General features: G+C 63.6%; 44 protein-coding genes and 3 pseudogenes (2 of these 47 running past the window's edge). 26 read left to right on the forward strand and 21 right to left on the reverse strand.

Annotated elements, in window-relative coordinates; genetic code table 11:
* Positions 1 to 24, forward strand: the 3' portion of a protein-coding gene (locus tag FCU66_RS23360) for a DUF4336 domain-containing protein (RefSeq protein ID WP_136618000.1). It extends 681 nt beyond the left edge of the window; the window shows 24 of its 705 coding nt (coding positions 682–705); the start codon falls outside the window, past its left edge; its stop codon occupies positions 22 to 24.
* Here FCU66_RS23360 and FCU66_RS23365 read toward each other — a convergent pair.
* On the reverse strand, positions 1 to 952 hold the 5' portion of the coding sequence (locus FCU66_RS23365) for a LysR family transcriptional regulator (protein WP_136617999.1). The gene continues 35 nt to the left of window position 1, outside the view; 952 of the gene's 987 nt are visible here — the first part of the coding sequence; the start codon lies at positions 950 to 952; the stop codon falls past the left edge of the window. The two genes, FCU66_RS23360 and FCU66_RS23365, sit on opposite strands and share 59 nt — an antisense overlap.
* A 101-nt stretch (positions 953 to 1053) precedes the next feature.
* On the opposite strand from FCU66_RS23365, the gene FCU66_RS23370 reads away from it, so the two are divergent.
* A complete protein-coding gene (locus FCU66_RS23370) occupies positions 1054 to 1845 on the forward strand; it encodes an alpha/beta fold hydrolase (RefSeq protein WP_136617998.1) in 792 nt (263 codons plus the stop codon).
* A 54-nt stretch (positions 1846 to 1899) separates the two neighbouring features.
* Here FCU66_RS23370 and FCU66_RS23375 read toward each other — a convergent pair whose 3' ends face one another.
* Positions 1900 to 2874, reverse strand: coding sequence for a hypothetical protein (locus FCU66_RS23375; protein ID WP_136617997.1), 975 nt, complete (start codon positions 2872 to 2874; stop codon positions 1900 to 1902).
* A gap of 394 nt (positions 2875 to 3268) precedes the next feature.
* Between FCU66_RS23375 and FCU66_RS23380 the strand changes: the two genes are divergently transcribed.
* Positions 3269 to 3982 (forward strand): DNA helicase, encoded by a 714-nt coding sequence (locus tag FCU66_RS23380; RefSeq protein ID WP_136617996.1) that lies wholly within the window; start codon positions 3269 to 3271, stop codon positions 3980 to 3982.
* A gap of 21 nt (positions 3983 to 4003) precedes the next feature.
* On the opposite strand, the gene FCU66_RS23385 is transcribed toward FCU66_RS23380, so the two are convergent.
* A complete protein-coding gene (locus tag FCU66_RS23385) occupies positions 4004 to 4957 on the reverse strand; it encodes a hydrogen peroxide-inducible genes activator (protein WP_136617995.1) in 954 nt (317 codons plus the stop codon).
* 312 nt (positions 4958 to 5269) lie between these two features.
* On the opposite strand from FCU66_RS23385, the gene katG reads away from it, so the two are divergent.
* A complete protein-coding gene (gene katG, locus FCU66_RS23390; RefSeq protein WP_136617994.1) occupies positions 5270 to 7465 on the forward strand; it encodes a catalase/peroxidase HPI in 2196 nt (731 codons plus the stop codon).
* Between the two features lie 146 nt (positions 7466 to 7611).
* Positions 7612 to 8169, forward strand: a complete 558-nt coding sequence (locus FCU66_RS23395; protein WP_136617993.1) for a GNAT family N-acetyltransferase — start codon at positions 7612 to 7614, stop codon at positions 8167 to 8169.
* A gap of 322 nt (positions 8170 to 8491) precedes the next feature.
* Here FCU66_RS23395 and FCU66_RS23400 read toward each other — a convergent pair whose 3' ends face one another.
* Positions 8492 to 8908: a MerR family transcriptional regulator gene (locus FCU66_RS23400; protein WP_136617992.1), complete on the reverse strand. Its 417-nt coding sequence runs from the start codon at positions 8906 to 8908 to the stop codon at positions 8492 to 8494.
* A gap of 107 nt (positions 8909 to 9015) precedes the next feature.
* Here FCU66_RS23400 and FCU66_RS23405 point away from each other — a divergent pair, with 107 nt between their 5' ends.
* Complete coding sequence (locus tag FCU66_RS23405) at positions 9016 to 11244, forward strand: heavy metal translocating P-type ATPase (RefSeq protein ID WP_136617991.1); 2229 nt, start codon at positions 9016 to 9018, stop codon at positions 11242 to 11244.
* An 18-nt stretch (positions 11245 to 11262) separates the two neighbouring features.
* Here the strand turns inward: FCU66_RS23405 and FCU66_RS23410 are convergent, their stop codons facing one another.
* The 4 genes from FCU66_RS23410 to FCU66_RS23425 form a co-directional block, all read right to left on the reverse strand.
* The gene (locus tag FCU66_RS23410; protein ID WP_136617990.1) at positions 11263 to 12447 is read right to left on the reverse strand and encodes an MFS transporter; all 1185 of its coding nucleotides are present in this window, start codon (positions 12445 to 12447) and stop codon (positions 11263 to 11265) included.
* Between the two features lie 166 nt (positions 12448 to 12613).
* On the reverse strand, positions 12614 to 12823 hold the full coding sequence (locus FCU66_RS23415) for a DUF2061 domain-containing protein (RefSeq protein ID WP_136617989.1): 210 nt from the start codon (positions 12821 to 12823) through the stop codon (positions 12614 to 12616).
* Between the two features lie 106 nt (positions 12824 to 12929).
* Positions 12930 to 14594 (reverse strand): Na/Pi cotransporter family protein, encoded by a 1665-nt coding sequence (locus FCU66_RS23420; RefSeq protein WP_136617988.1) that lies wholly within the window; start codon positions 14592 to 14594, stop codon positions 12930 to 12932.
* Positions 14591 to 14869: a hypothetical protein gene (locus FCU66_RS23425; protein WP_136617987.1), complete on the reverse strand. Its 279-nt coding sequence runs from the start codon at positions 14867 to 14869 to the stop codon at positions 14591 to 14593. The genes FCU66_RS23420 and FCU66_RS23425 overlap by 4 nt, the downstream gene beginning before the upstream one ends.
* A 111-nt stretch (positions 14870 to 14980) precedes the next feature.
* On the opposite strand from FCU66_RS23425, the pseudogene FCU66_RS42655 reads away from it, so the two are divergent.
* The 3 genes and pseudogenes from FCU66_RS42655 to rpoD all read left to right on the forward strand — a co-directional run bounded on the left by FCU66_RS42655 (position 14981) and on the right by rpoD (position 19972).
* Positions 14981 to 15349 (forward strand): annotated as a pseudogene (locus FCU66_RS42655) (RcnB family protein).
* A 140-nt stretch (positions 15350 to 15489) separates the two neighbouring features.
* Entirely contained in the window at positions 15490 to 17436 is a 1947-nt protein-coding gene (dnaG, locus tag FCU66_RS23435) for a DNA primase (RefSeq protein ID WP_136617986.1), read from the forward strand.
* A 514-nt stretch (positions 17437 to 17950) separates the two neighbouring features.
* Positions 17951 to 19972 (forward strand): RNA polymerase sigma factor RpoD, encoded by a 2022-nt coding sequence (gene rpoD / locus FCU66_RS23440; protein WP_136617985.1) that lies wholly within the window; start codon positions 17951 to 17953, stop codon positions 19970 to 19972.
* Positions 19973 to 20043: 71 nt separating this feature from the next.
* On the opposite strand, the gene FCU66_RS23445 is transcribed toward rpoD, so the two are convergent.
* A complete protein-coding gene (locus tag FCU66_RS23445; protein WP_136617984.1) occupies positions 20044 to 21099 on the reverse strand; it encodes a TauD/TfdA family dioxygenase in 1056 nt (351 codons plus the stop codon).
* A gap of 328 nt (positions 21100 to 21427) precedes the next feature.
* On the opposite strand from FCU66_RS23445, the gene FCU66_RS23450 reads away from it, so the two are divergent.
* The 4 genes from FCU66_RS23450 to FCU66_RS23465 all read left to right on the forward strand — a co-directional run bounded on the left by FCU66_RS23450 (position 21428) and on the right by FCU66_RS23465 (position 23557).
* On the forward strand, positions 21428 to 21721 hold the full coding sequence (locus FCU66_RS23450; protein ID WP_128288901.1) for a GYD domain-containing protein: 294 nt from the start codon (positions 21428 to 21430) through the stop codon (positions 21719 to 21721).
* 106 nt (positions 21722 to 21827) lie between these two features.
* Complete coding sequence (locus tag FCU66_RS23455) at positions 21828 to 22097, forward strand: putative hemolysin (protein WP_136617983.1); 270 nt, start codon at positions 21828 to 21830, stop codon at positions 22095 to 22097.
* A 26-nt stretch (positions 22098 to 22123) separates the two neighbouring features.
* A complete protein-coding gene (locus FCU66_RS23460) occupies positions 22124 to 23188 on the forward strand; it encodes a DMT family transporter (protein ID WP_136617982.1) in 1065 nt (354 codons plus the stop codon).
* On the forward strand, positions 23189 to 23557 hold the full coding sequence (locus FCU66_RS23465) for a thiol-disulfide oxidoreductase DCC family protein (protein WP_136617981.1): 369 nt from the start codon (positions 23189 to 23191) through the stop codon (positions 23555 to 23557).
* 67 nt (positions 23558 to 23624) lie between these two features.
* Here FCU66_RS23465 and FCU66_RS23470 read toward each other — a convergent pair whose 3' ends face one another.
* On the reverse strand, positions 23625 to 23882 hold the full coding sequence (locus tag FCU66_RS23470) for a DUF2798 domain-containing protein (RefSeq protein ID WP_136617980.1): 258 nt from the start codon (positions 23880 to 23882) through the stop codon (positions 23625 to 23627).
* Between the two features lie 272 nt (positions 23883 to 24154).
* Between FCU66_RS23470 and FCU66_RS23475 the strand changes: the two genes are divergently transcribed.
* The 5 genes and pseudogenes from FCU66_RS23475 to FCU66_RS42035 form a co-directional block, all read left to right on the forward strand.
* A complete protein-coding gene (locus FCU66_RS23475; protein WP_136617979.1) occupies positions 24155 to 24832 on the forward strand; it encodes a PadR family transcriptional regulator in 678 nt (225 codons plus the stop codon).
* 113 nt (positions 24833 to 24945) lie between these two features.
* Positions 24946 to 25242, forward strand: a complete 297-nt coding sequence (locus tag FCU66_RS23480; RefSeq protein WP_136617978.1) for an HlyU family transcriptional regulator — start codon at positions 24946 to 24948, stop codon at positions 25240 to 25242.
* A gap of 104 nt (positions 25243 to 25346) precedes the next feature.
* On the forward strand, positions 25347 to 25829 hold the full coding sequence (gene greA / locus FCU66_RS23485; RefSeq protein ID WP_136617977.1) for a transcription elongation factor GreA: 483 nt from the start codon (positions 25347 to 25349) through the stop codon (positions 25827 to 25829).
* A 135-nt stretch (positions 25830 to 25964) separates the two neighbouring features.
* Entirely contained in the window at positions 25965 to 26405 is a 441-nt protein-coding gene (locus FCU66_RS23490; protein WP_136617976.1) for a lipid-binding SYLF domain-containing protein, read from the forward strand.
* Positions 26406 to 26513: 108 nt separating this feature from the next.
* A pseudogene (locus tag FCU66_RS42035) lies at positions 26514 to 26687 on the forward strand (HlyU family transcriptional regulator); the annotation flags it as partial.
* A gap of 217 nt (positions 26688 to 26904) precedes the next feature.
* On the opposite strand, the gene FCU66_RS23500 reads toward FCU66_RS42035, so the two are convergent.
* Positions 26905 to 27147, reverse strand: a complete 243-nt coding sequence (locus FCU66_RS23500; RefSeq protein WP_136617974.1) for a YjiS-like domain-containing protein — start codon at positions 27145 to 27147, stop codon at positions 26905 to 26907.
* A 171-nt stretch (positions 27148 to 27318) separates the two neighbouring features.
* Here FCU66_RS23500 and FCU66_RS23505 point away from each other — a divergent pair, with 171 nt between their 5' ends.
* Entirely contained in the window at positions 27319 to 29322 is a 2004-nt protein-coding gene (locus tag FCU66_RS23505; RefSeq protein ID WP_136618023.1) for a BTAD domain-containing putative transcriptional regulator, read from the forward strand.
* Between the two features lie 227 nt (positions 29323 to 29549).
* Here FCU66_RS23505 and FCU66_RS23510 read toward each other — a convergent pair whose 3' ends face one another.
* Together FCU66_RS23510 and FCU66_RS23515 are read right to left on the reverse strand one after the other, a co-directional pair.
* Entirely contained in the window at positions 29550 to 30752 is a 1203-nt protein-coding gene (locus FCU66_RS23510; RefSeq protein ID WP_136617973.1) for an MFS transporter, read from the reverse strand.
* Positions 30753 to 30940: 188 nt separating this feature from the next.
* Positions 30941 to 31399 (reverse strand): Lrp/AsnC family transcriptional regulator, encoded by a 459-nt coding sequence (locus tag FCU66_RS23515; protein WP_013530158.1) that lies wholly within the window; start codon positions 31397 to 31399, stop codon positions 30941 to 30943.
* Positions 31400 to 31571: 172 nt separating this feature from the next.
* Here FCU66_RS23515 and FCU66_RS23520 point away from each other — a divergent pair, with 172 nt between their 5' ends.
* Positions 31572 to 32306 (forward strand): AzlC family ABC transporter permease, encoded by a 735-nt coding sequence (locus FCU66_RS23520; RefSeq protein ID WP_136617972.1) that lies wholly within the window; start codon positions 31572 to 31574, stop codon positions 32304 to 32306.
* Entirely contained in the window at positions 32303 to 32602 is a 300-nt protein-coding gene (locus tag FCU66_RS23525; RefSeq protein WP_136617971.1) for an AzlD family protein, read from the forward strand. Before FCU66_RS23520 ends, FCU66_RS23525 begins: the two co-directional genes overlap by 4 nt.
* Positions 32603 to 32625: 23 nt before the next feature.
* On the opposite strand, the gene FCU66_RS23530 is transcribed toward FCU66_RS23525, so the two are convergent.
* From FCU66_RS23530 to FCU66_RS23540, 3 genes are all read right to left on the reverse strand, one after another.
* The gene (locus FCU66_RS23530; RefSeq protein WP_136617970.1) at positions 32626 to 32919 is read right to left on the reverse strand and encodes a type II toxin-antitoxin system RelE/ParE family toxin; all 294 of its coding nucleotides are present in this window, start codon (positions 32917 to 32919) and stop codon (positions 32626 to 32628) included.
* 2 nt (positions 32920 to 32921) lie between these two features.
* Positions 32922 to 33161: a CopG family ribbon-helix-helix protein gene (locus FCU66_RS23535; protein ID WP_136617969.1), complete on the reverse strand. Its 240-nt coding sequence runs from the start codon at positions 33159 to 33161 to the stop codon at positions 32922 to 32924.
* Between the two features lie 184 nt (positions 33162 to 33345).
* Complete coding sequence (locus FCU66_RS23540; RefSeq protein WP_136617968.1) at positions 33346 to 33981, reverse strand: FMN-dependent NADH-azoreductase; 636 nt, start codon at positions 33979 to 33981, stop codon at positions 33346 to 33348.
* Positions 33982 to 34090: 109 nt separating this feature from the next.
* On the opposite strand from FCU66_RS23540, the gene FCU66_RS23545 reads away from it, so the two are divergent.
* Complete coding sequence (locus tag FCU66_RS23545; protein ID WP_136617967.1) at positions 34091 to 35035, forward strand: LysR family transcriptional regulator; 945 nt, start codon at positions 34091 to 34093, stop codon at positions 35033 to 35035.
* On the opposite strand, the gene FCU66_RS23550 is transcribed toward FCU66_RS23545, so the two are convergent.
* The gene (locus FCU66_RS23550) at positions 34980 to 35606 is read right to left on the reverse strand and encodes a TetR/AcrR family transcriptional regulator (RefSeq protein WP_136617966.1); all 627 of its coding nucleotides are present in this window, start codon (positions 35604 to 35606) and stop codon (positions 34980 to 34982) included. The genes FCU66_RS23545 and FCU66_RS23550 overlap by 56 nt on opposite strands.
* A gap of 66 nt (positions 35607 to 35672) precedes the next feature.
* Between FCU66_RS23550 and FCU66_RS23555 the strand changes: the two genes are divergently transcribed.
* Positions 35673 to 36098 carry a VOC family protein gene (locus FCU66_RS23555; protein ID WP_136617965.1) on the forward strand — a complete coding sequence of 142 codons (426 nt, stop codon included), beginning with the start codon at positions 35673 to 35675 and terminating at the stop codon, positions 36096 to 36098.
* A 10-nt stretch (positions 36099 to 36108) separates the two neighbouring features.
* Here the strand turns inward: FCU66_RS23555 and FCU66_RS23560 are convergent, their stop codons facing one another.
* Positions 36109 to 37074 (reverse strand): S1C family serine protease, encoded by a 966-nt coding sequence (locus FCU66_RS23560; protein WP_136617964.1) that lies wholly within the window; start codon positions 37072 to 37074, stop codon positions 36109 to 36111.
* Positions 37075 to 37242: 168 nt separating this feature from the next.
* On the opposite strand from FCU66_RS23560, the gene FCU66_RS23565 reads away from it, so the two are divergent.
* Both FCU66_RS23565 and FCU66_RS23570 read left to right on the forward strand, forming a co-directional pair.
* Positions 37243 to 38115, forward strand: a complete 873-nt coding sequence (locus tag FCU66_RS23565) for a S1C family serine protease (protein WP_136617963.1) — start codon at positions 37243 to 37245, stop codon at positions 38113 to 38115.
* Between the two features lie 8 nt (positions 38116 to 38123).
* Positions 38124 to 38753 (forward strand): helix-turn-helix transcriptional regulator, encoded by a 630-nt coding sequence (locus FCU66_RS23570; RefSeq protein WP_136617962.1) that lies wholly within the window; start codon positions 38124 to 38126, stop codon positions 38751 to 38753.
* A 247-nt stretch (positions 38754 to 39000) separates the two neighbouring features.
* Here FCU66_RS23570 and FCU66_RS23580 read toward each other — a convergent pair whose 3' ends face one another.
* A complete protein-coding gene (locus FCU66_RS23580; RefSeq protein ID WP_136617961.1) occupies positions 39001 to 39267 on the reverse strand; it encodes a type II toxin-antitoxin system VapB family antitoxin in 267 nt (88 codons plus the stop codon).
* 137 nt (positions 39268 to 39404) lie between these two features.
* On the opposite strand from FCU66_RS23580, the gene FCU66_RS23585 reads away from it, so the two are divergent.
* Positions 39405 to 40271, forward strand: a complete 867-nt coding sequence (locus FCU66_RS23585; RefSeq protein WP_136617960.1) for an SDR family oxidoreductase — start codon at positions 39405 to 39407, stop codon at positions 40269 to 40271.
* A gap of 120 nt (positions 40272 to 40391) precedes the next feature.
* On the opposite strand, the pseudogene FCU66_RS23590 reads toward FCU66_RS23585, so the two are convergent.
* A pseudogene (locus FCU66_RS23590) lies at positions 40392 to 40905 on the reverse strand (TIGR00645 family protein).
* A 320-nt stretch (positions 40906 to 41225) separates the two neighbouring features.
* The coding region (locus FCU66_RS23595) for an OmpA family protein (protein WP_246093995.1) at positions 41226 to 42972 on the reverse strand (1747 nt) is incomplete at its 5' end.

The following is a 42972-nucleotide window of genomic DNA, read 5'->3' on the forward strand; positions in this document are numbered from 1 at the left end:
TTTCGCTGGCTGGTCGGTCAGTGACGTCCTGGGCAGATTTCGGCGGTTCGAGCGCGCGGCGCAATGCCGGCGCCTCCTGCTGGATATGATCCCATAGCCGGTTAGCGACCGGCCCGTGCGGTCGGTCGCGGCGGCGCGCCACCACCAGCTCGTCGGTACGCCCCGGCAGATGACGGCCGGCGATGGATTGCAGGCGTCCGTCGCGCAGCTCTTCCTCGATCAGGAAGCGGGGCATGTGGCCCCAGCCGAGGCCCTGAAGGATGATTTCCTTCTTCATGCCCTGATCGGCCACCATGCACTGAAGCGCACCTTCGATCATGAAGTAATCCTGCCGGGGTGAATGGCGGGCGGTGTCGCGCATGACGCATTGGGTGAGTGCGTGCATCTGATCCAAGGTGATTGGCTGTTTGATACGCTCCGGCAGAAAGCCCGGCGCCACCACGGGAATGAAGGGCACCTTGCACAGGTCGACCCATTCCACCCGCGCATCGCTCTTGTCGATCCAGTGCAGGATCAAATCGGCCTCATCGTCGAAGAGACGCTCCCACGGGCCGCCAACCGCTTCGAAATGCAGATGCAGGCGCGTGCCGGGGCAGTGGGCGAAGAACCGCCCGAGCATCCCCAGCGCCTGCGGGCGCGGGCACAAATCGCCGATCACCACATGGATCTCGCTTTCCTCGCCCATTGCCAACTGGGCGGCATGGACACGCAGGCCCTCCAGTTCGTGCAGCAGCTGACGTGCGCGGCGGTGGAACGACAGCCCTGCCTCGGTCGGGCGAACGCGATAGCCGCTGCGATCCAGGAGGACAAGGTCGAGCTGCCGTTCCAGCTTTGCGACGGCGGCAAACACCGCCGGGTGCGAGCGATAGAGCAATGCCGCCGCAGGCTGAAAGCCGCCGGTGCGAACCACGGCATCGAAGCATTGCAGATCATGCAGGGTGAATTCCGCCATGTCAGCTTTACCTACAGAGATTGTCTTATCTTTGTAATATCAACAAAAAGGCGCCACGGCTACGTTCTGGCTCATTCAACGTTCCAGAAGGAATTTTCATCATGAATGGGCTGAATTTCGTGATCATCGGCGATGGTACCCGCATCGCCTACCGCATCGATGGCGATGCCACAAAGCCGGTGCTGGTGCTGTCGAACTCCATCGCCACCACGCTGCACATGTGGGACAGACAGGTCGACGAATTGTCCAGGCATTTCCGCGTTCTGCGTTACGACTTTCGCGGCCATGGCGGATCGAGCACCCCAGTGGGTGCCTATTCGCTCGACCGGCTCGGCCGCGACGTCATCGAGCTGCTCGATGCACTGGGCATCGGGCGCGTGCACTTCCTCGGCCTGTCACTGGGCGGCTTCGTCGGGCAATGGCTCGGCATCCATGCGCCCGAGCGGATCGACCGGCTGATCCTGAGCAACACCTCGTCCCATCTCTCGCCGGCAAGCTATTTCGACGAGCGGATTGCCGCTGTGCAGCAGGCGCCGGACATGTCGGAAACCGCCGAGGTGTTCCTCGGCAACTGGTTCCCCACGTCTATGGTGGCTGCCAACGCGCCCGTGGTCGAAGACTTTCGCGCCATGCTGCTGACTATCGACCGGCAAGGTCTGGCTGGTTTGTTCGCGGCGGTTCGCGATGCGGACCTCCGCCGCAGCGTAGCGCTGATCTCCCGGCCAACGCTGGTGATCGCCGGCCAGCACGACACGGTGACGGCTGCCAGCCACAGCGAGCTGATCGCGGCGGCGGTGCCCGGTGCGAAGCTGGTTGTGCTGCCCGCGGTTCACTTGTCGAACGTGGAGTACCCGGCCGAGTTCATGCAGGCCGTGCTCGGCTTTCTGCGCTGAACGGGGGCGCGCGCTAGCAGTGAGTGAAGTTCGCAGCCTGTCCGGTTGCGGACTTCAGGATCCCTTGCAGATCGGCAGCGGCTGCGGCGGCGGTGCCGGATGATCCTTTTTGTATTGAGCAATCATCGGCTCGAGGGTTTTCTTCGGCCAGAATTTCGGAGCGCCGATTTCCTTCAGGCAGGATGCGTTCCAGTAGGTCCCGCGCTTGGCGGCCACCGCGGCGATGTCGCGTGATTCCGGATAGATGTAGAGCGTCGTCGGATTGTCCTTCACCATCGAGATGATCTGCCGGGCATCCGTCGGCGACCAGCTGGTGCAGCCATTGCTGCGGCCGCCAGGATAGTCGACCAGCTTGCCGAACGGCACCAGACCGTCATGATCGGCATATGAGCTGTTCGGATTTTTGCGCATGCACTGGGCGCGCAGCACCTGCGCCGCGTGGCCGCCGATCACCCGCTGCCTGGCGTTGGCGGCTTCGCCTTCGCCGTCGAACTGTATGAAGGTGCGCAGGAAAGCCGCATCCTGCTTGGCGCCGGTGCTATAAAAGCCTTTGAACGACGTTTTCGCCTCGCGCGTCATATAGGCCCCGCCGGCCGTGAGTTCCGAATCCATCGCGTTGCCGAAGTTCTTCGAGCACCGCCTGCCATTCGAGAAATCGACAGTGCCTTTCAGGTTGCGGCCGCCGCCATGACCCGACGAGATCGCGCGAAACGACTGGCTGGCTTCGCAGATGACATAATACCGGCGCCCGAGCACGCTATTACCCAGATCGCCTGGGCGTGTCGCATCCATGGCGAAGTAGCAGGGGTTCCTGACCGCGCCCTGCGCCACCTTTTTCAGGTAAAGCGCGCGCGCCCGCTCCAGCACCACTTGTGAGATCTGACCGTCGCTGTCGCCGACATGGGCCTGCAGCCAGGCTGGAACGCCTGATGGTGCGGCAGAGGATCGAGCCGACACCGTCAAGGCAATGACGGCGACGAGGAGGCTGAGGATCGGGACGATGCCCAGAGGGACGAATCTCAACCGCACGGGTTCACTTCTCCTGCCAAAGCCGTTTACTTGCGGTGTTGCCACCGAGAATCAATCATAAAGGGCCTCGCATTATCAGGCGAAACACATCTTGTTTAGCGCCCCCTTTGTTTAGCGCGCCCTCTCGGAAGCCCGCACGACGCGCGCAAACGGCCCCTGTGCCGACGCGGATGTCTCCGCATCTTTGACTGTCCGCGATTTTCGATCCGCACGGATTGAGCTATCATTTGATTCTGGCGCGCCCACGCCACCTCCCTCCGCCGGGGAAGCATTATGCATGCAGGGTCATCCGATCACTGAACCGACTGTTCGAGCACCGCTGCCAAACCGCCGTGCGGTTTGGCAGGGCATAAGGAGGGGTTGCGAAAACTGCTCGCACCAGGAGGTTTTTGCGATGAAGCTGTCCGCGCCCATCCACCATCTCAAGCGTCGAGCCAGGTTGTTGTCTCGCAAGGGCAAGATTGCGCTCCACGAAGCGCTTGATCGTGTTGCAGCCGAGGAAGGTTTCAGCAGCTGGAGCCTGCTTGCAGCCAAAGCAGCCGAGGCGGCGCCTGCCGGCATATTGTTTGCGCAACTGGCGCCCGGCGACCTGGTCCTGGTCGGTGCGCGACCCGGCCACGGCAAGACGCTGATGAGCCTCGAACTCGCAATCGAAGCCATGAAGTCCGGCCATCTCGGCGTGTTCTTCACGCTGGAATATACGCAAAGGGATGTGCTCGACCGGTTTCGCGCCATCGGGGCGGACCCTGCACGGTTCAACGACCACTTCGTATTCGATAATTCCGACGCCATCAGCGCCGACTACATCGTCAGGAGGTTGAGCTCGGCGCCGCGCGGCACGCTGGTGGTGATCGATTATCTGCAACTGCTCGATCAGAAGCGGGAAAACCCGGACCTGATGGCGCAGGTTCGCACGCTGAAGGCCTTTGCGCGCGACAGGGGATTGATCCTTGTCTTCATCTCGCAGATCGATCGGTCATACGATCCGGCGAAGAAGCCGGTTCCCGACATCAGCGATGTCCGGTTGCCGAACCCGCTGGATCTGTCGCTGTTCAACAAGACATGCTTCCTGAACAGGGGCGAAATCCGGTTCCAGGCAGCGAGCTGACGGATCTGTCAAGCAGCCTCTCTATTGGGCAGCAGCCGTCAGGTTCAAAAGGTGCGCAACCGATGTCGGATTGTGTTGCGCACGCAGCGCGTCGGCTGACTGACGAACGACTTCGGAAATCCGCAGCAGCTGTTTGGCGATCGGGCTGGTGTTGCGCCAGACCATGCCGATCGTGCGCGACGGCTGGGGACTTCTGAAGCGCGCGATGGAGACCGGCGCCGAGCGTGTCTCCACCGCCACCGCCATTTCGGGGATCAAGGTGACACCGATGCCGGCGCCGACCATCTGCACCAGGGTCGACAGCGAGCTGCCGTCCAGCAACTCGCGCGGCCGTGCCGAATGCATGCTGCAGAACGACAGCGCCTGGTCGCGAAAGCAATGGCCTTCTTCCAGCAGAAGCAGCCGCATTTCGCGCAGCATTTCGCGATTTGGCACCGGCTTTCCCTCGTCCTCGCCGGGCCGGACCAGCACGAAGTTTTCGGCAAACAGCACGACCTCCGTCAACGATGGTTCGGACACGGGCAGCGCGACGATAGCCGCATCGAGCCGACCGTCCGCCAGTTCCTGGATCAGTTTTTGCGTCAGCGTCTCGCGCACATGGATGTCGAGGCCGTCATGCATGCGCGAGAGGTTGCCGATGATGGTCGGCAAAAGGTAGGGCGCGACCGTCGGGATGACACCGATGCGCAGCCGGCCGACCAGCCTGTCACGCGAAGAGCGGGCGAGATCAGCCAGTTCGTCCACCGAACGCAGGATGTCGCGCACGCGCAGGGCAAACTCCTCGCCGAAATTGGTCAGCCGGACTTGCCGCGGACCTCTTTCGAACAGCTCCGTGCCGAGCGTCTCTTCCAATTCCTTGATCTGCACCGAAATGGCGGGCTGGGAGATCGCACAGGCATTCGCCGCGCGTCCAAAATGATTGTGCCGCGCCAGCGCCTCGAAATAGCGCAACTGCTTCAGGGTCAGGTTTGCCATAACCGCACCTTATCTCTGTGATCAGTAAATCCAACTTAAATTAATCGAGCTGCTTTGCTATAGAGTCTGGTAGGGAGATGAAAGGCAGCCGACGCTACACAGTCCGCATCATCGGTGCGGGCGTGCGTTCGGGGCTGTTTTTGTTTCAACACAATCTTGTCCAGGGCAAGCTCAGGGCAGTAGGACATTTCGCATATTCGGGCTCCTGACCGTCGCGGCGGTCATGGAGCTGACCGTCTCGAAGGGCATTCCAGGCCCTTGTTCACGCAGCCGTTGAGGCAAAGCTCAACACAGCCACGATCGGAGAAAAACATGGACGCCAACACAGACGATAACAGCAAGGGCAAATGCCCGGTCGTGCACACTGCCGTTGGCAGGGTCAACCGCGACTGGTGGCCGAATCAGCTCAATGTCCAGGTTCTCCACCAGCAGTCGCCGCTGTCCGATCCGATGGGCGAGGCGTTCGACTATGCCGAGGAATTCAAAAGCCTCGACCTCGACGCCGTCATCAAGGACCTGCATGCACTGATGACGGATTCGCAGGAGTGGTGGCCGGCCGACTTCGGCCATTACGGGCCGCTGTTCATCCGTATGGCCTGGCACAGCGCCGGCACCTACCGCATCGCCGACGGCCGTGGCGGCGCCGGGGCCGGTCAGCAGCGCTTCGCACCGCTGAACAGCTGGCCGGATAACGTCAACCTCGACAAGGCCCGCCGGCTGTTGTGGCCGATCAAGCAGAAATACGGCCGCAAGATCTCCTGGGCCGATCTTCTGATCCTCACCGGCAATGTCGCGCTGGAATCGATGGGCTTCAAGACCTTCGGTTTCGCCGGTGGCCGCGCCGATGTGTGGGAGCCGGAAGAGGACATCTACTGGGGCCCCGAGGGCAAGTGGCTGGCCGACGAGCGCTACAGCGGTGACCGCGATCTGCAGAACCCGCTTGGCGCCGTGCAGATGGGCCTGATCTACGTCAATCCGGAAGGGCCGAACGGCAAGCCTGATCCGCTGGCCTCGGCGCGCGATATCCGGGACACCTTCGCGCGCATGGCCATGAACGACGAGGAGACCGTCGCGCTCATCGCCGGCGGCCACACCTTCGGCAAGACCCATGGCGCCGGCGATGCGACGCTGGTCGGCGTGGAGCCGGAAGGCGCCGATATCGAGCAGCAGGGCCTCGGCTGGGCGAGCAAGTTCGGCACCGGCAAGGGCGGCGACGCCATCGGCAGCGGCCTGGAGGTGACCTGGACGACGACGCCGACCAAGTGGAGCAACGACTTCTTCGACAATCTGTTCGGCTTCGACTGGGAACTGACCAAGAGCCCGGCCGGCGCACACCAGTGGACGCCGAAGGGGGGCGCGGGTGCGGGCACGGTGCCGGATGCGCACAACGCTGCAAAGCGCCACGCGCCCTCCATGCTGACCAGCGATCTCGCGCTGCGGTTCGATCCCTCCTACGAGACGATCTCGAAGCGCTTCCATGAGAACCCGGATCAGTTCGCCGACGCGTTTGCCCGCGCCTGGTACAAGCTGACCCATCGCGACATGGGCCCGCTCGTGCGCTATCTCGGCCCGTTGGTTCCCAAGGAAGAGCTGCCCTGGCAGGACGTCATTCCGGCTGTCGATCATGTGCTGATCGACGAAGAAGACGCTGCAGCGCTGAAGGCCAGGATCCTGGCGTCCGGCCTGTCGGTGTCGCAGCTGGTCTCGGTGGCATGGGCGTCGGCCTCGACCTTCCGTGGCTCCGACAAGCGCGGCGGCGCCAATGGCGCGCGCATTCGCCTCGCGCCGCAGAAAGACTGGGCCGTCAACCAGCCGGCTGAACTTGCCAAGGTGCTCGAAAAGCTCGAAGCGATCCAGAAGGACTTCAATGCTTCGCAGACCGGCAGCAAGAAAGTCTCGCTTGCCGACCTGATCGTTCTCGGTGGCGGTGCTGCGGTAGAGAAGGCCGCGAAGGCCGCCGGCCACAGCGTGGACGTTCCCTTCTGGCCGGGCCGTATGGACGCTTCGCAGGAGCAGACGGACGTCCACTCCTTCGCACCGCTGGAACCGACGGTTGACGGCTTCCGCAACTATGTCGGCGGCAAGCAGCGGCTGACCGTCGAGGAGGCGCTGGTCGACCGTGCGCAGCTGCTGACGCTGACGGCGCCGGAGATGACGGTTCTCGTCGGCGGCCTGCGCGTTCTCGGCGCCAATGCCGGGCAGTCCAGGCACGGCGTCTTCACCAAGCAGCCGGAAACGCTGAGCAACGACTTCTTCGTCAACCTGCTCGATATGGGCACGGAGTGGAAGGCGGCATCGGACGCCAAGGACGTGTTCGAAGGCCGCGACCGCAAGACCGGCGAAGTCAAGTGGACCGGCACCCGCGCCGACCTCATCTTCGGTTCGCACTCGCAGCTGCGGGCGCTGGCCGAAGTCTATGCAACGGCGGACGCCAAGGCGAAATTCGCCAGGGATTTCGTTGTGGCATGGACCAAGGTGATGAACGCCGACCGTTTCGACATCGCCTGAGCGCCAGTCCTCCCAAGGACCTAAGACCAGGGCCGCGTTTCCAGCGATGGGAACGCGGCCTTGTCGTAAGAGGCCACGCTTTGGTGGATCGTGCCTTCCCAGGCAAGGATGCTATTTTACCGGCGTAGCGTCTCCGCCGGTGCACCATGATCGAAATCGTCAAACCCGCGCTTGAACATCTGCCGTCCTACAAGGCCGCGCTCGAGCGCGGCTGGTCGCCGGACAATGTGCGGCTGCTGGAGGCGACGCGCGAGCAGCTTGCGGCGATCGAAAAGGATCCGGTGGCTTTTCTCGCCGACCTCGATGATCCCCAGGCCAAGGGTGGGCCGATCGCCTTGCCTGACGGGACGAAAGTACCGCGCCTGCCGGGCTTCCGCCGCTGGATCTGGGACGGCGAGGCATCAGGCTCGATCGGCTTTCGCTGGCAGAAGGGCACGGCAGAACTGCCGCCGCATGTGCTCGGCCATATCGGCTATGCGGTCGTGCCGTGGAAGCGGCGACGCGGCTACGCCACCGAAGCGCTGCGGTTGATGCTGGACGAGGCGAGGGCGGTCGGCTTGGCTCACGTAGAGATCACCGCCAAGCCGGGCAATCCGGCGTCGCACAGGGTGATCCTTGCCAATGGCGGCAAGCTCGTCGAGCGTTTCTTCGAGGATGCCGCCTATGGCGGGGTGGAGAGTTTGCGGTTCCGGATCGAGCTGTAGGGTGATAGCGAAAGTTGGCGAACGGTGCATGAGAAGTGACAGGGTGATCTCGTCGGATTGAGTTCACCCGCCCTCATTTCGAACGTTTGCGCCGCCCCTCATCTGCCTGCCGGCATCTTCTCCCCGTAAACGGGGCGAAGGGGCTGGTCGCGACCTCGGCGCCATCTCCGCAACGTTGGCGATTCGCGAAACCATCGACGACAGCGTCCTTCGCCCCGTTTACGGGGAGAAGATGGCGGCAGCCAGATGAGGGGCGGCGCCGACGTCGACATGGGAGCGGTATAAGCAGCTGCCCAACGCGAAAGCTGCCCCTTCGAACCTCTCACCCATGCTCGTCAGCGCACAGCGCGTGGTCCGACAGCGCGCGGATGACGTAGCAGTCGCCGACCGTCTTGCCATTGCAGCAGGTGGCGATGCGTTCGAGTTCGGCCTCCAGCCGCTTCAGCTGGGCAATCTTCTCCCGCACCGAGATCAGCTGTTCCTCGGCAATCCGGTCGGCGTGGCCGCAGGGCTGCTCGGGATGGCCGCTCAATTCGATCAGCGCGCGGATGTCCTCGACGGCGAAACCGAGGTCGCGGGCGTGGCGGATGAAGGCCAGCCGCTCCAGCTCCTGCCTGGAATAGCGGCGCTGGTTGCCTTCCGAGCGCTCGGGCGCCGCGACCAGGCCCATCTGTTCGTAATAGCGGATGGTCGGCACCTTGACCCCGGTGCGGCGGGAGAGTTCACCGATCGAAAACATGAGTTTTGCCTCTTGAAGCTCTAGTGACTAGAGCAATTACAGTGCCTGACATCAGTATTCAAGACCCACGCGGCGACGCCGCGCGGGCAAGACAGACAGGTGATGTGATGACGGCTCCCCTCAGGCAGACACGGTTCAAGATCGGCGGCATGGACTGCGCCTCCTGCGCGGCCAAGATCGATACGGCGGTGCGTCGCCTCGACGGCGTCGTCGACGTCTCGGTTTCGGTGACCGGCGCCAGCATGACGGTCAGCCATGGTGGCGCACTGCCGGAAGGCAAGGTGCTGCAGCAGGTGGCGCGGCTCGGCTACGGCATCGTCAAGGCAGAAGGCAGGACCGATGGGCGCGCTTCAGTGGCCAAGGCGCATGACCATGCTGATCATGACCACGATCACCAAGGTCACGACCATGACGGCGAGCCGGCCGGCAAGCCGGCTGCCGGTTCCACCCATCTCCACAGCGATGCCGAGCCGGGGCAGGCGTGGTGGCGCTCCCGCCGGGCAGCGCTGACATTGGCTTGCGCGGCAGCGCTCGTTGCCGCCTACAGCATCGGCCATCTGTTTCCAGTGGCAGAGCGCTGGGTTTTCCTGGCCGCGCTGCTGGTCGGCCTAGTGCCGATCGCGCGGCGCGCGCTGATGGCGGCATTGGCCGGCACGCCGTTCTCGATCGAGATGCTGATGACCATCGCCGCGATAGGCGCTGTGATGATCGGCGCCACGGAAGAAGCCGCCGCCGTGGTGGTGCTGTTCCTGATCGGCGAACTTCTGGAAGGTGTCGCCGCCGGCCGCGCGCGGGCGAGCATCCAGGGACTTGCCGATCTTGTGCCGAAGACAGCGCTGGTCGAGCGGGCAGGCGGCACATCAGAGGTTCCCGCTGAAGACCTTGCGGTCGGTGACGTGATCGTGGTGCGGCCGGGCGACCGCATTCCGGCCGATGGCGAGATCGTCGAGGGATCTGGTGATATCGACGAGGCGCCGGTGACCGGCGAGAGCACGCCGAAGCGCAAGGGTGTTGCGGACGCCGTCTTCGCCGGCACGATCAGCACCGACGGCGTGCTCAAGGTGCGCGTGACGGCGGCCGCTTCCGACAACACCATCGCCCGCGTCGTGTGGCTGGTGGAGGAGGCGCAGGAGGCCAAGGCCCCGACAGAGCGCTTCATCGATCGCTTCTCACGTACCTACACGCCGGCGGTGCTGGCGGTCGGCGCGCTGGTGGCGTTGCTGCCGCCCGTGCTTACCGGCGGCGACTGGAACGAATGGATCTACAAGGGCCTGGCGATCCTGCTGATCGGCTGCCCTTGCGCGCTGGTCATCTCGACGCCTGCTGCTATCGCCGCTGGCCTTGCGGCCGGCGCGCGGCGTGGTCTGTTGATGAAGGGTGGTGCCGTGCTGGAAGGCTTTCGCCGCATCACGGCGGTGGCCTTCGACAAAACCGGAACGCTGACGGCGGGCAAGCCCGTCGTCACCGACATCGTGGCGTATGGAAGGGATGAACGCACCGTGCTGGCGCTGGCGGCAGCGCTGGAGCAGGGCTCCAGCCATCCGTTGGCCATGGCGATCCTTGACCGGGCCAAGGCCGACAAGGCGCCGGTGCCGCCGGCGCTCTCGGCAAAGGCGATCTCGGGCAAGGGGGTCGAGGGCAGCGTCGGCGGCGTCGCCGTCTTCCTCGGCTCGGGCCCGGCGGCGGGCGAACGTGCCGACATGACCGAAGCGCAGCGCCTTGCCGTCGACAGCCTCAATGGCCAAGGCAAGACCGTCTCGGTGCTGGTGGCCGATGGCGTGGTGGCCGGGCTGATCGCCATGCGCGACGAGCCGCGGCCGGATGCGGCGGCCGGGATCGCGGCGCTCAAGGCCGAGGGCATCCGCGCGGTGATGCTGACCGGCGACAACCGCCGCACGGCGCAAGCCATCGCCGCTTCGCTTGGCATAGAGGCGCGGGCGGAGCTGTTGCCGCAGGACAAGCAGCGCATCGTCGGTGAATTGCAGCGCGAGGGGCTCAAGGTTGCCAAGGTCGGCGACGGCATCAACGATGCGCCGGCGCTGGCCGCCGCCGACATCGGCATCGCCATGGGTGGCGGCACCGATGTGGCGCTGGAAACGGCCGACGCGGCGATCCTGCATGGCCGCGTCATGGACGTCGCGCGCATGGTAAAACTGTCGCGGGCGGTGATGGCCAATATCAGCCAGAACATCAGCGTGGCGCTCGGGTTGAAGGCAGTGTTCCTGGTCACCACCATTTTAGGCATCACCGGCCTGTGGCCGGCGATCCTGGCCGATACCGGCGCCACCGTGCTGGTCACCGCCAACGCCATGCGCCTGTTGCGCTGGCGCGGGTGAGGTCGCTTGGTGTGCGCGCTACTCGGCTGGGGCCGTCAGCGGCGGCGTGGCGTTGCTGCGCCCTTCCCAGACATAGGAGGCGAGCGCCACCGCGACGGCGACCAGCATCGCGATGACGCCGAGCAATGGCAGGCTGCGATAGCCATAGCCGCTGTTCAGCATGGCGGCGCCCAATGACGCGGCAAGCGCGATGCCGACATTGAAGCCGGACGGAATGAGCGATGAAGCGAGGTTCGAGGCGTCGGCCGTCCAGGCCAGGATGCGGGTCTGGATCGGTGTGCCGATGGCGAAGTTGAGACCACCCCAGATGACGATCGCGACAACCATCGGCAGGGGATACGGGCTGACGGCATAGATGACGGCCAGCGTCACCGCCTGCAAGCCCAGCATGGTGATCAATGACGGCATCAGCTTCCAGTCGGAGAGCTTGCCGCCAAGGAAGACTCCGAGCGTCGCGCCGACGCCGTTGAGCAGCAGCACCCACGGCACCAGGTTCTCGTCGAGCCCGGTGACCTCCAGCAGTGTCGGGGTGATGTAGGTGAACAGGCCGAACTGGCCGATCATCAGCATCAGCATCAGGATCAGCGATGTCCAGACCTGCTGGCGGGCCAGCACGCGAACCTCGCGGGCGAAACCGGCGGGCCTGGCCGACGACCCGGTGGTGCGCGGCAAAAGCGCTGCCATGGCAAGCGTTGCCGCCACGCCCAGTGCGCACATCACCCAGAAGGTCGCGCGCCAGCCCCAGATGTTGCCGATCGCGGTGCCGGCGGGCACGCCGATGACGTTGGAGACGGTGAGGCCGGACAGGATGACGGCAACCGCCATGCCGCGCTGGTCCTCGCGCACAAGACCGACGGCGACGACCATGGCGACGCCGAAATAGGCGCCATGCGCGACCGCAACGGCAATGCGCAACAAAAGCATCGAGGTGAAGTCGGGCGCCAGCGCGCAGGCCGCCTGGCCGATGGTGAAGGCGATGGCGAGACCGAGCAGCAAGGTCTTGCGCGATAGCGACTTGGTGGCGAGCGCCAGCAGCGGACCGCCGATGGCAATGCCGCAGGCATAGCCGGAGACGAGATAGCCGGATGTGGGCACTGATACGCCAAGTCCCTCAGCCACCTGCGGCAGCACGCCGGCAATGACGAATTCGGTTGTGCCGAAGGCAAAGGCGGCGATGAACAGGGCGATGAGCGGAAGCGACATGGCGGGAAGCGATCCTGAGCAAAGCGCCTCAAACCACGGATGGGCTTTGCGGGCAATCCAGAAATTGTTGGCGCCGCTTTAGCTTTTCTTCATCGGGTTCTCGATCGTCACCTGCACGCGCGACGGTCGGGTGAGGGCGCGCCGGCTCGGTCTTGCGCCGAGGCCGCTATGCTGCGGTCTTGCGCCCGTAGGGAATCTTGAGCCATGCCCGTTCGTGAAGATAATAGAGCAGCGATTTGGTGACGACCTCGGTCAGGCCGATGGTCGCGGCAAGCTTGATGCTTCCTGTCACGACCAGTGAAATGATGATCGTGTCGATGGTGCCGGTCACGCGCCAGGAGAGCGCCTTGGCGAAACTGCGCGAATGGGTGTCCATCGATTTCCTCCGAAAGGCTGGGCCAATGGACCCTTATCCCGACTGGAGGAAACAGAGCAAAGATATTTTGCCGCCGAAACGAAGACAGTGCTTGACGGTGTCGTGATCAGCTCGCCTTCAACCGCGACCCGGTGAGCAGGCCGCGCTCTTCGAGCACCGGATAGGCCATCGAGGCGAGCAGCGAGTTGATCTGTTTCAGGTCGCGGATGGTGTCGAGATGGATTGAGCTGGTCTCGACGCTCTTGGCGGTGCCGTCGCGCAGGCGCTCGAAATGGCTGGCGCTGGTTTCCTTCTCGCGGTCGCGCAACTGGTCCTTTTCCAGCACCAGCTGGCGGGCGGTTTCGGGGTCGCGCGACACCAGCACGTTGAAGGCGAGCCGCGCATTGGCAAGCACCGAGCTGTGGAAGGCGAACAATTCACTCCAGCCCTCGTCGGTGAATTCCAGTCCGCGCTCGAACTTCTTCTTCACATGCACCAGCATGTTGCGCACGATGATGTCGCCGACCTGCTCGAGCTTGACGCAGGCGCCGATCAGCTCCTGGCAACGCAGCGCCTCGTCCTCGGTCAGCGGGTTCCTGGTAAGCTTGGCCAGATAGAGCTTGATGGCCGCATGCTTGCGGTCGACGCGGTCGTCGAGTGCGGCCAGAGCCTTGATCTTGTCGGCGTCGGCGCTCTCATAGAGCTCGATGATGCGCTTGAGCATGATCTCGACGGTCTCGCAGACCCGCACCACTTCGCGCGTGGCATTGGCCAGCGCCTGGCTAGGCACGTCCAGCGCGCTCTCGTTGAGCGCGGACAACTCGACGACGTCGAGCGAGGCAGCCGGAGTGGGCTTGGTGCCGAGCGCCACGATCTTCTCCGAGGCGCGGTAGACGAAGCCTGCCAGCGGCAGGCCGGCGAGCAGGATCAGCACGTTGAACAGGATGTGGGCGTTGACGATCTGGTCGGCCGCCGTCGAACCGAGAAAGGCAAAGTGCGGCCTGAAGATCATGACCAGGATCAGCATGACCAGCGAGCCAAGCCCGCGCATCAGGAGATTGCCGATCGGCACGACGCGCACTTCGGGGCTCGACGAGCGGGTCAGCATCGGCGCGATGATCGAGGAGCCGAGATTGACGCCGAGAATGAGAACGACGCCGAGTTCCGGCGTGATCAGGCCACGGCCAGCCAGCGTCGCCATCAACAGAACCGCCGCGATGCTCGACTGGAACAGCCAGGTGATCAGCGCCGCCAGCAGATAGGCGGTGATGGAATCGGTCGAGAAGTAGTTGATGATGACCGGCATGAGCTGGCTGTTGCGCAGCGGCTCCGATGCCTGGCCGATCATCTCCAGCGACAGGATCAGAAGGCCGATGCCGACCAGGATGCGGCCGGACTGGCGCCAGTCGCGCCGCTCGGTGGCCATGAACATCACCGTGCCGGTGATCAGGCAGAGCGGCACCAGCAAGGTGAGATCGAAGGTCAGCAGCTTGACCACCAGCGCCGAGCCGATCTCGGCGCCGCGCACGGCAAGCTGGCCCGCGGCACCCGAGACGATGCCGGAGCCGGCGAAGGAGCCGACCAGCAGCGTGACGGCGGTGGAGCTCTGCAGGGCGATGGCGAGGCCGGTGCCGGCCAGCACCGCCATGATCGGATTGCGCATGGTGGCGCGCAGACGATGGCGCAGCACGTCGCCATAGGCGCGCTCGACGCCGGTCTTCACCATGCGGGTGGCAAACAGCATCAGCGCGACGGCGCCGGCCAGATGCAGAAGGACGACGGACCCGCTCATGTCGCCGCCTGCATGCGAACAGGACGCGCGCCCTGTTTGGCGGGGCGAGCGAGATGAGAAGCGGGGTTACGAATCACGATCATGGCGTTGGTCAATACTAGCTCGAATATTTTAGCCGGATAATAAAATTTTGTCGATTTCAAGGGGCCGTTGCCGCGCGACAGGCGGTGTCGGAAAATGGATGGAAGCGCAAATCGCATTGCCGGGCCGCTGCGATGCGGTGGGTCGGCCGGGTTTGCCGCGCACCTGGCTTCTGTCTTTGCGATGATGTTCAACTTTCTCGATTAAACGAAGGAATTCATTACGAAATTGTAATGCAGGTGTTCAGTTTCGGTTCATCGGTGGATGGCTATTTCTCGGGGCATCGACAACCAAGGAGACTTCTCATGAAACGCATTGTCCTTTCCGCCCTCGCTTTCTCGATGCTGGCCGCCACGTCGCTCACCGGCTAGGCCGCACCGCTGAATGCACCGGTCGCTCCGCAGTCGAACACCAGCCAGGTCGACTGGCAGAAGCCCGGCCACCACAGCGATGTGAAGAAGCGCGTCTTCAAGAAGAAGGTCGTCGTGAAGCGCAACAACTGGCGCAATGGCCAGAAATATTCCAGCTGGAAGCGTCACCAGCCGATCCGCGACTATGGCCGCTACGGCCTGCATCGTCCCGGCCGCGGCCAGGAATGGATCCGCGTCGGCAACGACTATGTGCTGGTCGGCATCCTCTCCGGTGTCATCTTCGGCGCGCTTGCCGCGCAGTAACCGACACCTTGACGGACATTGAAAGGGCGGCGGCCGCAGCGGCCGCCTTTCTTTTTGGCCTGTGGAAACCGGGTATGGCCCGCATTAGGGGTCGTCGGACCTCGCAGGCATGATTATATGGTGGGGAAACGAGTTCCCCGATGCGCTTTCCACCCGCCTTCCTCGACGAGATCCGCGACCGCGTGCCGATTTCTTCGGTTGTCGGCCTGCGCGTCGCGTGGGACCGGAAGAAGACCAACGCGCCGCGCGGCGACTATTGGGCCTGCTGCCCGTTCCATGGCGAGAAGAGCCCGTCCTTCCACTGCGAGGACAAGAAGGGCCGCTACCATTGTTTCGGCTGCTCGGTCTCGGGCGATCATTTCAAGTTCCTCACCGAACTCGACGGGATGAGCTTTCCCGAAGCGGTCGAAAAGATCGCCGACATGGCCGGCGTGCCGATGCCGGTTCGCGATGCGCAGGAGGAGCGGCGCGAAAAGGAACGCGCCAGCCTGACCGACGTCATGGAGATGGCGACCAGCTTCTTCCAGGAACGGCTGCAGGGACCGGAAGGCGCCAAAGCCCGCGCCTATCTCAGGGATCGTGGGCTGACGCCGGCGACGCAGCAATCGTTCCGGCTCGGCTTCGCACCCGACAGCCGCAATGCGCTCAAGGAGCATCTCGCCGCCAAGGGCGTCCCGAAAGCCGATATCGAGGCTTGCGGACTGGTGCGCCACGGCGATGACATCCCGGTTTCCTATGACTGGTTCCGCGACCGCATCATGTTCCCGATCCCGGATTCCAGAGGCAAGATCATCGCCTTTGGCGGCCGCGCGCTGCAGCCGGATGCGCTGGCCAAATACATGAACTCGCCCGACACCGAGCTCTTCCACAAGGGCAACGTGCTCTATAATTTCGCCCGCGCCCGCAAGGCACTGGCCAAGGGCGGCACGGTCATCGCCGTCGAAGGCTATATGGACGTCATCGCACTGGCACAGGCGGGCTTCGAGAATGTCGTGGCGCCGCTCGGCACCGCGCTCACCGAGAACCAGCTCGAGCTGTTGTGGCGCATGGCGCCGGAGCCGATGTTGTGCTTCGACGGCGACAAGGCCGGGCTGAAGGCTGCCTGGCGGGCCGCCGACATGGCGCTGCCGTCGGTGCAGGCCGGGCGTTCGGCGCGCTTCGCGCTGCTGCCGGAAGGCAAGGATCCCGACGACCTCGTCAAGGCCGAAGGACCGGATGCGTTCCGGGCGGTGCTTGCCGATGCGCGGCCATTGGTCGACCTGTTGTGGATGCGCGAGACGGCGGGCGGCGTCTTCGACACGCCGGAGCGGCGGGCCGAGCTCGAGAAGACGCTGCGTGAGCTGACCAGCCGCATCCGCGACGAAAGCCTGCGCTACCATTATCAACAGGAGATGCGCGAGCGCGTGTTGAGCTTCTTCGGCTCGCAGCGCAGTGGACGCCAAGGGCGTCAAGATGGCGGCCGGCCAGGCGAGCGCGGCCAGGGCAAGGCGGCCGCACCCGGTGGACAATTCGCCAAGCCTGGCGGCGGCCGCATGGCGATCACCGAAAGCCTCGGCCAATCGGCGCTGGTCAAGCGCGGCGGCGAGGGGATGTCGGTGCGCGAGGCGACGATCATCGTCGCATTGATCAACCATCCGGCACTGATCGACGAGAATTTCGCTCATATCGAGTTTCTCGATCTCGCCAACTCCGATCTGAGGCGGCTGCATGCGGCGATCCTCGACGCGATGGCGCATGACATGGCCAATGATCGTCAGGCCGTTATCGCGACGGTCGAACGCGCCGGCTGCGCCGAGATCTGGGAGCGGGCCGTCGGCCTGATCCGGCGAATGCGGCAATGGCCGGCGCTGGAGACCGCTGCCCTTGAAGATGCCCGCGACGCTTTCAGCCAGGCGCTGCACTTGCAGCGCAGCGCGCGCACCTTACATAAGGAGCTGAAACAGGCGGAAGCGGCGCTCGCCACCGATCCCACAGACGAAAACTACCGGCACCTGATCGAAATTCAGGCGCAATTTCAGGATGTACAGGCGACGGAAGCGCTGATCGAAGGATTCGGCGTGTCCTCGGGCAGGGCTGGGCGAGCTTAGAGCGTGATCCCAAATTCCCAAATGCGGGAAAGATCATGCTTCCACCAAGAGAGAGCCAGGGCTTATTCCAACCCATCCGGGCGGAACGGGCTCAGGCGAGAGAGTGAAAGTGAGAAGCGTTGTTGCGCGTCGAAATGGCGCGTGGCGGGCTAAGTCGGGTAATTGATTCGCTTTTTTCATGCGAATCATGCGAGAGGCGCTTGACCTTCTGGCAGATTGGCGGAATCAGGACGATTCGAAACGTTAACCCGAACCCGCGTCGACGGGAAATAAGCGATGTGAGGGTACTGGTCACTGGACAGGCAGCCTGCCTGCCACAGATATCAGGGTTAATCTGGACTTAATGCATGTCGCCCAAAAGGGGAAACCGATTTTGGGGCAACGACATACACCAAACGACGAGTTGATGCAGTTACTGGCCCGGTGAAGCGCGTTTCATAAGAGCGCATCCGATTTGACTGGTCCGACAGCTTACGCGGCTTCGAAGTTCGGCCGCGAGGAGAAGATAAAGACTATGGCGACAAAGGAAAAGGAAGAGGTCGAAACCGAACGCGAAGGCGCCACCGATGGCCCTCTGCTCGACCTTTCCGATGATGCTGTCAAGAAGATGATCAAGGCCGCCAAGAAGCGCGGCTATGTCACCATGGACGAGCTGAATTCGGTGCTGCCTTCCGAGGAAGTGACCTCCGAGCAGATCGAGGACACGATGGCGATGCTGTCCGACATGGGCATCAACGTGGTCGAGGACGACGAGCAGGGCGAGGAGCCCGAGGCCGCCGACACGGCTGCCGATGCCGAGGAAGACGCCAACGAGCTGGCTGAGCAGACCGGCACCGCGGTCGCCGCCACCACCACCAAGAAAGAACCGACCGATCGCACCGACGATCCGGTGCGCATGTATCTGCGCGAGATGGGCTCGGTTGAGCTTTTGTCGCGCGAGGGCGAAATCGCCATCGCCAAGCGCATCGAGGCCGGCCGCGAGACGATGATCGCCGGCCTGTGCGAAAGCCCGCTGACCTTCCAGGCCATCATCATCTGGCGCGACGAACTCAACGAATCCAAGATCCTGCTGCGCGAGATCATCGATCTCGAAGCCACCTATGCCGGCCCCGAGGCCAAGCAGGCGCCGGTGGTCGAGCGCATCGAGGAAGCCAAGGTCGAGGACAAGCCGCGCCGTTCGCGCGACGAGGAAGAAGACATCACCAATGTCGGCGCCGACACGCGCGGACTGGTCGATGACGATGAGGAAGACGAGGACGAAGCGAGCCTGTCGCTGGCGGCGATGGAAGCGGAACTGCGCCCGCAGGTGATGGAGACGCTCGACGTCATCGCCGACACCTACAAGAAGCTGCGCAAGTTGCAGGACCAGCAGGTCGAGAACCGTCTGGCCGCGGCCGGCACGCTGTCGCCCAGCCAGGATCGCCGGCTGAAGGAGCTGAAGGACCAGCTGATCAAGGCGGTGAAGTCGCTGTCGCTCAACACGGCGCGCATCGAGGCGCTGGTCGAGCAGCTCTACGACATCAACAAGCGCCTGGTGCAGAACGAAGGCAAGCTGCTCAGGCTCGCCGAAAGCTACGGCGTGCGCCGCGAGGAGTTCCTGAAGGAATATCAGGGTTCCGAGCTCGACCCGAACTGGACGCGCTCGATCGGCAATTTGACCTCGCGCGGCTGGAAGGAATTCACCAAGAACGAGAAGGACGCGATCCGCGAACTGCGCGCCGAGATCCAGAACCTCGCCACCGAAACGGCGATCTCGATCCTGGAATTCCGCAAGATCGTCAACCAAGTGCAGAAGGGCGAGCGCGAAGCGGCGATCGCCAAGAAGGAAATGGTCGAGGCCAATCTGCGTCTCGTCATCTCCATCGCCAAGAAATACACCAATCGCGGCCTGCAATTCCTCGACCTGATCCAGGAAGGCAATATCGGCCTGATGAAGGCGGTCGACAAATTCGAATACCGCCGCGGCTACAAGTTCTCGACCTACGCGACGTGGTGGATCCGGCAGGCGATCACGCGTTCGATCGCCGATCAGGCGCGCACCATCCGCATTCCGGTGCACATGATCGAGACGATCAACAAGATCGTGCGCACCTCGCGCCAGATGCTGCACGAGATCGGCCGCGAGCCGACGCCGGAAGAACTGGCCGAAAAGCTCGCTATGCCGCTCGAAAAAGTGCGCAAGGTGCTGAAGATCGCCAAGGAGCCGATCTCGCTCGAAACGCCGGTCGGCGACGAGGAGGATTCGCATCTGGGCGATTTCATCGAGGACAAGATGGCGATCCTGCCGATCGACGCGGCGATCCAGGCCAATCTGCGCGAGACCACCACGCGCGTGCTGGCCTCGCTCACGCCGCGCGAGGAACGCGTTCTGCGCATGCGCTTCGGCATCGGCATGAACACCGACCACACGCTGGAAGAAGTCGGCCAGCAGTTCTCGGTCACCCGCGAACGTATCCGCCAGATCGAAGCCAAGGCGCTGCGCAAGCTCAAGCACCCGAGTCGCTCGCGCAAGCTGCGCAGCTTCCTGGACAGCTGAGTTCGGACGGCAGCATCGCCGGCCAGCTCAATTCATTCGAAGGCCCGGAGCGTCCGCCGTTCCGGGCTTTTTTACAACGGCACGTTCAGCCGTGTCCCCTTGACGATGATGCCGCCCCTGTCGCCGATCTCTATCGAGCCATAGCGCTGCCTGAAGCACGCAGGCAGCGGACGGTCGCCCGAGACCGATAGCCACAGGCGCAGCATATGGCGCCGCCTGTCCGGGTCTGGCCAATCCCGAAAGCCCATGCGGTCGTGCAGCAGCGAATGATTGTAGACAAACTGCATGTCGCCCGGCCGAAGCCGCATCGACAGGTTTAATTTCGGGTCATTGGCAAGGCTGTCGAAGAGATCCAGCGCTTCGACATGGGCGGCGCTGAGCCGCATGGCATCGGGGAAGCGCTGCGCACTGTCGATATACTGGCGCTGATAGATGCCGGTCAGCAATCCCGCATGCCAGTTGAGGACCGGGATTTCGAAATACGGCTCCTCCCCTTCCGGTATCTCGCCGCGCCGGTCGGTGGCGATCGGATCAAACAGCAGGCGGACCAGGTCGGGCCGTCTTTTGCGCATCTCGTTGTAGATCGTCACCGTGCTTGCCAGCAGGGACTCGCCGCCTTGCATGGCGTCCTGCAAGCAGAGCAGACCGACGACATCGGCGGAATCGGTGTGAAACGTCTGGCGCTCCGCCGTCTGGTAGATACGTGTCGTGGCGTCCTTGGCGTCGGCGCCTATGTCGCGGACATGGCCGAGGATATGGCCCTGGGCATTCTGGGACCGTGCGCTTCCCAGATGCGCGCCGACCCCGCAGAAGATCGTTGCCGCCATTGGCGCGGAGTATCGCTCGACCGGGAGACCGCGAAGCACCTCGAACCCAATGCCTGCGACGAGTTTTTCGCGAAGCGCGGCAAGATGGCCGGCAAGCCGGGGCAAGGGGAAATCAGCCTTGGTCAAATTGCCGATATCCTGCGAGCGGGTGAGAAAGCCGGTTGCCGCCGATTCCAATTCCGCAACGTCCCGCGGGTCCAATTCGACCAGCCAATTCTGCGGATGCTTCGCCATGTCCTCGCCGGTCCATGCGGCCGGACTTTCGATCTTTCCCGGCGGCAGCTCGATGGTCTCGCGCATGAAGCTCTCCTGCGGCTGGATCGGTCGCGGACATTGGCTGGGATTTCCCGACTGACGGCCACGACGGAGATTGCCGCAATCAGGCGGGTTTTCAAACCGGCTTTCCCAGGTCGCCGCCGACTGTTTTGCGGTCGTCGCCATGCCGCCGCCTTCGTGGCGCCTGGCGCGAGGCTCGCCTTCACCCCGCAATCGGGCGCCGGTGCGATAGTCCTTGCGGGACGGTCGCCGCGGGAGGATACTTTCGCGTCGGATGCATTTTCTGGGCGACAACCCGGATGCCCGCCCCGGTGGTGACGCCGTGCTCCGTGGCCCCGGAGGGAGGTGTGCCATGACAAGCTACATCGTGCTGATGAACTGGACGGAGCAGGGCGCCAGAAACGTGCGCGAGTCACCGAAACGGCTCGACGCCGCCAGGAAGCAGCTGGGAGACATGGGCGGATCGTTCAAGGCGTTCTACCTGACCATGGGCGAATACGACATGGTGGCGGTGGTCGAGGCGCCCGACGACGCGGTGCTGGCGCGTTTCTCGCTGATGCTGGCGGCGGCCGGCAATGTCAGGACGCGGACGCTGAAGGCCTTTCCCGAATTCGCCTACCGCGAGATCATCACCTCGCTCGGATAGAGCAACCGGCAGGGTTTCTCGAAGTCGCTGGCCGGTGCCGGCCTGGTGGCGCTTTGCCGCAAGACAGGACGCTTCGCCGTGATAGAATGCGGCCGGGGAGATCGCGATGAAGACGGTTTCGATATTGGCCACCGGCCTTGCCTTGATATCGTCGATGCCGTTCGCCGCCGGCGCCGCCGCGCAAAAACCGGTCGGCATGGCCAATCCGGCATCCATCCATTGTGGCGAGATCGGCGGGCGCCTGGTGATCAGGAAGGACAAGGCCGGTAATGAGTATGGATTCTGCGGCTTGCCCAACGGGCGCCTTTGCGAGGAGTGGGCGCTGTTTCGCGACAACGAGTGCGTCGGGCCAAAGGCGGCCATGCGCCGCAAGTGACACACCCGCTATGGTAGGGTGAGATCATGTCCGACCCGCATTCCCATTCGCATCTGTGGCCCGGCGTGCCGCTCGCACTTGGCTCGGCCGTCTTGTTCGGGGCGACGCCGCCACTCAGCAAGCTGCTGCTCGAGGGCGTCAATCCCTTCATGCTGGCCGGGCTGCTCTATCTCGGTGCTGGTCTTGGCCTCGCTCTGTACCGCCTGCTTCGAGGCAGGCAGGCCGCAGCCGGGGAAGCGCAGCTGACCGCTGGGGATATTCCCTGGCTGGCGCTGGCAATCGGCATGGGCGGCGTTATCGCGCCGGTGCTGCTGATGTTCGGTTTGACCCTCAACACGGCGTCCAGTTCGGCGCTGCTGCTCAATCTGGAAGGGTTGGCGACGATGGCGATCGCCTGGCTCGTCTATCGCGAGAATGTCGACCGGCGCCTGCTTCTTGGCGCCTTCGCCATTCTGGCGGGCGCCGTTCTTTTGTCGTGGCAAGGTGAGGGCATTGCCTTCAACCGTGGCGCCCTGCTGGTGGCGGGAGCTTGTGTGGCCTGGGGCATCGACAACAATTTCACGCGCAGGATCTCGGCCACCGATCCGGTGGTGATCGCCATGCTCAAGGGGTTGGTGGCGGGTGTCGTCAATGTCGGGCTGGCGCTTGCCGGCGGGGCTTTGTTTCCCCCGGTGTCGGTCGTTGCGGCCACCGCGGCCGTCGGTTTCTTCGGCATTGGGGTCAGCCTGGTGATGTTCATCGTGGCGCTGCGTCATCTCGGCACGGCACGGACAGGGGCCTACTACTCGCTCGCGCCCTTTATTGGTGCGTTGCTGGCAATCGCCATCCTGGGTGACGCCGTCACGCTCAAGCTGGCGGTTGCCGGGCTTCTGATGGGCGTCGGCCTCTGGCTGCATCTGTCGGAACGCCATGAGCACGAGCACGACCACGAGGAACTGGAACACGAGCACAGCCATGTGCATGACGAGCACCACCAGCACCATCATGATGGCCCGGTGAGCGAGCCGCATTCGCACTGGCACCGGCATGCGCCGATGCGCCACCGGCATCCGCATTATCCCGACCTGCACCACAGGCATGGCCACGGATAAATGCTGACCGTCTGGTACAACACGCGCTGCCCGGTCTGCGATGCCGGTATCAGCAGGCAGAAGCGGCGGCTGATTGAAGCGATCAAGGCCGGACGGATCGAGTTCCGAGACATCAATTTTGAACCGGCAGCGCTTGCCGGACATGGCGCGTCGCTTGAGGATATCCGCCGCCGGCTGCACGCCACCGACGCGGCGGGCAGGCTGCTGGTCGGCGCCGACGTTGCCATCGCCGTGTGGGAGGTCACGCCGGGCGAGGGCTGGCTGGCGACTTTGTTCGGCAATCCGGTTGCCTTGCCGCTGACACGCTTTGCCTATGATCGTTTCGCCGACCTGCTCTATGCCTGGAACCGGCGCAAGGGTCGCTGGTAGCAGTTCGTCATTGATGACCAGAAGTGCAAAGGTCCGGAGGACAATCTCCGGACCTTTTTCGTGCGAGCTATCGGTTGGCCGGCTCGCACAGCGCGCCGACAATGCGGCGCACCACCGGCAACACCAGCAGCAGCGTCGGAAACGCCACCAGCCAGGATAGGCCCCAGGCGGTCAGCCAGATGGAGGGCAGGTCGGGGTGGAGGCCAAGGCTTTTCAGCGTCGAGATGAACGAGACGATGAAGGTCATCAACAGCGACAGCACCAGCGGGCTGAGAACAGCGGCATAGCGCGCAGGCAGTTTCCTGCGCTGATGTCTTGCAGTCATTTTGGGAGTTTCCCTGAAGTGTCCGGTCCGTCGCATTGGCATCCATTTCGCCGGTGACCGGCAAAATTGCCCGGAAAGACCGGGGTTGGATGCGTTGCTTGACGTCAGACGCTTACGGAGCAGCCAAGGCGCTCGCGGGCCTTCTAGCGGCACGTTCCGGTGAAAGCAAGCCTCTGGCGTCATATCGAGATACATCGTAAGATATATCTTGACTCGTCGGTAGCATGTGCCTAATTAAGATATATCGTAAGATACAACTCAAGGAGCAATCAATGCACAAACATTTTGGGAACAATCATTTCGGCGAGCGCATGTTCATGCACATGGCCGGCAAATTCGGCGGTCGTGGCGGCGGTTTCGGTCCGTTCGGGCACGGTGGCCGTGGCGGTGGTCGCGGCGGCCCTGGCGACATGTTCCGCGCCGGCCGCATGCTGGCCGACGGCGACCTCAAGCTGATCACGCTGTCGCTGCTGGCCGAGGCGCCGCGCCACGGCTACGACATCATCAAGGCGCTGGAAGAGCGCACCAGCGGCATCTACAGCCCGAGCCCGGGCGTGGTCTATCCGACCCTGACCTTCCTGGAAGAGGCCGGCTATGCCGCCTCCGCCGCCGACGGCAACAAGAAGGTGTTCTCGATCACCGAGGCGGGCCAAGCGCATCTTGCCGACAACCGCGAGATGATCGACGGCGTGCTCGAACATCTCGAGCGCTTCGGCCGCAAGATGGCCAAGGCGCGCGACTGGTTCGGCTGGAACGACGAGGCGGAAGAGGGCGGGCGCCGCGGCGGCCGTGGTGGGCGCTCGGAAGCACGCGACGAATTCCGCGCTGTCCGTCACCGGCTGCGCGCGGCTCTCGGCGACTTCGTCGATGCCCCGGCTGACATGCAGGCAGAGGCGATCGCCATCCTCGAAGCCGCCGCCGAGGCACTGGAAGCGCTGTCACACAAGTAAGTTCTTCCGGCACGGCAGGGCGCAGCCCTTGCCCGCCAAGCCAAGGACCGATAGTGAAATTCATCCCGCGCCACGCTACATGATGCGGGATGAATGCTGTTGGAGGAAGCCCGATGTCTTTTCTGAAGCGTCTTTTCGGCGGTGGCGGCGGAGCCGAGGCGGGTGAGCCGAAGAGCACGGCGCCGGCCAAGCAGGTCGAGCACAAGGGTTTCCTGATCAGCGCCACGCCCTACAAGGCGGACGGCCAGTACCAGACCTGCGGCATCGTCTCCAAGGAGATCGACGGCGTGGTGAAGGAACACAAATTCATCCGCGCCGACCGCTTCGCCGGGCTCGACGACGCCGTCGACATTTCGATCAAGAAGGGCATGCAACTGATCGACGAGCAGGGCGAGCGGATTTTCGGGTAGGGTTCTGGCCGAGGCGACGAACGTCGGCTTTGCGCCGGAAGCGGTCATTGCGCCGCCAGTTTCTCGAATGATGGCAGTGGGCCGCAAGCAGAGAGTCTCGACCATTGAGCGTAGCATTTGCCAAAGAGGAAAGCGCCGAGGCAGCATCGGAAACCATCCTGCCGGCGCGTCCTGTCTCCGATCGGATCAACCTCGTCACGGAGGCGGGCCTCAAGATGCTGCAGGTTGAATTGGCTCGCGCTCAGCACGCTCTCGACGCCGCCAACGTGCTGGAAGATGTCAATGAGAGGCGACGGCAGTCGGCGGTTCCGGTTCGGGATATGCGCTATTATGCCGAGCGCGTCCGTACGGCTCAGCCTATGTCGGTGCCCACGTCCAATGAAGTGATCGCCTTCGGGCACACGGTTACGTTCAAGCGTGATGATGGCCGCACGCAGACCTTCCGCATCGTTGGTGAGGATGAGGCCAACCCCTCTCAAGCTTCCATATCGCATGGTTCGCCGGTTGCCATCGCGCTGACTGGCAAAGCCGTTGGCGACTTTGTCCAGCTGGGGCAGCGCGAACTTGAGATCCTGTCCATTTCCTAGTTGGACATCGGGTATGGCGCACGACCGGGGCGAGTGCCTGGAACCAATGACGGGCGAGACTGTTCAGTTGTAACTTTGGTACCACGCTGACGAGCCCAGCCGTTGGGCAAGCGGCCACCTTGAGGAGCTCTCATCATGATGATTTCGTCCAGAATTCGTTCACTCGCGGTCGCCGCCATCGCCGCTGGGACCGTCAGCGTCGCCAGCGCCGCGCATGCCGACAGCGGCACGATCCGCTTCGCCGTCTACAAGGCGGCCTTCTTCGTGGGTGGGTCCGGAGGCGAGGGCACGCTTACCTTCCATGGTCGCAGCTACCCCATCTCGGTCGGCGCCGTCTCGGGCGGCCTCGCCTTCGGGGTTTCGAAGACCTATTTCCGCGGGACAGTGCGCCATATCAGGCGCGCCCGGGATGTGACGGGGGTCTATGGTGCGGCAGGCGGCGGCGGCGCGCTCGGCAAAGGCGCCCAGGTGATCGTCATGACCAATGACAAGGGCGCCCAACTCGAACTCACAGGCAGGCAGGTAGGCCTGCAAGTCAACGCCGATCTCAGCGGTATGGCCATCACGGTGAAGTAAAAGGCTCGTCAGTCCTTGAATGGGCTGGCAGCCGGCCTGAAAGGCCCAAATGCGACGGCAGCTTTCAGCAAGGCGCCGTCGAATCCGGAATGGCCGAGATGGGCTCATGCTGCCGGTCGCGTCCAGACCTGCGGCGTCGTTTCCAAGGAGGTAGACAGCGTGGTGAGGAAACACAATTTCATCCGCGCCGACAGCTTCGCCGGGCTCGACGATGCCGTCGACATCTCGATCAAGAAGGGCATCCAACTGGTCGACGAGCAGGGCGAGCGGATCTTCGGGTAGGGTGGTGCTGGCCGATGCGGCAAGTGCTTTGCGCCAGAAGCGGTCACTGACGAGCAGGTATTCTGATGCCGCCTTTCGGGCCGAAAGCTGACTGGCAGCTTCTGGCCTCAGATCGTCAACAGCGGACTTTTCAGTCAGCTCGAGTATTGTCGTGACGTAACCCTAATTGAAAGTTCGAGACCGAGCGCTCTTGACGCTAGGCGTCGGATCTTCTCCGCTAACGCATTGAGATCAGGTTGGTGACAAGGCCGGCTTTGACAACCAGTTCGGGCCGAGAAGGCTGAGGAAGGCCAACGTCCCGCAACTGGTCGGCAGTCAAGTCGGCCAATGCGTTGCGTGTAGCCGTAGCGCGCTGCCACTTTCTGATAGCCGCAATCGTCGTTGTTATGCTCGCCAGCCCGGATAACAACGCGCGCTTTTTCGGCGCGCGATCTTCGAGGTGGGTTGTCATCTCAGCCATTGTTCGTCTCCGCTGCCTGGATCGCGTTCGGAACATGCCATCATGGCGCTTAGCGGCTGTTGGGCGGCGCGCTAACAACACGGAAAAGGCCGGCGCTCTGCCGCTAAATCTGCGTTAAATCGAACGACAGACTTGCTATTTTCCCGTTCAGGTCGAAGTCTGGAGACGATGGTGCGCATCCGGTTGTTCGGCGGTATAGAAGTCATATCTCCAGGTGGGCAGGCCGTGCGCTTTGCCACGCGCAAGGCTGCGCTGCTTTTGGCAGCCTTGGTTCTGGCCGGCCGTCGCGGCCTGCGGCGAGAGCAGATTTCCGAAGCGTTGTGGCCAGGCCGCGCCAATGTTCAGGCGCGCAACAGCCTGCGGCAGGCACTTGTCGACATCAGGCGGTCCTTCCCGAATGACGGCAGTGCCCACATCCGGATCGAGGGGGATCAGGACACCGTCGCGCTCATCTTCGATCCAGATGAAACGGACATCTCGATCTTCGATCTGAAGCTCGAGACCGGCCAGGCCGCCGATCTTGCCATCGCTGCGGATCTCTATCACGGTGAATTGCTTGCGGGCGAGGCCGAAGGACTGGACGAGTGGTTTGGGCCATATCAAAGCAGCTACCAGCGCAAGGCGTTGCAACTGGTGGAGCAACTCAGTCTTGCACAAGCTGCACCCGGCTCGGCGGAAGCGGCAGCTTGCGAGAGGCTCGCGGAGAGGCTGCTCGCTTCAGACCCTGCCACGGAAGCCGCCCATCGAGCGTTGATCCGCATCCACGCTCACCGGGGGCACGAGAACCTGGCCTTGCGCCAGTTCGAGCTGTGCCGGGCTGCCTTGAGAAAGCAGCTCGGCGTGGAACCGGAAGCGCAGACCAACTCCCTAGCCGCTGCCCTGCGATTGCGCGAAGAAGCCGAACATCGTATCGCTCCGGTCTCCGAGATCACGTCGCAGCAGGTGGCAATCCCGGCTCCGATGAAACAAGACGACCGCCCGTCGGTCGCGGTGCTGCCATTTCAGAATTTGAGCGGCGATGCCGAGCAGGAATATTTTGCTGACGGCATCGTGGAAGATATCATCACCGCCCTCGCTCGCTTCCGCCACCTGTTCGTCATCGCCCGAAATTCGAGCTTTACTTACAAGAGGCGGGCCGTCGACACGAAGCAGGTTGGGCGTGAGTTGAACGTGCGCTACGTCGTCGAAGGAAGCGTGCGCCGGGCTGGCGAGCGTCTGCGCATCAGTGCACAACTGATCGACGCCTCGACAGGCGCTCATCTATGGGCGGATCGTTTTGACGGACCTCTGGCTGACGTGTTCGATCTGCAGGACCAGGTCGCATCGAGCATAGTTGGCGCCATAACGCCGAAGGTGGAGGAGGCGGAGATCGAGCGTGCCAAGAGCAAGCCGACCGAAAGTTTGGACGCCTATGACTACTATCTCCGCGGCCTGGCTGTCTTTGACCGCACGGCCACCAGCAGGGCGGCCATAGACGAAGCTTTGCGGCTTTTTATGCAGGCGATCACTCATGACCGAGAGTTCGCCATAGCCTACGCCAGGGCGGCGCGATGTTATGTCACCCGAAAGAGCAACGGCTGGATGGTCGATCGCGCAAAAGAGGTTACCGAAGCTATGCGACTGGCCAGGAAGGCGGTCGAGCTCGGGCGGGACGACGCGATCGCGCTGTCTTACGGTGGATATGTGCTGGGATACATTGGTGGGGAGCTTGAGGACTGTGCGGCCTGGATAGACCGCGCGCTCGTTCTCAACCCGAATTTGGCTACGGCTTGGGGTTATAGCAGTTGGGCGAAGGCCTGCCTGGGCGAATCGGACGAGGCCGTCGAACACGCAGCGCTTGCCATGCGTCTCAGCCCGTTGGACCCGCGCCTGTTCGCATGGCAGTTTTGCACTGCGCTGGCGCACTTCTGCGGTGGCCGTTACGACAGCGCGGTTTCGTGGGCGAGAATGTCCTTGCTCTCCCAGCCCAACTACGCGAGCGCGATGCGCGTCATTGCGGCCAGTCATGCCCTTGCGGGACGGCTCGGGAAAGCACAGGAAATGATCGCCCATCTGCGCGATCTCAATCCCACCCTCCGGCTTTCGAACCTCGCCGACGTGCTGCCCCCGTTCCGTCGAGCGGATGACGGCGATCGGTACGTCGAGGGCCTCAGGAAAGCCGGGTTGCCAAAGTGACTTGTCCGCGAAATCGGGCTAGCGATCATTTCCCGAAGTCGACTCAGGATCAGGAGCAGCTGTCAGAGCGGCGGGTTTCGTGGCCCCATGCCCGCTTAGGCGCAAAGACCGCTTTTGGCGTAGGTCTGATCTGAGGCGCAAAGCAGTCACGCAGGATTTGGTTTGCGAAGGTCGACTTCACGTCAGAAGCAGACCTTCGCTTCGTCAAGCACAACTCCTGTTGCCCGCTATGCCGGCTGAAACTCCCTGCGTGGCAGTGGCGGAAAGGCGATCGCAATACCCACCGCGCCAAGGCCGATGAGGGCCGAGCCGATGAACAGCCAGGAATAGTTGGCGTAGGCATCGAACACCATGCCGCCGGCCAGCGGTCCCAGCGCCATGCCGAGGCTGGACAGCATAGTGGCGGCACCGAAGACGGTGCCGAGGATGCGCTGGCCGAAATATTCGCGCGCCAGCACCGCATAGAGCGGCATGACGCCGCCATAGGTGGCGCCGAAGATGACGGCCAGCATGTAGAACTGATCGAGCCGGCTGATCGAGAGATAGGCGGCAATGACGATGGCCTGGATCGCCAGGCCCGCGATCAGCACCGGCTTGACGCCCAGCCGGTCGGCCAGCACGCCGTAGAAAAGCCGGCCGCCGAGGCCTGCCAGGCCCTCGACGCTGTAGATCGAGACCGCCGCCATGGGCGCGACGCCGCACAGCATGGCATAGCTGACCATGTGGAAGATCGGCCCGGAATGCGCCGCGCAGCAGGCAAAGAACGTCAGTCCCAGCACGATGAATTGCGGCGAGCGCAGCGCCTGGCCGACCGTCAGACCGGCGCCTTCGGCGGCCGGCGCCGAGCCCGCATCCGCTGTTGCGGGCTTTGGCGGCTGGCGGACCAGCAGCACCGCCGGCAACAACAGCACCCATGCGGTGATGCCGATGTCGAACATGGCCGTGCGCCAGTCGTAGGCTGAGATCAGCCAGCGGGCGAAGGGCGAGATCGTCATCGGCGCCACGCCCATGCCGGCCGAGACCAGCGAGACGGCTAGGCTGCGGTTGGTGTCGAACCAGCCGGTGGTCAGCGCGATCATCGGCGCGAAGAAGGCGCTTGCCGCGAGGCCGACCAGCACGCCATAGGTGATCTGGAAGCTCAGCAGCGAACCGGCGCGGCTGGCCAGCACCAGCGCCAGCCCGAGCAGAACCGCGCCGATCGTCACGACGATGCGGGCGCCAAAACGGTCCGAAATGGCGCCCCAGGCGAAGCCGCCAAGGCCCATCACCAGGAAATTCAGCGTCATGGCGCTGGAAATGCCGGCGCGCGACCAGTTGGTGTCGATCGCCATCGGCTCGAGGAAGATCGCCAGCGAAAACATCGTCCCGATGGCGACACAGGACATCAGCGCGCCAGCCGCGACGATGACCCAACGATAGGAAAGGCTCATTCAAATCTCCCATGCCAGAGGGCAGCGCTGCGCGCTGCTTGCGTCCGAAGGACGCTGGCACCGAGACCGATCCTACAATCCGGTTGCATTTTTTATCCAGTCTGAAATGGCTCCGTTTTCGATGGCATGGTCTTTTTGGACGCATGTCGTTGTCCCAAAACCGCTTCGCACTTTTGGGCGGCATGCGCTCAGATCGGCAGTTCCGACGTGTATTTGATCGTCTGGCTGGGAACGTCCGTCTTGACGTTCTGCACGCCCTTGATGCGGCTCAGATGCTCCGACTGGAAGCGACGGTAGTCGTCGATGCCGGCCGCCACCACGCGCACCATGGCATCGCAGTCGCCGAGCATCAAATAGCACTCCATCACCTGCGGCAGCTTGGCCACTTCGGTGGCGAAATGTTCGATCGTGTCCTCGTCCTGCGTCTTCAGCCAGATGCGGGTGAAGAAGGTCAGGCCCTTGCCGATGCTGGCCGGGTTGAGCACGGCGACGTAGCGGTCGATGACACCGGCTTCCTCCAGCAACTTCACGCGCCGCAGGCAAGGCGATGGCGAAAGGCCGACCTCATTGGCCAGATCGTTGTTGGCCATGCGGCCGTCGCGTTGCAGCGCCCGCAGAATCCGCTTGTCGATCTCATCCAGCTTCATGGCTTTGTATTCCATCTATTTGGCAATCTGTGACACTCAATGCCAAAATTTTGTGAAATACAACAATCTTCGCAACCAAATTTTGAGCCGGTGCCGGTATGTTTGCCGCCGACATCACGAGATTCCAGACGCAACCGGAAGCGGCGGCCTTAAGGCCGGCCGATGGCAGAGCATGAGCATTTCACAGGCAGTCGAGGCGGCGGACAATGGTTCGGGATCCGAGTTCCGCCGTGGCGTGACGTCATGCGCGCCGGTGCTGTTCGGCACCATCCCTTACGCGCTGGTGCTCGGCGCCCAGGCCACGCAGAAAGGGCTGAGCACGGTCGAATTGTCCATGATGACAGGGCTGAACTTCGCCGGCGGCTCGGAATTCGCGGCGATCCAGTTGTGGACGTCGCCGCCGCACATCGTGCTCATCGTCGCCATCACCTTCCTGGTCAACAGCCGTCATCTGCTGATGGGAGCGGCACTGGCGCCGTTCCTGCGCGATCTGCCGAGGCGCAAGGTCTTTCCGGCGCTGTTTTTTATGTGCGACGAAAGCTGGGCGCTGGGCTTGGCCGATGCCAGGCAGCGCGCAGCGGCAGGCATCACGCCGGCCTTCAGCCCGCGCTATTATATGGGCGCGGCACTGGCGATGTATCTCACCTGGGTGGTCTTCACCACGCTGGGTGCCGTGCTCGGTCCGATGCTCGGCCATGTCGAGACCTACGGTTTCGACATGGCGTTTCCGGCGGTCTTCCTGGTGCTGATGCGCGGCATGTGGACGAGCATGGCCGCGGCGCGGCCGTGGCTGGTCAGCCTCGTCGTCGCGGCGCTGTTTTATCTCTTCGTCCCGGGCGCCTGGTATGTCGCCGCCGGTGCGGTATCGGGGCTGGTCGCGGCCTGGCTGATGACAGGTGATGCATGATCGACGTAGCGACCCTTCTCACCATCGTGCTGATGGCCGGCGTTACCTACCTGACCCGGATCGGCGGCTATGTCGTGTTGCGCAACCGCACGCTCAGCGCCCGCGCCACGGCGGTGATGGAGGCGGCGCCCGGCTGCGTGCTGATCTCGGTCATCGCGCCGGCCTTCGTGTCGAGGAATCCGGCCGACCTTCTGGCGCTGGCCATTACTTTTGTTGCTGCGACACGGCTTTCCATGCTGCCGACCGTGCTGATCGGGATCGGCGCGGCGGGGCTGTTGCGGCATTTCTTGGGATAGCAAAAGGCCAATTGCTGGTTGTTTCACAAGGCCTGTGGCCACTGTTGGGCGGCGTGTATGACGGTAAGGATTTCGATAGTATCTCTGCCTACGCGATAGGGGATGATATAGGGAATATCGACCAAAACGAGTTCTCGAGTCGCTTTGATGCGCCCAACGCGACCCATGGCCGGCTGTTCGGTGAGCAGTTCCGCCGCCGACAAGATGCGGGCAATGACACGAGCGGACGCTTCGGGGCTGTCTTTCTCGATGTGCGCGCCGATCTCGTCAAGCCGACGCAATGCCCGCTTGGTCCAACGGATTGTCTTGCGGCCCATAATCAGCCGGCGGACTTGACGTATTTCCCAATCACGGCGGCCAACTCTTGCTCATTGGCAAATTCACCGCGCTCAGCCTCCGCCAATCCGGCCTCTATCTCGGCGAGCTGCCATTCCTGGCGGGCTACAAAGTCCTCAATGGCCTGGGCGGCCATATAAGAGCGCGAGCGGTCGAGCTTTTCGGCAAGCTGGTCGAGCCTGTTTGTCGTGTCATCGGGGAGGCGCACGGTAAAAGCGGCCATGGTTGTAATTCATCCTGGTTCACTATGACTATCAGTGAACCAGAATGGTTCGTCAAGGTTGCCGTACCCCAAAGGCCGTCTCGCTTACTGGTTCTGTGCTGCATCGGGACGCAAGCAGCGAGGGCTGCCGCGGCAAGAAAAAGGCAGACGCCGGAGCGCCCGCCTTCTCGAAGTCTTTATGCCTTTACGCCGCCGCCGCGATACCCTGGCTGGCGGCCACCACGGCGTCGACCTTGGCGGTCGCCTTGGCGAGCGCCGATGTCACCGCGTCAGGGCCCATGCCGACGCCTTCGATGCGGATGACGTCGACATCGGTCATGCCGAGGAAACCGAGCACGCCGCGCAGATAGGGAATGGCGTGATCGAACTGCACGGCAGCACCTTCCGAATAGATGCCGCCGGAAGCGAGCACGATATAGACCTTCTTGCCGGTGACGAGGCCCTTGGGGCCGTTTTCGCCATAGGCAAAGCTCTTGCCGGAGCGGGCGATGTGATCGACCCACGACTTCAGCGTCGAGGAGATGTTGAAGTTGATGAAGCCGGTGGCGAGGATCACCGTGTCGGCTGCGAACAGCTCGTCGAGCACGACATCGGAAACGCCGACCACTTCGGCCTGGCGGGGAGTGCGGGCTTCGGCCGGCGTGTAGATGCCGCTGGCATAGTCGGCGTCTATATGCGGCAGCGGGTTGGCGACGAGGTCGCGCACGACAAGCGTGTTTGACGGGTCCGCGGCAAGCAGCTTCTCGGCGAATTCGGTGGCAATGCGGGTCGAGTGCGAGGCAGCGCCGCGGGGGCTCGAGGTTACAAGAAGAATGGACATAGCGGGTCTCTCCAGTGGAATTGAATTGTCCCGCCACATATGGGGCTATCGACCCATTCGATAAACTGGTATATTTCCTATACGATCCATCAACAAAATAGATACAGTGATGCAGCCCAACCCGACGCTCGACCAACTTCAGATCTTTGTGGCAGTCGCCGAAACCGGTAGTTTCTCGGCCGCCGGCCGCAAGCTCAACCGGGCGCAGTCCGTCATCAGCTACGGCATCGCCAATCTCGAGGCGCAACTCGGCCTGAAACTGTTCGAGCGCGAGGGCACGCGCGAGCCGCAATTGACCGGGATCGGCCGGGCGATGCTGGAGGACGCACGGCGCATGGTCGGCGTGCTGCAGCGCATGCGCTCGCGCGTCGACGGCCACCATCAGGGTTTGGAGGCCGAAGTGGCTCTGTCGGTTGATTCTGCGCTGCCCTCGCCGGTGCTGGTTCGGGTGCTGAAGGCATTCGAGGCGCAGTTCCCGACCGTGATGCTGCGCCTGCATATCGGCTCGCTTGGATTGATCCCGGATCACGTCGTCAATGGACAGGCCGATCTCGGCATTGGCGGCCTGCTGGGCGAGGTCGACGTGCATCTTGTGCGCATCGGCTTCATGTCGATGGTGCTGGCTTCCGCCCCCACCCACCCGCTGGCACTGCTGCCGAAACCGGTGGCGATCGAAGATGCGCGCGAACACACGCAGCTTGTCGTCACCGACCAGTCGGAGCGCACCAAGGGGCGCGACTTTGGCGTCTTTGCCTACCGCACCTGGCGGCTGACGGATCTGCGCACCAAGCATACGCTGATGCGCGAGGGGCTGGGCTGGGGCGGGCTGCCGCGCTGGCTGATCGCCGACGATCTGGCGAGCGGCCGTTTGGTGGAGCTCGACCTCGAGTCCTTCAGGGAGGTGAGTTCGCCGCTGTTTGCCATGCATCGCAACGATCGCAGCCCGAAGCCGGCGGCGGCCTGGCTGATCGACCAGTTCAAGCGCCAACTCGGCTGCTTCAACGAGTTCGAGCCGGGCGAGGTGCCTGAGGAGGAGCCGGAGACAGTCCCTTGATCAGCGCCATGAGAACGGCGCGGTAATCCTCGGCCGAGGCGCCGGCCTCGATCGCCAGGGCGGCCCGGTCGAAGGCTGCGCCGAGCAGTGCGGTCAGCGCCTCCGCCGGCAATCTCGTCATCGTCTGCGCCCGCATTGCCGCGACCAGCCCCTCGCGCAGCGAGCGGTTGCCGTGGCGGTTGTCGATCGCGTCCATGGCGGCTCGGCCGAGCACGGCCGGCCCGTCGAGCAGCAACAGCCGCGTGCGGCCGGGTGCGCGCATGGCGGCGAGATAGGCATCGGAGCCGGCAATCAGTGCATCGCGCGCATCGAGCGATGGCGGCGAGGCGTGCTCGATCTCCTCGGCGACAGCTGCCGCCTCCCGCTCGACCACGGCGGCAAACAGCGCCTGCTTGTCGGCGAAGTGATGGTAGAGCGCGCCGCGCGTGACGCCGGCGGCGGCAACGATCTCCGGCGTGCCAGTCTCGGCATAGGATTTTTCCGTAAACAGCTTTCGCGCCGCGGCAATCAGGTCGGCGCGCGTCGCTTCGGTGCGGTCGCGGTTGGAGCGGCGTGCGGCTTCCTGTTGCATACATGCAGCCTGTATGTTAATTCAATTTACATGCAGACTGTATGTTAGTCGACGGGAGAAGGAAAGATGAAGACCACGAGCTATTACCCGGTGTTGATGACCAGCGACGTCGCCGGGACGGCGGCTTTTTATGTCAAGCATTTCGGCTTCCAGCCGCTGTTTGAGAGCGACTGGTACGTGCATCTGCAATCGGTGGACAACAAACGCGTCAACCTGGGCATCGTCCAGGGCGACCACGAAACGATCCCGGAAGAGGGGCGGGGCCGCACCTCGGGTCTGCTGATCAATTTCGAGGTTCGCGACCCGGACGCGGTCTATGAACAGGTCGTTGCCGCCGGCCTGCCGATCCTGCGTTCTCTACGCGACGAACCCTTCGGCCAGCGCCATTTCATCACCAAAGATCCCAACGGCGTGCTGATCGACGTCATCAAGCCGATCCTGCCCAGCGAGGAGTTTCTGGCGCAATATGCGGAGGGGGCGGCGGGAGCCTGAGCGCCCCGTCTCAGCTCGCTCTTGCCACCGGCGTCACCGTTACCTGGCTGACGCCGGTGCGGCGCACGACGGTGCACAGTGTTTCGCGGCCGATGCGTTCGGCGTCGAGCATGCGCACGAGGTCGTCGACGCCGGTGACAGGACGGCCGTCGATGGCGGCGATGATGTCGCCCTCCTTGAGGCCGGCCTTGGCCGCCGGGCCATCCTTCTCGACGCTGCGCAGCCGCACCGCCGTGCTGGTCGACACTTGCGACAGCAGTGCTGCCCGGCGCGGCAAATTGGTGGTGTCGGCCGAAATGCCGATGAAGGCGCGGCGCACGCGGCCGAAACGGATGATCTCCGAAATGACGAAATTGGCGGTGTTGGAGGCGACCGCAAAGGCGATACCTTGCGCGCCATGGATCATGGCGGTGTTGACGCCGATGACCTCGCCGGCCGACGACACCAGCGGCCCGCCGGAATTGCCGGGGTTGAGCGCTGCGTCGGTCTGGATGACGTCGTCGATCAGCCGGCCGGTCGAGGCGCGCATCGAGCGGCCCAGCGCCGAGACGACGCCGGAGGTGACGGTCCATTCGAAGCCCAGAGGATTGCCGATGGCAATGGCGATCTGGCCGCGCCGCAGCCGCTTGGAATCGCCCAGCGGCGCGACATCGGCAAAACTGCCATCGGCGCGCACCAGCGCGATGTCGGTGTCGGGGTCGCGGCCGAGCACGCGGCCTTCGCTGGACGATCCGTCAGGCATCGAGACGCGCACTGTCCTGGCATCGCCGACGACATGGAAATTGGTGACGACCAAACCGTCCGGCGCGATGACGAAGCCGGAGCCATGGCCGCCCTGACCCCCAATGCGCTCGATGCGGCAGACGGCCGGCCCGATACGATCGACGGCGTCGGCGACCGTCGTCGAATAGGCGTCGAGCAATGTGTCGTCGGCCAATGTGTCGTTGGATTGGAACTTGGCGGCGGCGAGGGCCATGGAAGGGCTCCGTGTTTTCAGGCTTGATCGTGACTATATGTGCGGAGCGGCTGGAACCGCCGCGACCTGACCAGATGGCCAGTCAAACCAGCAACTAGCCGTCAGGCGAGTACCTCCAAGCGCGCTGTCGAGCGATATCTGGGGCATGGATGAACCCAGGAGACCAATATGACCGATTTCAATCTGAGTGCGTTTTCGGAAGCCATCGCCGATCTCGCCGCCAAGGCGGCGCCAGCAACGGCGAGTTTCGCCACGCATCATCACCGCACGGCAAGCGCCTTCCACTGGCGTGACGGCTATTTCGTCACCGCCGAAGAGGCCGTCGAGGCCGGCGAGGAGATCGAGCTGGTGCTGGCCTCGGGCGAGACGGTGAAGGCCGAACTGATCGGCCGCGATCCTTCGACCGGGGTTGCCCTGTTGAGGCCGGCCACTACCGTCAGCGCCGCGCCGTTGGCCAAGGCCGATGCGGTACGGCCCGGCAATCTCGCCATCGCCATCGGCAACAGCGATGGTTCCGCTTTGGCCGTCTCAGGTTCTGTCGGCGAAGTCGGTCCGGCCTGGCGCTCGATGCGCGGCGGCACCATCGACCGGCGCATCAATCTTGCCGTCGGCGCCGGCGGCCGTTTCGAGGGCGGCCCGGTGCTCGATGCCAAGGGCGCGCTGATCGGCATGCTGTTGTTCGGACCGCGCCACAGGGCACTGGTGATGCCTTACGAGACGATCGAGCGAGCGGTCGCGACCTTGCGCGAAAAGGGCCATGTCGCGCGCGGCTATCTCGGCGCCGGCCTGCATCCGGTGCGCGATCGCGACGCGCGGGGCGCGATGGTGATGAGCCTCGATGACGATGGTCCCGCCAAGGCCGCCGGTCTCTCGCTCGGCGACATCATCGTGGCGTGGAACGGCGAGGCCGTGCATGGCCCGCGCGAGCTGATCCGCAGGCTTGGACCCGACAGCGCCGGCGCTTCGGTGACGCTCGGCGTGGTGCGTGGCGGTGAACAGCGCGATGTCGCGCTGACAATCGGCGAAAAGCCGCTTTCCTGAGAGGATTGATGGACACGCTCACCAGTGATCGGATCATGCATGACGGCGCCGTCTCGCGGCGGCTGGTGGTGCTGATTGCGCTTGGCGATGCGGGGCGCGCCGAGCGCCTGGCGGCCTCGCTTGCTGTGAGCGAAGACCTGTTGCCGGTCGTGGCCGGCAGAGCCGATGTCGCCATCGTTGACGACAGCAGCGGTGATGCCGTGCCGGCCGCCGTTCCACGGGTGCTGTTGTCGGGACGCGCCAATGTCGAGCGGCCCGCCGGTGAGGTGTTGGCCGTCATGCCCGCGGGCGCGGACGATTTGTTGATCGCCGCGGCGGCGCGGCTGGCCGCGGCCGGCTATCGCGTATCGGGCGACGGCAGAAGCGGTCGTCATGAGCATTTCCATACCGGCGATGGCGAGCCGTTCGAGGATGAAGCCTCCGACGAGCATGCCGTCCGGCCTTCGCTGTCGCCGCGCGAGGCGGAAGTGCTGGCGTTGCTGGCCGAGGGTGCGCCCAACAAGGTGATCGCGCGGCGGCTCAACATCTCCGTGCACACGGCGAAGTTCCACGTCGCCGCAATCCTGATCAAGCTCGGTGCGGCCAACCGCACCGACGCGATTGCCATTGCGATGCGGCAGGGGCTGGTGCTGGTTTAGGGATGATGTCCAGGGGCAGGAACTGGGCGAACATTGCCAAGTCTGCGCCGCCCCTCATCCGCCTGCCGGCACCTTCTCCCCGTATAGTGACGGGGAGAAGGAAGATGCCGCGCCGTTGACGCTTGCTTCTGGAACGTTGATGATTGGCGAAAGCGACGATTACGGCGTCTTTCTCCCCGTCACTATACGGGGAGAAATGCCCGGCAGGGCAATGAGGGGCGGCGCGACGTTGCGGATGAGGTATGCATCATCTGGTCGGGATTCCGAACTCGTCGTAACCGAGTATCTCGTCTTCCGTCATCGGGTGGTCGCGCTTTGGTATTCGACCTGCTCGCTCAGAAATTTCCCGAAGCTTGACGATCAGCTCAGATTCTCCCGACCGAGACACCATGCTTTCGCGAGCAATCTCGTTTTCGAGGTTCTGCCGGATCGCCTCCGTCGCCGACACGCCGCGGCTGCTGGCGAGTTGACGCGCCAGTAGCGAGATCTCCGCATTCTTAATCGACAAGGCCATTTGATGGTCTACCATTCTGTACGGAATATATACCCAACCCTCCGCAGCGTCACCATGGCTTCCCGTAGCAAGCTCTTGTATCCCGCTTCGCCACGAGCAAGGATCACAAACAACCATACTATGCAGGCGGAGGAAAAATGTCGCTCAAGGGAAAGACGCTGTTCATCTCCGGCGGGTCGCGCGGCATCGGGCTGGCGATCGCGCTGCGCGCGGCACGCGACGGCGCCAATGTGACGATCGCGGCCAAGACCGCCGAACCGCATCCGAAGCTGCCGGGCACGATCTATACGGCGGCCGAAGAGATCGAGCAGGCCGGCGGCAAGGCACTGCCTGTGCTGTGCGACATCCGTGAGGAAGCCCAGGTGGCCGAGGCGGTCGCCAGGACCGTGGAAAAGTTCGGCGGTATCGACATCTGCGTCAACAATGCCAGCGCCATCCAGCTCACCGGTACGCTGGAGACCAACATGAAGCGCTACGATCTGATGCATCAGATCAACACGCGCGGCACCTTCCTGGTGTCCAAAATGTGCATTCCGCACCTGAAGTTGGCGCAAAATGCTCACATCCTGAATCTGGCGCCGCCGCTCGACATGAAGGCCAAGTGGTTCAAGAACCACGTCGCCTACACGATGGCCAAGTTCGGCATGTCGATGTGTACGCTGGGCATGAGTGCGGAGTTCGCCAAGGACGGCATTGCGGTCAATTCACTGTGGCCGATCTCGACCATCGATACGGCGGCGGTGCGCAATCTGCTGGGCGGCGCGACGGTGGCGGCGATGAGCCGTTTGCCCGACATCATGGCCGATGCCGCGCATGCCATCTTCATGCGGTCGGCGCGCGAGGCATCAGGCAATTTCTACATCGACGAGGAGGTGCTGCGCGCCGAGGGCGTCAGCGACTTTTCGATCTATGCGCCTGATGCGACCGGGCCGCTGGCTGGAGACTTTTTTGTCCCGGACGAGGTGTTTGCCAATTCGGGCACGAAGGTCAAAAGCATCTACTGACGGAAATCACGCCCTACCGGCGCTGCCCCTCATCCACCTGCCGGCGTTCGTCGCTCGAAAAGCCCGCCGCGCGGACCGCTTCTTACCTCCCCATATGGTGACGGGGAGAAGGGAGTTGCCTCACGCCTCGTCCTTCTTGCCTTTGCTCAGGCCCATCAGCCGGTCGATATAGGCGAGCATGAAGGCCGAGACGACGAAGGCGAGGTGGATGATGGTCAGCCACATCAACTGGTCGGCGGTGTAGGACGACGAGTCCAAAAACACCTGCAGCAGGTAGATGGAGGAGATGGCGACGATGGTCGAGGCAACTTTGACCTTCAGCGAGCCGACATCGATCGTGCCCAGCCAGTGCACGCCGCCGTCCTGGTCGTCAAAGCGGCTGACGAAGTTCTCGTAGCCCGAGATAATGACCATCACCACCAGCGAGGCGACCAGTGCGGCATCGATCAGCCCGAGCATCTTCAGGATGGTGTCGGTGTCGCCGAGCGTGAAGGCCACGGTGACGAACTCATAAAGCTTCTTGCCAAAGGACAGCGCATAGATGGCCAGCGCCACGCCCAGTCCGAGATAGAAGACGACCAGCAGCCAGCGAAGCGAGAATGATCGATTCGATGGCGAGTTCAAGACGCTTCATGAGGTGGTTCCGGTTGGCTCTCTACGGGCAGCAAGCCGTATTTCGGTCAGGTCGCCCCGGTTTGCAAGACAAAGTTCGCAAAACAAAAAACCCCGCCGGAGAGGGTCCGGCGGGGCTCAATGCGTCCCGCTGGAGTCGGGACGGGGCAGGGAACGCCCAGCCCTGAATCTGGGGTAGGTGCGCCTTCGATTCAATGAGCCCGATTGCATACCGGTACAATTCTTGTTGAACCCGGAAGGTCGATCCATCCCCGGCAGAGCCGGGGATGGATGCTTCTCGTACTGATTCCACAAACCAGGTCATGGTTTTGAAATCATGACCTAATTGTTGCTGGCCACAGGCGCCACCAGCGATGTGATGCGGCGGATGGCGACGCGCCGGTTCTCGCGGTGGGGCGCCGCGGTGTTGACCTTCAGATACTCCTCGCCATAGCCCTGTGTCGTCAGATTCTCCGGCGGGATGCCGAAGGCGTTGGTCAGGGCCTCCGCCACCGCTTCGGCCCGGCGGTCGGACAGAGCGAGGTTCGCCTCCGGCGTGCCGACGGCGTCGGTATGACCTTCGATCAGGAAGGTCTCGGCCGGGTTCTTCTTCAACAGTCTTTCCATAGCGGTGGCGACGCCCTCAAGCTTCTGCACCTCGGTGTCGGAGATCGAGGCCGAGCCGAATTCGAAGTTGAGCGTGTCGAGATCGACGCGCCGTGCGATGTCGCGCACGCGGGCCGAACGCTTGACCTCGTCGATCGAATAAAGACGCTGGACCTTCTCCACCGGCGGCTGTTCGAGGAAGTCGTAATAGTCGTCCGGGCTCTCGACATCCTCGGAATCGAGGATGTACTCCCGGCGCGGGATGGTCAGCCGCATCGGCGGCAGGTCGTCGCCGGGATCGCGCCAGTCGCCCTCATCCTGATAGTCCTGCTCGTCGACATAGCTCAGCACATATTCGCGACCATCAGGCGTGATGCGCGAACGCTGGATGACATCGCCGTAGCGGTTGCGGATGGTGACGATCTGGACGCCATTGCCGCGCTCGACCGTCTCGCGTGTGCGGCCTTGCGGCAGATCTTCGTAGTAGACGTCCTTGGCACCGCGATTCATGCGCGGGCCGTCATTGCTCTGGACGATGGTCTGGCCGCCGAGCTGGATGATGACGCGGTCGCCGATCTCCTTGAGCACGTCGACGCCCTTGGGGCGGCGGCGGTCGCGGATGTTCTCGTCGGGCGCACGATCAAGACGCTTGCCTTTTTCCTCTGTCACCGGAACCATCTTCTCGGGCTTGATCTCCTGCTGTGCGGCCTTGTCGTCGGTCGGAGGCGGGCCCTGGTCGACGGGAGCGGCCACCGGCTTCTGACCCTGATCGCCGCCCTGCTGGGCATTCTGCCCACCATTCTGCTGCTCGCCATTCTGCTGGCCGTTCTTGTCGCCATGTTTCCGGCCGCCGCCCTTGCGCTCGGCATCCTTCTGGCTGTCCAGGATGGGGGCAGCGTTGGGATCGGCAGGTGCTTCGCCCTGCACAGGGTTTTCGCCCTGGACTGGTGCTGCCGCCTCGCCATTGGCCGGCTGCTTGCCGGTGGCGGGTTGTTCGCCGGTCGCGGGCTTCTCGCCATTGGCAGGTTGCTCACCGGTGGCCGGCTGCTCGCCGACCGGTTTCCTGCCGTGCTTCTTGGTCTTGTCCTGGGGCTGCTCGCCCTGGGCCGCAGGCTGTTCGCCGGCGGGGGCCGTCGCCTCTCCAGCGGGAGCTTCCTTCGGCGTCGGGGCGACTTCAGGCTCGGCCTGCTGGTCCTGCTTCTTCTTGCGAGGCTTGGGCTGATTGTCGTTGGCCGGTTCTGCCTGGCCTGCCGGCGCCTGCTCGGTCTGCTGCTGCTGATCACGCTTCTTCTTGCGCGGCAGCTGTTCCTCGGCGGCTGGAGCGACCTGTTCGGCCGGCGCCTGCTCGGTCTGCTGCTGCTGATCACGCTTTTTCCTGCGCGGCAGCTGTTCCTCGGCGGCCGGAGCGGCCTGTTCGGCCGGCGCCTGTTCGGTCTGCTGCTGCTGCTGGTCGCGCTTTTTCCTGCGCGGCAGCTGTTCCTCG

This window comes from Mesorhizobium norvegicum (genome assembly GCF_004919685.1).
Taxonomy (GTDB): domain Bacteria; phylum Pseudomonadota; class Alphaproteobacteria; order Rhizobiales; family Rhizobiaceae; genus Mesorhizobium; species Mesorhizobium norvegicum.

Bases quoted from the DNA above. Each gene is read 5' to 3' on its own strand.
- FCU66_RS23370 (WP_136617998.1), top strand. From the start codon at position 1,054: ATGAATGGGCTGAATTTCGTGATCATCGGCGATGGTACCCGCATCGCC.
- FCU66_RS23380 (WP_136617996.1), top strand. From the start codon at position 3,269: ATGAAGCTGTCCGCGCCCATCCACCATCTCAAGCGTCGAGCCAGGTTG.
- FCU66_RS23385 (WP_136617995.1), bottom strand. From the start codon at position 4,957: ATGGCAAACCTGACCCTGAAGCAGTTGCGCTATTTCGAGGCGCTGGCG.
- katG (WP_136617994.1), top strand. From the start codon at position 5,270: ATGGACGCCAACACAGACGATAACAGCAAGGGCAAATGCCCGGTCGTG.
- FCU66_RS23395 (WP_136617993.1), top strand. From the start codon at position 7,612: ATGATCGAAATCGTCAAACCCGCGCTTGAACATCTGCCGTCCTACAAG.
- FCU66_RS23400 (WP_136617992.1), bottom strand. From the start codon at position 8,908: ATGTTTTCGATCGGTGAACTCTCCCGCCGCACCGGGGTCAAGGTGCCG.
- FCU66_RS23405 (WP_136617991.1), top strand. From the start codon at position 9,016: ATGACGGCTCCCCTCAGGCAGACACGGTTCAAGATCGGCGGCATGGAC.
- FCU66_RS23410 (WP_136617990.1), bottom strand. From the start codon at position 12,447: ATGTCGCTTCCGCTCATCGCCCTGTTCATCGCCGCCTTTGCCTTCGGC.
- FCU66_RS23415 (WP_136617989.1), bottom strand. From the start codon at position 12,823: ATGGACACCCATTCGCGCAGTTTCGCCAAGGCGCTCTCCTGGCGCGTG.
- FCU66_RS23420 (WP_136617988.1), bottom strand. From the start codon at position 14,594: ATGAGCGGGTCCGTCGTCCTTCTGCATCTGGCCGGCGCCGTCGCGCTG.
- dnaG (WP_136617986.1), top strand. From the start codon at position 15,490: ATGCGCTTTCCACCCGCCTTCCTCGACGAGATCCGCGACCGCGTGCCG.
- rpoD (WP_136617985.1), top strand. From the start codon at position 17,951: ATGGCGACAAAGGAAAAGGAAGAGGTCGAAACCGAACGCGAAGGCGCC.
- FCU66_RS23445 (WP_136617984.1), bottom strand. From the start codon at position 21,099: ATGCGCGAGACCATCGAGCTGCCGCCGGGAAAGATCGAAAGTCCGGCC.
- FCU66_RS23450 (WP_128288901.1), top strand. From the start codon at position 21,428: ATGACAAGCTACATCGTGCTGATGAACTGGACGGAGCAGGGCGCCAGA.
- FCU66_RS23455 (WP_136617983.1), top strand. From the start codon at position 21,828: ATGAAGACGGTTTCGATATTGGCCACCGGCCTTGCCTTGATATCGTCG.
- FCU66_RS23460 (WP_136617982.1), top strand. From the start codon at position 22,124: ATGTCCGACCCGCATTCCCATTCGCATCTGTGGCCCGGCGTGCCGCTC.
- FCU66_RS23465 (WP_136617981.1), top strand. From the start codon at position 23,189: ATGCTGACCGTCTGGTACAACACGCGCTGCCCGGTCTGCGATGCCGGT.
- FCU66_RS23470 (WP_136617980.1), bottom strand. From the start codon at position 23,882: ATGACTGCAAGACATCAGCGCAGGAAACTGCCTGCGCGCTATGCCGCT.
- FCU66_RS23475 (WP_136617979.1), top strand. From the start codon at position 24,155: ATGCACAAACATTTTGGGAACAATCATTTCGGCGAGCGCATGTTCATG.
- FCU66_RS23480 (WP_136617978.1), top strand. From the start codon at position 24,946: ATGTCTTTTCTGAAGCGTCTTTTCGGCGGTGGCGGCGGAGCCGAGGCG.
- FCU66_RS23490 (WP_136617976.1), top strand. From the start codon at position 25,965: ATGATGATTTCGTCCAGAATTCGTTCACTCGCGGTCGCCGCCATCGCC.
- FCU66_RS23500 (WP_136617974.1), bottom strand. From the start codon at position 27,147: ATGGCTGAGATGACAACCCACCTCGAAGATCGCGCGCCGAAAAAGCGC.
- FCU66_RS23510 (WP_136617973.1), bottom strand. From the start codon at position 30,752: ATGAGCCTTTCCTATCGTTGGGTCATCGTCGCGGCTGGCGCGCTGATG.
- FCU66_RS23515 (WP_013530158.1), bottom strand. From the start codon at position 31,399: ATGAAGCTGGATGAGATCGACAAGCGGATTCTGCGGGCGCTGCAACGC.
- FCU66_RS23520 (WP_136617972.1), top strand. From the start codon at position 31,572: ATGAGCATTTCACAGGCAGTCGAGGCGGCGGACAATGGTTCGGGATCC.
- FCU66_RS23525 (WP_136617971.1), top strand. From the start codon at position 32,303: ATGATCGACGTAGCGACCCTTCTCACCATCGTGCTGATGGCCGGCGTT.
- FCU66_RS23530 (WP_136617970.1), bottom strand. From the start codon at position 32,919: ATGGGCCGCAAGACAATCCGTTGGACCAAGCGGGCATTGCGTCGGCTT.
- FCU66_RS23535 (WP_136617969.1), bottom strand. From the start codon at position 33,161: ATGGCCGCTTTTACCGTGCGCCTCCCCGATGACACGACAAACAGGCTC.
- FCU66_RS23540 (WP_136617968.1), bottom strand. From the start codon at position 33,981: ATGTCCATTCTTCTTGTAACCTCGAGCCCCCGCGGCGCTGCCTCGCAC.
- FCU66_RS23545 (WP_136617967.1), top strand. From the start codon at position 34,091: ATGCAGCCCAACCCGACGCTCGACCAACTTCAGATCTTTGTGGCAGTC.
- FCU66_RS23550 (WP_136617966.1), bottom strand. From the start codon at position 35,606: ATGCAACAGGAAGCCGCACGCCGCTCCAACCGCGACCGCACCGAAGCG.
- FCU66_RS23555 (WP_136617965.1), top strand. From the start codon at position 35,673: ATGAAGACCACGAGCTATTACCCGGTGTTGATGACCAGCGACGTCGCC.
- FCU66_RS23560 (WP_136617964.1), bottom strand. From the start codon at position 37,074: ATGGCCCTCGCCGCCGCCAAGTTCCAATCCAACGACACATTGGCCGAC.
- FCU66_RS23565 (WP_136617963.1), top strand. From the start codon at position 37,243: ATGACCGATTTCAATCTGAGTGCGTTTTCGGAAGCCATCGCCGATCTC.
- FCU66_RS23570 (WP_136617962.1), top strand. From the start codon at position 38,124: ATGGACACGCTCACCAGTGATCGGATCATGCATGACGGCGCCGTCTCG.
- FCU66_RS23580 (WP_136617961.1), bottom strand. From the start codon at position 39,267: ATGGCCTTGTCGATTAAGAATGCGGAGATCTCGCTACTGGCGCGTCAA.
- FCU66_RS23585 (WP_136617960.1), top strand. From the start codon at position 39,405: ATGTCGCTCAAGGGAAAGACGCTGTTCATCTCCGGCGGGTCGCGCGGC.